This window comes from Streptomyces sp. NPDC048278 (assembly GCF_040652195.1).
Lineage (GTDB): Bacteria > Actinomycetota > Actinomycetes > Streptomycetales > Streptomycetaceae > Streptomyces.
This window is the reverse complement of the sequence record NZ_JBEZLP010000029.1, coordinates 56673-114038: the sequence shown is the minus strand read 5'-3', so window position 1 is coordinate 114038 and position 57366 is coordinate 56673. Positions and strand designations below refer to the sequence as shown.

Sequence of the window (57366 nt, the reverse complement as noted above, 5' to 3'; positions counted from 1 at the left end):
CCTCCATGGGCGCGCCCTCATGGCCCCAGGTACCCGCGCTCTCCACGACCAGCCCGCCGCCGAGGAAGGCGCCGAGCCGGTCCGTCACGAGATGACGGGTCAGCCGCTCGGTGATCGGCGAGCGGCACACGTTGCCGGTGCTGACGTGGAGGATGCGGAAGCTGTCGCGTGGCAGCCCCACGAACGTCGTCGTGATCTCCGCCGCGCTTTCCCCGTTGCCTATGCCACGCCCCGCGTCAGGGGCTGTCAATTCGCCACCTCAAGGTCGGGTACGACCTTCCGCAGCTCCTCCGCCGAGATCGCGCCCGCGCGCAGCAGCAACGGAACTTCGCGGGTGACGTCGACGATCGACGAGGGGACGTTGCCGGGGGTCGGGCCGCCGTCGAGGTACACCGAGACGGAGTCGCCGAGCATCTCCTGCGCGGCGTCACAGGTCTCCGGGGACGGGTGGCCGGTGAGGTTGGCGGAGGAGACGGCCATCGGGCCGACCTCGGTGAGCAGCTCGATGGCGACCGGGTGCAGGGGCATCCGGACGGCCACCGTGCCCCTGGTGTCCCCGAGGTCCCACTGGAGGGACGGCTGGTGCCTGGCGACCAGGGTGAGCGCGCCCGGCCAGAACGCGTCGACCAGCTCCCAGGCCAGCTCGGAGAAGTCGGTGACGAGGCCGTGGAGCGTGTTCGGGGAGCCGATCAGCACGGGGGTGGGCATGTTGCGGCCCCGGCCCTTGGCGTCGAGGAGGTCGGCGACCGCCTCCGAGGTGAACGCGTCGGCGCCGATGCCGTAGACCGTGTCCGTCGGCAGCACCACCAGTTCGCCCCGGCGGACGGCGGACGCGGCCTCGCGCAGACCCGTCACGCGGTCGGTCGCGTCGTTGGTGTCGTATCGCCGTGCCATGTCTAGCGGGCCTCCTCGTACACGTACATCTGGACTTCGGAAAACACTGCCTGCGGGGTGCTCACGGCAGCGCCTTGCGGGCGGTCGCGAAGCGGGGGCGCCTGTTGAGGTCCGGGTGGTCGGCCGCGTCGGCCCAGCCCCGCTCCTCGGTGAAGATCCACGGCACCTGGCCGCCCTGGGTGTCGGCGTGCTCGATGACGACGACACCGCCCGGGCGCAGCAGCCGGTGCGCGGTGCGTTCGATGCCCCGGATCAGGTCCAGGCCGTCCTCGCCGGAGAACAGGGCCAGCTCCGGGTCGTAGTCGCGGGCCTCGGGGGCGACGTACTCCCACTCGGTGAGCGGGATGTACGGAGGGTTCGAGATGACCAGGTCGACATGGCCGTCGAGGTCGTGGAAGGCGTCCAGGGCGTCTCCCTGGCGCAGGTCGACCCTGGAGCCCGCCATGTTCTTGCGGGTCCACTGGAGCGCCTCCTCGGACAGCTCCACGGCGTGCACACGCGAGCGCGGGACCTCCTGGGCGAGGGCGAGCGCGATGGCGCCGGATCCGGTGCACAGGTCGACGATGCGGGGCTCGACCACGTCCATCGCGCGCACCGCGTCTATGGCCCAGCCGACCACCGACTCGGTCTCGGGCCGCGGCACGAACACGCCCGGCCCCACCTGGAGTTCGAGGTACCGGAAGTACGCCCGCCCGGTGATGTGCTGGAGCGGCTCGCGCTGCTCCCGGCGGGCGATGACCTCCCAGTAGCGGGCGTCGAAGTCGGAGTCCTTCACGGAGTGCAGCGCGCCCCGCTTCACGCCGTGCACGAACGCGGCGAGCTCCTCCGCGTCGTTGCGCGGCGAGGGCACGCCGGCGTCGGCCAGCCGCTGGGTGGCCTGGGCCACCTCCGCGAGCAGCAGGTTCACGCTGGTCCTCCGTGTTGTAACTCGTACGTGCGTACGGTCTTACGCGGCCGCGAGCTTGGCGGCCGAGTCCGCGTCGACGCAGGCCTGGATCACCGCGTCGAGGTCGCCGTCCAGGACCTGGTCCAGGTTGTACGACTTGAAGCCCACGCGGTGGTCCGAGATGCGGTTCTCCGGGAAGTTGTACGTGCGGATCTTCTCGGAGCGGTCGACGGTGCGGACCTGGCTGCGACGGGCGTCGGCGGCCTCCTTCTCCGCCTCCTCCTGCGCCGCGGCGAGCAGCCTGGAGCGCAGGATACGCAAGGCCTGCTCCTTGTTCTGCAGCTGGCTCTTCTCGTTCTGGCAGGAGGCGACGACTCCGGTGGGGATGTGCGTGATGCGCACGGCGGAGTCGGTGGTGTTGACGGACTGCCCGCCGGGCCCGGAGGACCGGTAGACGTCGATCCGGAGGTCGTTCGGGTTGATCTCGACGTCGACCTCCTCGGCCTCCGGCGTGACGAGCACACCGGCGGCGGAGGTGTGGATCCGGCCCTGCGACTCGGTGGCCGGCACGCGCTGCACGCGGTGCACGCCGCCCTCGTACTTCATCCGCGCCCAGACGCCCTGGCCGGGCTCGGTGGCGCCCTGGCCGCCCTTGGTCTTCACGGCGACCTGGACGTCCTTGTAGCCGCCGAGCTCGGACTCGGTGGAGTCGATGATCTCGGTCTTCCAGCCGACGCGCTCGGCGTACCGCAGGTACATGCGCAGCAGGTCGCCCGCGAACAGCGCGGACTCGTCACCACCCGCACCGGCCTTGATCTCCAGGATCACGTCCTTGTCGTCGGACGGGTCCCGGGGCACGAGGAGCAGGCGCAGCTTCTCGGTCAGCTCGTCGCGCTGCTTGTCCAGCTCCTTGACCTCGGCGGCGAAGTCGGGGTCGTCGGCGGCCAGTTCACGCGCGGTCTCGATGTCGTCGCCGGTCTGCTTCCAGGAGCGGAACGTGGCGACGATCGGGGTGAGCTCGGCGTAGCGCTTGTTCAGCTTGCGCGCGTTGGCCTGGTCGGCGTGGACCGACGGGTCGGCGAGCTTCTTCTCCAGGTCTGCGTGCTCGACGACGAGTTCCTCGACGGCCTCGAACATTTTTGGCTCCTGATACTGCTGCGGCGTGGGAAGGGAAGGCGGGCGACCAAAAACGCCGGTCCCGGGCACGCTCCCGCAGGGGCGTGGCCGTGGACCGGCGAAATAGGGCTCGCTACTTCTTGGAGCCGGCGGCAGCCTTGCCGAAGCGGGCCTCGAAGCGGGCCACGCGGCCACCGGTGTCGAGGATCTTCTGCTTGCCCGTGTAGAACGGGTGGCACTCGGAGCAGACCTCGGCGCGGATGGTGCCGCTGGTGATGGTGCTACGAGTCGTGAACGACGCGCCACAGGTGCAGCTGACCTGCGTCTCGACGTACTCGGGGTGGATGTCGCGCTTCAAGGGATTCTCCTAGATATCGGGAGGGCACCGGGTCGCCTTCGCGGGCTTGCGGGGCGTGAACCGGGGCCGACGTACCAGTCTGCCAGGGCTGGGCGCGTAGCCCAAAACCGAGGGGTGCGGTGATCTATTCCCCGCGGGCCGGTGGGGGCTTGTCGCGCAGTTCCCCGCGCCCCTTCAGGTGGGGCCGGCACAGCTTGCTCAGGGGCGCGGGGAACTGCGCGAACACCCCCACCGGCCCGCACCCGGACTACGACGTCACGACGCCCTTGGCCTGCCCGGTCGCCGTCCCCTTCGTGGCGGAGGCCGGGATCGGCCGGTCGTTCTTCAGGGCCGTCCACACCAGCTTGGCCTTCGCCTCGGCCACGATCACCCGGTTCGGGTTCGCCGGGTCGTACTCGACCGGCATCGTCACCATGTGCATGTTCTTCGCACCGATGGACTTCAGCCCGTTCGCGAAGTCGATCAGGGAGTTCACCGAGCCGAGGTCGGAGTCGGTGGTGACCGTCTTCGTCGCGGTGTCGGCCAGGTCGTACAGCTTCGTGGGGCTGGTGAAGACGCCCACCTGCTTGATCCGGTCGACGAGGGCCTTGACGAACGCCTGCTGGAGCTGGATGCGGCCCAGGTCGGAGCCGTCGCCGACGCCGTGCCGGGTGCGGACGAGGCCGAGCGCCTGCTTGCCGTCGAGCGTGTGGGTGCCGGCCGTGAGGTCGAGGTGGCTCTCCCGGTCGTCGATGGCCTTCGTCGTGGTGACCCGGACGCCGCCGAGCTCGTCGATGAGCTTCTGGAAGCCGGAGAAGTCGACCTCCAGGTAGTGGTCCATCCGGATGCCGGTCATCGACTCGACGGTCTTGACCGCGCAGGCCGCGCCGCCCGTGGAGTACGCGGAGTTGAACATCACGCCGGTCGCGGCGGCGTGCCTGGTGCCCTGCGCGTCGGTGCAGGCGGGGCGGTCGATCAGGGTGTCCCGGGGGACGGAGACCACGGCGGCCTTCTTGTGGCCCTCGTAGACGTGGACGATCATCGCCGTGTCGGAGCGGGCGCTGCCGTCGTCCGCGCCCCCGCCGAGCTTCCTGTTGGCGCCGGACCGCGTGTCCGAGCCGAGGACCAGGATGTTCTCGGAGCCGTTGTCGACCTTGGTGGGCCGGTCGCTGCCGAGCATCTGGTTGATGTCGACGGTCTTGAGGTTGCCGTTGAGCTTGAAGTACAGGTAGCCGACACCGGCGCCGCCGAGGACGAGGATGCCCGCCGCCGTCCAGGCCGTGACCAGCAGCGCCCTGCGGCCCGCGCCGCGGTGCCTGCGGTGACTGCCGGTCTTCGTACCCGGCCCGGATATGTCGGGACCTGGCGTGCTGTCGGCGGACATGGGCTCCTCGGTTCTCGTACGACTGCTCGGTTACCCCCTGCTTTCAGGGTCAGGCCCGGCGTACCAGGATCATCGGCACGTATCCGGACCATCGTCGCTCCGCCTGGTCAGACGGCGAAACTCGGGAAAGGGTTGCACAACGCAGTGTGCCCACCGCGTGGAGCGATGGGCACACCGGGTGATCGGAAGTCATGGGGCAAGCGGGGCGAAACCCCGCCCACCAGCCATGTCAGCCGAAGATGTCGTACTGCTGGAAACCGGTACCAAGAGACTTCCTTGTGCCGAAGATCTCACTGGTCGCCTTGCCGGTACCCGGGTACAGGTACAGCGTGCCGCCGGTGGTCCGGGCCAGGAAGTCGGCCTTGCCGTCGCCGGTGAGGTCGCCGACCGCGGCGAGGGTGTTGAAGCCGGTCCAGCCGGCGCGGACCTTCACCCGGGCCGAGAAGAGGCCGGTGCCGGACTTGCCGGTGCCCTTGTACAGGTACAGGTCGCCGCCGCTGCTCTTGCGGGCCAGCAGGTCGGCCTTGCCGTCGCCGTTGAAGTCGCCGACGCCGCGCAGCTGGTTGTACTGGCTCCAGCCGCCGCCGATCTTGACGCGGGCCGCGAAGGTGCCGTTGCCCTTGCCCGGGTACAGCCACAGCACGCCGCTGGAGTCCTCGGAGAGGACGTCCGGCAGGTAGTCGCCGGTGAGGTCGCCGGGGATGACGACGGCCTTGCGGGTCTTCCAGTTGGTGAAGATCTTCTTCGTGGCCCAGGAACCGCTGGTCTGGGCGCTGTTCAGGACGAAGTGGTCCCAGTAGATGTCCCCCGTGGAGGCCACCCGGTAGACGAGGTCCTGGAAGCCGTCCCGGTCGAGATCGGCCTGGAGGATGACGTTGACACCGCTCCAGTCGCCCCAGGAGAGGCGGGAGGCGAGCGAGGTGCCCTTGGAGTCCAGCTCGTAGCCGACCTTGCTGGACGACTTGCGGGCGAAGAGGTCGGCCTTGCCGTCGGTGTAGCTCAGGTTCGTGTCGGCGATCTGCGCGTAGACGGCACCGACGTAGGTGCTGACCTTCGTGAAGACGCTGTAGGAGCCCTGCACGACACACTCGACGCCGTCCTGCGTGACGCCCCAGGAGACCACGCCGACGACCCTGCCGCCGACGACCAGCGGGCCGCCGGAGTCACCGTTGCAGGTGGCGGTGGAGCCGGTGTCGGAGCCGGTGGCGGGCTTGCCCGCGCAGACCATGTGGCCCTTGACGAACAGGCTGCCGAAGTAGGCCGAGCAGGTGCTGTCGGACTGCATCGGCAGGGTGGCCGTCTTCAGGGTCTCGGAGATGTCGTCCGAGGTGGAGCTGGTACGGCCCCAGCCGTAGACCTTGGCGCTGGTGCCGGCCTTGTAGGAGGTCGTGTCGGTGCTGGTCGTCAGCTTGATCGGCGTGGCCTTGACCGGCGCGGCCAGGGTCAGCACGGCGACGTCGTTGTTGATGGTCGACGGGCTGTACGACGGGTTGTTCCACTGGCGCAGGACGCCGCTGACGGTGCCGCCGTGCAGGTCGACGTCGGTGCCGTCGCTGTTGCTGGTGGGCAGCGAGGCGGTGCCGGTGACGACGACGCCGTAGGCCTTCCAGTTGTACGCCTTGCCGTTCTCGTCCTTGACGCAGTGCGCGGCGGTGAGGATCTTCGTCGGCGAGACGACCGAACCGCCGCAGAAGAAGTTGATGTCGTCGGCCGTGTCCTGGTACCAGAGCTGGGCCATCCAGGGCGCCGAGGAGATGGTGGTCGTGCCACCACCGATGATCTTCGGCGAGACGGCGGTGCCGCTGGAGCTTGTCTTGGACGTCGTCTTCGTCGTCGCCCAGCTGCTGTCGGAGGCCACGGCGCCGGCGAGGCGCTTGTTCAGCGTGGCCTGCGACGGCACGCTGACCGACGGCTTGACCGTGGGCGTCGGCTGGGTGGCCGCGCTGGCGGAGGTCGAGATCAGTGCGGCGGCGACGGCCGCGGCGACACCGGCCGCCGCGACGGGCAGCGCGAAACGTATCCGACGTCTGTGACGACCGCTCCCGGACGTGGGTGTACCCACCTAAGTCCCCCCCTAGGGATAAGGAGTTCGACATTCGGCCAATTGACCGAAGGGCGCGATCGTACACCGAGGAGAAAAACGCGAAGGGGCCGCTCCCTGCCCGTGCAGGGAGCGGCCCCTTCGAGCGCCCCTTCAGGGGCGCGGGACTGCATCTCATGTGCGGCTGCCGCCGCGTGGGCGCGACCAGCCACGGCGAACCCGCAGCCGACGACCGGCCCGCAGCCCCCTTTTGTCGGCTAGTCCCCGTTCCCGGGCGTCGGCGTCGTCTTCTGAATCTGCATCAGGAACTCGACGTTCGACTTCGTCTGCTTCATCTTGTCGAGCAGCAGCTCGATCGCCTGCTGCTGGTCCAGCGCGTGCAGCACGCGCCGCAGCTTCCAGACGACCGCCAGCTCCTCGTTGCCGAGCAGGATCTCTTCCTTACGGGTGCCGGACGCGTCGACGTCCACCGCCGGGAAGATGCGCTTGTCGGCCAGCTTCCGGTCGAGCTTCAGTTCGGCGTTGCCGGTGCCCTTGAACTCCTCGAAGATGACCTCGTCCATGCGGGACCCGGTGTCCACCAGGGCGGTGGCGAGGATGGTCAGCGAGCCGCCGTCCTCGATGTTGCGGGCCGCACCGAAGAAGCGCTTCGGCGGGTACAGGGCGGTCGAGTCGACACCACCGGACAGGATGCGGCCGGAGGCCGGCGCCGCCAGGTTGTACGCACGGCCCAGACGCGTGATCGAGTCGAGCAGCACGACGACGTCGTGGCCCAGCTCCACCAGGCGCTTGGCGCGCTCGATGGCGAGCTCGGCGACCGTGGTGTGGTCCTCGGCCGGGCGGTCGAAGGTCGAGGAGATGACCTCGCCCTTGACCGACCGCTGCATGTCGGTGACCTCTTCCGGACGCTCGTCGACCAGGACGACCATCAGGTGGCACTCGGGGTTGTTGTGCGTGATCGCGTTGGCGATCGCCTGCATGATCATGGTCTTGCCGGTCTTCGGCGGGGCCACGATCAGACCGCGCTGGCCCTTACCGATCGGCGCGACGAGGTCGATGATGCGGGTGGTGAGGATGCCCGGGTCCGTCTCCAGGCGGAGGCGGTCCTGCGGGTAGAGCGGGGTCAGCTTGTTGAACTCCGGTCGGCCACGGCCGTGTTCGGGCGCCATGCCGTTGACGGAGTCGAGGCGGACCAGCGCGTTGAACTTCTCGCGCCGCTCGCCTTCCTTGGGCTGGCGGACCGCGCCGGTGAGGTGGTCGCCCTTGCGCAGGCCGTTCTTGCGGACCTGGGCGAGGGAGACGTACACGTCGTTCGGACCGGGCAGGTAGCCGGAGGTCCGGATGAACGCGTAGTTGTCGAGGATGTCGAGGATGCCCGCGACGGGGATCAGGACGTCGTCGTCGGCGACCTGCGGCTCGGCGCCGCCGATCTCGTCGCGGCCACGGCGGCCACGGCGGTCCCGGTAACGGCCACGGCGGCCACGGCGGTCACCGAAGTCGTCGTCGTCCTGCGGGCCGGCGTTGCGGTCCTGACGGCCGCCGCCCTGCTGCTGGGGCTGCTGCTGACGGTCCTGACGGTCCTGCTGGCGGTCCTGACGGTCCTGCCGGCCGCCCTGGCCGCCGCCCTGCTGCTCGTCGCCCTTGTTGCGGCGGTCGCGGTCCCGGCCGCGGTCACGGCGGTCACGGCGGCCACGGCCGTCGTCACCCGCGTCGGACCGGGCGTCGCCCTGCTGCTGCGCGGGCGTCTCGGCCTTCGACTCGGTCCGCGCCTCGGCGGCGATGGTCTCGGCGCCGGTGGCGGTGGGGCTGCCGACCTCGGCGGTGGCCCGCCGGCGGCGGCGCTCGGCCGGGGCGTCGTCCCCGTCGCGCTCGGCCTCGCCCGCGCGGCCGGCCGGCTGGCCGGGGATCTCGATCTGCTGCTGGGCCACGGCCTTCTCGGCGGGGGCCTCGGCGGCCGGCTCCGCCTTCTTCTCGGCGGCCTCGTCACCCGTACGGGCCTTGGAGGTGGCCCGGCGCTTCGGCTTGGTCTCGGTGGCGGTCTCGGCCTTGGCGGGGGCTCCGCCGCCGGCCTGCGCCTCCTTGATGACCTCGATCAGCTGGCTCTTGCGCATCCGCGCGGTGCCCCTGATGCCGAGGCCGGATGCGACCTGCTGAAGCTCGGCCAGCACCATGCCCTCGAGGCCGGTACCGCGGCGCCGCCGGGAGCCGGCACCGGAGGCAGGCGCGGAGGCGTCCGTGGCGGGCGCGGCAGCGGTCTCCTCGACACGTGCGCCCATCAGATCGGTGGTGTCGCTCACGAAGGGTCCTTCCCTGGAGCGGACGTCGGCCTGTCTGGCTCGGCGACCGGTTGTGCTGTCCGGCTTTCGGTCCTTGCTTGTGTGGACCGTGCCGGGGCGGTGGTCCGCCAATACGGCGGAAGAAATATCTGGTGACGGCGCTTCCGACGAGCCGTGGCACCCGGTGTCACGTGGCGTGGTAGCACCTGTTCCGGAGCGTGCCCAGCGGCCCTCTCAGTGCCCGGGTACGGCGTACTGCCCAGGTACGTCATACAGAACGCTGAATGGCTTGGGAGACTCCCGGAAGAATGTCTGTCCCGGACGGGGACACGAAGCACCTCGCCATGGTGAGGTCGGGTGCAGACTTGAGGTTAACACTACCGGATCCAACAAACATTCCCCCTCTCCAAATCCGGCAATCGTGCGCGTCACATGTCACTGGAGGGCGCGAGCGGCAAGACGCTCGCTCCCTGAAGGTCGAGGTCGAGGCGGTTGGCGGCCCAGTCCCTACCGGCCAGGGCCTGCACCTTTTCGGCGCTGCCGGCGTCGGCGAGCGCCATCACGGTGGGTCCGGCGCCGGAGATGACGGCCGGGATGCCGTCGGCCCGCAGCCGCTCCACCAGTGCCGCGCTCTCCGGCATCGCGGGGGCGCGGTACTCCTGGTGCAGACGGTCCTCGGTGGCGGGCAGCAGCAGCTCGGGGCGCCGGGTGAGGGCCTCGACGAGCAGGGCCGCGCGGCCCGCGTTGGCGGCTGCGTCGACGTGCGGCACGGTGCGCGGGAGCAGTCCGCGCGCGGTCTCGGTCAGGACCGGCTTCCCGGGCACGAAAACCACCGGAACGATGGAATCACTGGGCTCCATCCTGATCGCCCGGGCGGCGCCGGACTCCATCCAGGAGAGCGTGAAGCCGCCGAGCAGGCAGGCCGCGACGTTGTCGGGGTGGCCCTCGATCTCGGTCGCGAGCTCCAGGAGGGCCGCGTCGTCGAGTCTGGCCTCGCCGCCTATGGTCACCGCACGCGCGGCGACGATGCCGGCGCAGATGGCGGCGGAGGAGGAGCCGAGGCCGCGGCCGTGCGGGATGCGGTTGGCGCACACGATCTCCAGGCCGCGGGGCTGTCCGCCCAGCAGGTCGAAGGCGGTGCGCAGGGAGCGTACGAGGAGGTGGCTCTCGTCACGCGGCAGCGTCTCGCTGCCCTCTCCCGCGATGTCGATGTGCAGCCCGGAGTCCGCCACCCGGACGACGACGTCGTCGTAGAGCCCCAGCGCGAGGCCCAGGGCATCGAAGCCCGGACCGAGGTTGGCGCTGGTGGCAGGGGTGCGCACCCGGACGGCGGCGGCGCGGAACGCTGGACCGGCCATCGCTCGATGACTCTCCTTGAGCTGCGTGATGGTCGAATGACATTCGATAGGTACGTGGGGGACCCTCGGGCCGTGGAGACGGCGCGGCACCGCGCCATATGCGGAGGCATATGCAGCGGGCGGGTTCGGTACAGCCTATCGAAGGAAGGTTCTGTGGCGACATAGGGCGCACAGGAGGCGCACGATGCGTGTCGTAAGCCCCCTGTGCCCCCTCGATAGGGAGTTCCCTGTCCGGGACGCCCTCGGTGGTGCTTTGTTCTTCTCTGCTGTTGCCTAGGCGAGGCCGAGCCGCTCGGCCGCGGCGGCTGCGTCGACCGGCACGGTGACCGGCTGCGGGGCGCCGGCGACGGCCCAGTCGGGGTCCTTCAGGCCGTTTCCGGTGACCGTGCAGACGATGCGCTGGCCGGGGTCGACCTTGCCCTGCTCGGCGGCCTTGAGCAGACCGGCGACGGAGGAGGCGGAGGCGGGCTCCACGAAGACGCCCTCCTGGGCGGCCAACAGCCGGTAGGCGCGCAGGATCTCACGGTCCGTCACCTCGTCGATGAGGCCCTCGGACTCGTCCCGGGCCGCGAGCGCGAACTGCCAGGAGGCGGGGTTGCCGATGCGGATCGCGGTGGCGATGGTCGAGGGGTCCTTGACGATCTCGCCGCGCACGATCGGGGCGCTGCCGGAGGCCTGGAAACCCCACATGCGGGGGGTCTTCGCGGAGATGCCGTCGGCGGCGTACTCCTTGTACCCCTTCCAGTACGCGGTGATGTTGCCCGCGTTGCCGACCGGCAGGACATGGATGTCGGGTGCGTCGCCGAGCATGTCCACGATCTCGAAGGCGGCCGTCTTCTGGCCCTCGATGCGCACCGGGTTGACCGAATTGACCAGCGCCACCGGGTAGTTCTCGCTCAGCTTGCGGGCGAGGGTGAGGCAGTCGTCGAAGTTGCCGTCGACCTGGAGGATCTTCGCGCCGTGCACGAGGGCCTGGCCCATCTTGCCGAGCGCGATCTTGCCCTGCGGGACGAGCACGGCGGAGACCATGCCCGCGCGCACGGCGTACGCGGCGGCGGAGGCGGAGGTGTTGCCCGTGGAGGCGCAGATGACCGCCTGCGCGCCCTCCTCCTTGGCCTTGCTGATGGCCATGGTCATGCCGCGGTCCTTGAAGGACCCGGTCGGGTTCGCGCCCTCCACCTTGAGGTGGACCTCGCAGCCCGTGCGCTCGGAGAGCACCTGCGCGGGCACGAGGGGCGTGCCGCCCTCGCGGAGCGTCACGACCGGCGTGGTGTCGGAGACGGGCAGCCGGTCCCGGTACTCCTCGATGATTCCGCGCCACTGGTGGGTCATTGCTGGTTACTCTCCTTCAACCCGCATGATGCTGGCGACACCCCGCACGGTGTCGAGCTTGCGCAGCGCCTCGACGGTCCCGGACAGGGAGGCGTCGGAGGCCCGGTGGGTGACGACGACGAGGGAGGCCTCGCCGTCCTTGCCGGTCTGTCGAACCGTATCGATGGAAACCCCGTGCTCCGCGAACACGGTGGCGACCTGGGCGAGAACACCCGGTTTGTCGGCGACGTCGAGGCTGATGTGGTAGCGCGTGACGACGTCGCCCATGGGCGACACGGGCAGACCGGCGTAGGCCGACTCGCCGGGCCCCGTTGCCCCGCTGAGCCGGTTGCGGCAGACGGCGACGAGGTCGCCGAGGACCGCGGAGGCGGTCGGGGCGCCGCCGGCGCCGGGACCGTAGAACATCAGCTGTCCGCTCGCGTCGGACTCCACGAAGACGGCGTTGTACGCGCCGCGCACGGAGGCGAGCGGGTGGGTCAGCGGAATCATGGCGGGGTGCACGCGGGCCGTCACCGAGCCGCCGTCCTCGGCGCGCTCGCAGATGGCGAGCAGCTTGATGGTGCAGCCCATGTTCTTGGCGGAGGCGAAGTCGGCGGCGGTGACCTCGGTCATGCCCTCGCGGTAGACGTCGTCGAGCCGCACCCGGGAGTGGAAGGCGATGCCGGCGAGGATGGCGGCCTTGGCGGCGGCGTCGAAGCCCTCGACGTCGGCGGTCGGGTCGGCCTCCGCGTACCCGAGCGCGGTGGCCTCGTCGAGTGCCTCCTGGTACCCCGCGCCCGTGCTGTCCATCTTGTCGAGGATGAAGTTGGTGGTGCCGTTGACGATGCCGAGCACCCGGTTGACCTTGTCGCCGGCCAGGGACTCGCGCAGCGGCCGGATCAGCGGGATGGCACCGGCGACGGCGGCCTCGTAGTAGAGGTCCTTGCCGTGCTGCTCGGCGACCGCGTGCAGGGCGGCGCCGTCCTGGGCGAGCAGGGCCTTGTTGGCCGACACGACGGAGGCGCCGTGCTCGAAGGCGGTGGTGATGAGGGTGCGGGCGGGTTCGATCCCGCCGATGACCTCCACCACGACGTCGATGTCGTCGCGCTTGACGAGCGCGGTGGCGTCGGTGGTGACCAGCTCCGGGTCGATGCCCTCACGGACCTTCGAGGGCCGCCGTACGGCGACACCGGCCAGCTCGACCGGGGCGCCGATCCGCTGGGCGAGGTCGTCGGCGTGCGTCGTCATGATGCGTGCCACCTCTGAGCCGACGACCCCACAGCCCAGCAGCGCCACCTTCAGCGGACGCGTACGCATCATCCGACCTCGTTTCCTCATACCGTCTACGGTTGGACCAGTCTCACTCACCGGACGGGAGTTTCTACCCTTCGTCCGGATCGTGAGACATCTATTTCATTGTGTGGTGATGGCAGACAGGAGATCTTCCTCCTGCCCCGTCCCCCGCGCCATCGCCTGCGTCATCCCCTGCGCCATCCGCCCGTCATCCGACGTCGAGCCGGAGCAGGTCCTCCTCCGTCTCCCGCCGGACGATCACCCGGGCCGCGCCGTCCCGCACCGCGACGACGGGCGGCCGGAGCACGTGGTTGTAGTTGCTGGCCATGGAGCGGCAGTAGGCGCCGGTGGCCGGTACGGCGATGAGGTCACCGGGTGCCAGGTCGCCCGGCAGGAACGCGTCCTTCACCACGATGTCCCCGCTCTCGCAGTGCTTGCCGACGACACGGGCGAGCATCGGCTCGGCCTCGCTGGTCCGGGACACCAGGGCGACGCTGTACTCGGCGTCGTACAGCGCGGTGCGGATGTTGTCGGACATGCCGCCGTCGACGGAGACGTAGGTGCGGAGGTTGTCGAGGGGCTTGATGGTGCCGACCTCGTAGAGCGTGAAGGCGGTGGGGCCGACGATGGCCCGCCCCGGCTCCACGGAGATCCGCGGCGTCCGCAGCCGGGCCGCCTCGCACTCCCGGGTCACGATCTCGGTGAGCGCCTTGGCGATCTCGTGCGGCTCGCGCGGGTCGTCGTCGCTCGTGTACGCGATGCCGAGCCCGCCGCCGAGGTCGATCTCGGGCAGCTCCACACCGTGCTCGTCGCGCACGTCCCTGAGCAGCCCCACCACGCGGTGCGCGGCGACCTCGAACCCCGACATGTCGAAGATCTGCGACCCGATGTGCGAGTGGATCCCGATGAGTTCGAGCCCGTCGAGCTGCAGCGCCCGCCGCACGGCCTCCGCGGCCTGCCCGCCGGCCAGCGGGATCCCGAACTTCTGGTCCTCGTGGGCGGTGGCGATGAACTCGTGGGTGTGCGCCTCGACCCCCACGGTGATACGGATCTGCACGCGCTGCCGCGTGCCGAGCTCCTGCGCGATGTGGGCGACCCGCACGATCTCCTGGAAGGAGTCGAGCACGATCCGCCCGACCCCGGCCTCGACGGCCCGGCGGATCTCCCCCTCCGACTTGTTGTTGCCGTGGAAGGCGATCCGGTCGGCGGGCATCCCGGCAGACAGCGCGGTGGCCAGCTCACCACCCGAACACACGTCGAGGTTGAGCCCCTCCTCGTGCAGCCAGCGCACGACGGCCCGCGACAGGAACGCCTTGCCGGCGTAGAACACGTCGGCGTCCGGTCCGAACGCGGTGCGCCAGGCGCGCGCCCGGGCCCGGAAGTCGTCCTCGTCCAGGACGTAGGCGGGGGTGCCGAACTCCTCGGCGAGGGTCTTCACGTCGACACCGCCGACGGTGACGACACCGTCGGCGTTCCGGCCGACGGTCTGGGCCCACACCTTGGGGTCGAGGGCGTTGAGATCGGTGGGCGGGGCGGCGTAGTGCCCCTCGGGCAGGACATCGGCGTGCCGGGGCCCGGCGGGGTGCGCGGAACGGCTCATTGCTCTTGGGCTCTCTCAGAGGTGATCGGGTGCGTCGATGCCGAGCAGGGACAGGCCGCCGGCCAGCACCGTCCCGGCGGCTTCGGCGAGGGCGAGCCGGGCGCGGTGGGCGGCCGAGGGTTTCTCGTCGCCACGGGGCAGCACGGTCGGCAGGAACGGCAGCGCGGCATCGGCGACGGTGACGAGGTGCCGGGCGAGCCGGTCGGGGGCGCGGTGGACGGCCGCGCCGCTGAGGATGCGGGGGTAGTCGGCGAGGGCGGTGACGAGACCGTCCGGGGCGTCGGGAACGTCGCCGGGCACGGCACCGAACCCGAGCCGCCCCGCGCCCCGGCCTGCGGCCCGCACCCGGGCGTGCGCGTACCGCACCCGGAACAGCGGATTGCTCTCCCGCTGCACGAGATGGTCGGCGGTGATCCTCGGCCGGTCGTGCGCGGCGGGATGCAGCAGCGCCCACTGGGCGGCGTCCGGCCCGAGCGGCGCGGGGTCCTCCGGCGCCGGAACGGGCCGCAGGCTGACGGGCTCCCCGTGCTCGACCTCACCGCGCCCGCCCTGACTGGCGACGATCCTGACCACCGCGTCGGCGACGACCTCGGCCCGCACGTCGTACGGCACCCGCAGCGCGACGACCCGCCCGGCGAGGGTGTCGCCGTGGCCGTAGGCGGCCCCGAGACCGCGGATCTCCCCGACGAGGGTCGCCGTCGGCGAGGAACCGGAGGCGAGGGAGATGTTGAGGAACCCGGGCCCGGTGACGACGACGTCCTCGACGCCGGCGCACTCCGCGAGCCGGGGCACCAGGATCTCGGCGACCTGCAGCGGCGACTGCCCGGCCGGGCGGGCGAGCTGGAGCGCGACGTTGGTGGCGTAGTCCCCGCACCCGCCGGGCCCCGGCGGCGTCACGACGACCCGCTCCGGCACGGTCACGCTGAGCTCGCCCTCGTCCACGGCACGGCGCACCGCGCGCAGCACGGTACGGGAGAGCTCGACGGGGGTCACGGGACAAGCGTAGGGGAGGGAGGGGGTGGGTATGCGAGCCGGTTTGGCCGGGGTTCCGCTATGTGGACGGCGTCCTGTGGTGATCCCCGCACGCCTCCCGGCCGCCCGGGGTCACGGACAGACGGGGTTCCCCCCGGCCCGCTCCCTGGAAAACTGGACCTCGCCGGAAAACTGGACCTCACCCGGGAACTGCACCTCGCCAGAGAACTGGACCCCGCCAGAGAACTGGTCCTCGTCGCCCACGCCCCCGCTCCCCCCGCTCTCCCCACGCTCCCCGTCGCCTGCGCCTCGCCGCCGCTCGATGAGCTCCCGCACCAACTGGACGAGTTCGGCGGGCTCGAAGGGCTTGGCGAGAAACGCGTCGACACCGACATCGAGCCCGGTCTCGACCTCGTACTGCGTGCACGCGCTGACGATGGCGAGCGGAAGATCGCGGGTTCGGGGGTCGGCACGCAACTGAGCGGCGGTCCGCAGCCCGTCGAGCCGCGGCATCACGACGTCCAGAGTGATCACGTCGGGACGCACCCGATGCACGACATCCAGACACTCGGCACCGTCGGCCGCGGTCACGACCTCGATACCCTCCAGTTCGAGATTGACCCTGATCAGCTGCCGGATGACCTTGTTGTCGTCCACAACAAGCACCCGGCCCGACGCCCCTGGCACAACTCGAGAGTAGGTCCGGACCGGCCACCGCGTCCGGGTTTTCCCGACTTCCGCCCGCTGCGGGCGAGCACCCCCACGAAACCCGTTCCTGATCACCCCGAACGAGCTGGTAGTGTTCTACCCGTCGCCGCGAGCAACAGCTCAACGCCAGACGCCCCCGTAGCTCAGGGGATAGAGCAACGGCCTCCGGAGCCGTGTGCGCAGGTTCGAATCCTGCCGGGGGCACTCGCCGAGGATCAGCAAGAATCAAGCGCTGACCAGGGCGGATGCCTACAGAAGAGGGCGGGAGTCAGTCTCACTGACTCCCGCCCTCTCTCGCTGTTCGCGCACCATCTGCGATACACGCAACACAGCTCCGATGCCCCCTCTGACCGGGCCCGCCCGGCTCCTCGCCGCCGGCCGACGCCGCTGCCTCACCTCGCATCGGCCCTGGACTGACGTGACCACCGAAGCCCTGGACCGGCTCCGCTAGCCCCCTGACTGACCAGCACCTTCCCGTTCCTGCATGCAGCACCAGCCCACTGGAACCGTGAAACCCTGCGCACGCCCAAGCCACAACCGGGCCATCAGCCCGTCAAGTCTTTAAAAATCCCCATTCCACACTCACAACAAAGGGCCCGTTAGTGAAGTCGACGGACCCATTGCGTTAGTCGCTGTTAGAGAGCTTCCAGGAATCCCCCAAGATCGGTGCCACTGAGGTCAGACTTCTGCATTCTGGATGCCACCCGCCAGTTGTTTGTCTTCCGCCATGCCCTGTTCGATGAATCCGCCAACTTCTCGTACGGGTCTAGCGCCCTGGCCGAATCGCCGAATTCTTTCTTCACAGCATCGTCGGTGAAGTAGTTTTCTAGGGCTCGCCGTTCAAGGACGAGCCCGGGGATGTTCAGTTCGTTACACACGTCCACGAAGGCTTGACGTGTGGGCTCCAAGGGATCGCCCTCGTCGAGTCGTTCACTGTCGATCAGGTAGTGAACGTCACCACCAATCCGCAGCAACTCTGCAAGCTCTTGCTGGGAATCTCCCCGAATGAACTCCGCACCGTGCAACGGGACCATGAGCACCTCATGCTCCTTGTCGTAGAGACGAAGGAACTGCATGAGTGCGCGTAGCTCCGTTTTGCCCTCCACAAGTAGAACCTTGCTGAAACCCAGCTCCGGCCGACTATCGAAAGACAGTTGGCCAAGCAGTGTCACCAGGTCTTGATTGTCCTCGTACAACCGCAGGATTGCAGTGCCACCCTTTGGCTTTTCCAGAGTGTAGATAGTGTCGGCTGCCGTTCGAGCCAGACCCAAACTATGCGTTGCAAAAATGACACCGTGCTCTGTGTATCGAGCCAACGTCTGGAGGAAGTCGAGTTGGAGCGACGCATGCAGGTTAAGCTCTGGTTCATCAATGAGTAGCAGCTTAGGCCTGCGCACCAGCACGTTCACCATGACCACAATGAAGTGGGCCAAGCCTGCCCCGAGTTCGCTGAGGCGGTAGCTCTTTCCATCAACCATGAGCTGGAGCGTATTTCCAGCCGCGTTAATCTCCAGCTGTTCGTAGCCAAAGATGCGCCGAAGCTCCTCCGTCATCTCATAGACAGCCTCGTTTTGGTCAGGGTTGCCCCCAGTCTTGAAGTTATTGAAGGCACTAATGAACAATTCACCCGTTTGGATGTCGTAGTAGTGATTGTTACTTCCGACATGGATGGCGTTGCGAAACGGACCAATGTACATCGTGTCCGCAAGGATATCCATCGCTGCCATCAAGGGAGCGAGGAAGCCATCAGTGGATGCCGTCACGGCATCCGCATCAGCGAATGAAGCACCAGACAAGCTGAGGCTCGCGGCTGCGCCGTTGCCGTATTGAGCTGACAGGATCACTGGCTTTCCATCTTCATAAAACGGTCCAGCAGGCCCATCGTGAACAATGATCTCAATGCCCATGGGTCGAGTGCTGCCAGCCCGAACCGCTCGTTCACCCGCGAGTAGATTGGGCGCCCAAATCGATTGCTGACCGGAGGATAGAAGCAATCGAAGCTGCGAGCCGTTACGTGATCCCAAGAGGGTGAAGAGCTGCCTGACCTCGTACGGGAACCTGAGCAGCGAACTCTTGCCGGAGTTGTTGGTGCCGACCAGCCCAGTGAAGCCGTTTTGGACTCGAAACACCGCGGGTTGATCGCCGAAGCAACGGTAGTTCTTGATTCTGAACTCAACGTCAAGCATGCCCGCAGTGTAGCGGCAGACTTCGGCGTTTACTACCGGTTTCCCGAACGCATGACGCGCAGAAGTGTGCAATTTGTTTGACTTTTCGAGCGGGTCCTTTACACGTACAGCAGTTATGGCACGAAAAGAAATAACTCAACCAGAACCATCCCCAGTCAGCAGACGTATCGGAACGCTGCGCCGCAAGCCACTCGTTGTTTACCGACCGCGGCTAAAGGCTGTCCCGCGATGATCGACTGACGTGGCATGGTCAGCATCGAGGATGCCCACCTTGGGTGGGCCTATCCGGCAAGCGCGAGGTTGTACAGGCAGGCGAAGCCAAGCATCGCGTGATGAACGCCGTCGCCTTTCGACTGGCAGTCGCGGAGGATCTTTAAGCTCTTCATACGGGCGAACATGTGCTCGACACGGGCACGGATCCTGCAGTGTGAACGATTGTGCTCCTCTTTCCAGGCCAGGAGTTCGGCCTGGCCTGTTTGACGGCGGTGCGGGATCACCAGGCCAGTTCCGCGGTAGCCGCCGTCAGCGATCACCGTGCTGTTGCCGACGGCGGCCTTCGCTCCGGACAGCTCCCATGCCGTGCAATCGTTGCGGTTGCCGCGCAGAGGCTGGCCGACAGTGACGACGAGCCGTGTATCGGCGTCGATGACGACCTGGTGGTTGGTGGAATACCGGTAGTTTTTCGACTGCTCGGCCACCGTGTGGTCGCGTGTGGGGACCAGGGTGACGTCCACGATGAGCACGATGTCCTTGCGGAACCGTCGGCGCGGCAATAGAGCGAGAAGTGGCGCGAGGTGGTTGATGATCCGGGCGACCGCAGACTTCAAGATTCCGAATAGCAAAGCGAGTTGGCGCAGCGTCAAGCTGGTACGCCAGTACGCTTCAACCAACAGGACGCGGTCCGGCAGGTGAAGGCTCCAGGGCCGACCTCGGCGGATCATGTCCGATCCCTCGTGGCGCAGGGCGGTCACCAGTTTGCCGAAGCAGAGCGGGCTCAGCCCGGTGAACGGGCCTATCCAGGAGGGCTGTGACGCCGTGATCAAACCAGCCACAACGCGATCATGTCATCACGTCGGCCGGGGACAGATGCTCACCTTCTTCTCCAGGTCAAAAAGGTGGTTCGCTGCTGCAGCCGCCCGCCCACAGGTCCTCGTTTTGCTCGTCATGCAGCGAACCCGAGTCTTGTCCCCAGGACTTGAGGCCACGGCCAGCGATGAAGCGATACGAACGACTGTCGCTGGTGGCCAGCACATCACGGACCAGCGGTGTGAGAAGGGCACGTTGCCCAATGAGCTCCGGGGCGTCCAGGAGCGGAACAGCCGCAGCAAGGGCTGCTTCCTGAACAGCAAGGGCCGGAGCATGGAGGAAAGCAGAGACGGCCTGGAAGAGGTCGGGGCGCAGCGCCCGGATCTGGACGGACTCCGGATACTCGTCCAGGCAAAGCCCCACACGCGCCATGTGAGTCTCTGCCTCGCTGTCGACCTCGGTGGCCACCGACTTGACCCAGTCCAGCAAGGCGGCGCGCAACGGAAGGACCCGGCCGTCGCGGTCGGCCAACAGGGTGCCCGTGCGCGGGTCACTGAGGATCTTCGCCACATATGCCGCCGCATGCACGGTCGCTGAGTAGATCGTGTTCTGGTGATGCACCGGATCGTCGAGGTGCCGCAGGGCCCTGGCCTGCGTGCCGACGTCATCCGCCAGCAGGCCGGCCAGCAGACCAGGCGTTCCTGCGGCCGTCCCACAGGCATGTTCGAGCGAAGCCCAGTCGGTCCCCGCCAGCAGATCCCGCGGGTCTGGCAGCAGACCCTCAACGTCCGTGATCGTCACGCATCGAGTATGGCTGTTGCTCCCACCACTGCCCCAGCCACCTCATGCGCATAGCGGGACAACCTTTACAGGTCGTCTCACAACCGCGGTGGCCAGAGCGCGAACGTCCCGCCCCCTTCGGGGGAGCAGGAGGGCGCCGCCGACGTCCGTTGACCTGGACTCGCTACCGACGGGCTGCAACACCCCGAACCGCGGGTGTTGGAGCCCGTCGGCGAAGCCGACCTTTCAAAGGGCGCAGGCGCCGGAGGCGACTTCCGACTTCGCACTATCTGCGATACAGGAATCCGCTGGTCAGAGCCGATTCACAAACCGAACTCTGATTGCGCTCCGGAACCGTGTGCGCAGGTTCGAATCTTGCCGGTGGCACTTCGCTTGAGGTGCCGACAGACCCCATGACCAGCCAGATGGCTGAGTGCGGGGTCTTGTTGTTTGTGCAGGCGGATGCGGTCGAAAGCAGCGGTTTGCCAGTGATCACGTTGTAATAGCGTGTTGATCTTGAGGGGCTTCGCGGCAGGTCAGAACGGGTTCCGTAGCCTCACGTCGGCCGGACACGAACCGAGGCTGGGCCTGGCCGCTCGATCCCAAGGTGGCCCCTGTCGATACGGCTGCCCACGACAGGGCCGCGCGAAAGGTAACAACTGATGCGATCTACGGCGGCTGATTCCTCTTCGGAGGAAGATGCGGCCAATACGCCGTTCGGCAAGGCATCACGGGGTGGGGATGACACAGGGTGAGCTTGAGCGGGAGCCAGGAAGCGCCGCGCCCACAGCACGCGAGATCCGCGAAGCTTGGGCAGCGGAGGCGTACTCCATCCTCATAGGCGTCGCGTGCACGTACCACGCTGTGATCACTTACAAGGAGCTGGCTGAGGAGATCCAGGACAGAACGGGTTTCCGCACCAAGGTCCACCTCCGCCACTGGATCGGCGCCACCCTTGGCAGAGTGGTCCGCGAGGCGCACGACCGTGGTGATCCGCCGCTGACAGCACTCGTCGTTCACAGCGACGACGGCATGGTGGGGACCGGCTACCGAGAAGTCTTGGAAGCCGCTGGAGAACCGCCGGTAGAGGACGTGTTGGAGCGAGAGCAGCATGCCGCTGACTCGCGACTCGCTTGCTACCGCCGTTTCGGAGCAACCTTGCCGCCCGACGGTGGCGTTCCCGCCCTTGCCCCCAGATATCAGGCTGCCATCGAGCGCCGACGTGAGCGCACCGAGAAGCCCCCACAAGTCTGCGGCAACTGCTTCGTTCAGCTCCCTGCGACGGGCGTTTGCGACTCGTGCGGTTAGGGCGCGTCGGGCGAATCTTGGCTTGGCAGTGCTCGGGCCCCCTCCGGTTGGAGTGGGGAAGGGTCCACCTAGGCTTCAGCCATGCTGCTGGTCAACGGCGGAGAAGCCGTAGCTGACGCTTCCGTACTGCGCACGGGGGGAGTGCCACTCGTCCCGGATGGCTTCGTCTGGCCGCACTGCCGCGAATGTGACGAGCCTTTGCAGTTCCTCGCCCATCTGCCTCTCGACCTGGGAGCAGTCGCGGTCTTCTTTTGCCAGAGCGATCCGGGTATGTGTGACGACTGGGACGCCACCGCCGGCGCCAACCGCGCCTTCGTGTTCAGAGGTCGGCTAGCAGCGGCCACCGTTCCCGCCGAGGGCGAGACACTGCTCGGTGCGGTGACCGCCCTGCGCCCCCGCCCAGCCGACACCCCAACCGCGGAACCGGTTCTGGGACGGCTGGGCAGCGAACCCGACTGGCTCCAAGGTGACGAGACCCCCGACTGTCCCTCCTGCACAACCCATATGACATTCACGGCCGAACTCGAAGAAGGATCCGACTTCGCGACCTCCGCCAACTTCGGCGGAGGTGGCCGCGGCTACGTCTTTCACTGCGCCCCCTGTAGCGAGGCCGCCTTCCTCTGGCAGCCGTGAAGACCACCTGACAGCTCATGTGCGGAGCCAGAGTCGGATCGCTGCGACAGTGACGGTGCCGTGGAAGGCATGGGCCCGCTTGTCGGCTCAAAGACCCGCCGGGCAGGCCCCTAGCCACCGCGCGTCGGCTGAAGTCAGTCAAGGCAGAGGCCCCGGACTTCACATAGTCCGGGGCCTCTGCCTGTCGATCATGTTCTGGTATCAGTCGGTACTGCCGCCCCTTCCCCCCAGACTCTGCATGATCCCGTCGTTCATCTCCTCCTCCTGGCCGTCAACGCACTTCGGGCGCCTCCCCGGACCCGCTCCTTACGAAGTACAGGCAACACGCACGAGCGCAGCGCCCGCTGCAACACCTCCGGAGCACGCCGCCCCCGTCCCGGCTGCACGAGGACGGGAACGACCGTCGCCAGCGCATCCGTCACACTGTCACGCTGCTTGGCAGACGCCTCCGCCCAACGGGCGTCCACGTACTTCACCGCCCTCAACTGACTGCGTTCTCCGCCGCAGGTCAGGGCGCCGGTGGCCCATCGGCCTCATCTGGCCTCCGGAGCGCGCGAGGCGAGCCGACGCTGATCCACTGCCACGTACCCGGCGTGCCGAGACCGCAGGTCGACGGGCGTGTTGTGGACGTGCTGTTTAGGATGAATTGCCCAGTCGCGATGGCGTAGCGCGGCGGTCGGCGCTGTCTGGGGTGAAGCGGCCTCGGTGCCACCGCGGGGCGGTGTACGCCCGGGGCGCCGGGGTCGTGCTGGGACGAAGCGGTCTGAGGGCGGTGGGCTCCACCTGTAGTGGCGTACCCGTGGTGTCAAGGGACAGGACGGTCTCATGATCAACAGGCGGGCCTTCGGTAAAGCACTCGGCGCAGGTGTCGCGGGTACGGCGGCGGCGACTCAGGCGCGGCTGTTCGACGCATCCACCGCCGCGGCCACGACAGCAGGCCACTCCGTGGGAAGCGCGTCGGCAGTCGGTCGGGCTGAGGGGCGCACGTCATTCGACTCGGTGAAACAGGTCAAGGCGGGCGAGCTGGACATCGGCTATGCCGAGTCCGGGCCGGCACACGGTCCCGTGGTCATCCTGTTGCACGGCTGGCCGTACGACATTCACAGCTACGTCGACGTCGCACCGTTGCTGGCCGACGAGGGCTACCGCGTCATCGTTCCCTACCTGCGCGGCTACGGCAGCACGAGGTTCCTGTCGGCGAAGACCTTCCGAGACGGCGAGCAGGTGGCGACCGGCCTCGACCTCATCGCCCTGATGGACGCCCTGAAGATCCAGAAGGCGCTGCTCGGCGGCTTCGACTGGGGGGCGCGTACGGCCGACGTCGTCGCGGCGTTGTGGCCAGGACGCTGCAAGGCCCTGGTCTCGGTCTCCGGCGACCTCATCGTCAACCAGAAGCAGCAGCAACAGCCGACGCCGCCGGCCGCCGAGCGAGCGTTCTGGTACCAGTACTACTTCACCACCGCCCGCGGAGAGCGGGGCCTCACGAAGTACCGGCACGACCTCGCCAAGCTGATCTGGCACGACGCCTCCCCCACCTGGCACTTCGACGACGCCACGTTCGACCGGACCGCCGCGGCCTTCGACAACCCGGACTACGTGAGGATCGTGATCCACAACTACCGCTGGCGCCTCGGTCTCGCCAAGGGGAACCCGCGCTACGCCGGCCTCCAGGCGAAGCTGGCCGCGGAACCGGCCATCGCGGTACCGACCGTAACGCTCGACGGGGCGCTCGACCCGTTCGTCCCGCCGGGCAACGGCTCGGCGTACCGCAAGAAGTTCACCGGGCCCTACATCCACCGCAGGCTCGAGGGCATCGGACACAATCTGCCCCAGGAGGCACCGCAGCCGTTCGCCCAGGCGGTGATGGACGCGGACCGCCTCTGAGGAAGTGCCGACTGGATCGTGGCGCGGGTGTCGCCCACAGCGCGGTCGGGCACCGGGCCGCGCAGGAAGTGCCAGGCGCCGGACGCGAGTGGGAAGCCAGCGGCGTACTCGGCTTCTCGGTCTGAGCTCGGTACGTGATGTCAGTGGGGCGGTCTAGCGTGATCGCATGCCACTCGATGACGCGCTGACGGCCCGGATGGCCGAGCCGGACTTCTGGCCGGTGTACCTCTTCGAGGACGACGCACCCGACGTCTACGACGAGGACGCCGAGGACCAGGAGTCGCTGGTGGCCCGGTTTCAGCTGGGTGGCGGTTTCGCGCTGGTCCTCGACCTGACGCTCGCGCTGGAGTACGTCGATCTCGCCCTGGCGGCCCCCGGCCTTCCGGAGCCGGTGACGGTCGGATGGGACGACCAGGCCCACTTCCACCCGCATGTGATGCCGTGGCAGGAACTGGACCTGCTGTGCCGGGCGGTCGCCCTGCACGACCCGGAGCTGCGACACCCCGGGCCGATGCTGGCGCTGCTGTGTCGCTTCGCGTTCCTTGCCGACGGGGACGACCTGGACGGGGTCACGCCGCTGGTGGACGCGGCGTTCGGGCTGATGCGGTCCGGGGGCGGGGAAGGCGGGGTGCGGGCGGAGACCCGCGACTGGTTCGATCTGCGGGATCTGCGGGGCACCGGGGTTGCCTGGACCAGCCGGGCCGACGGCCACCGGGCCGTCGACCAGTACCACCGCGACGGTCTGCCGCTGTACTCGCTCCGTGCGCCGGACTCGGAGGACTTCCCGTTCGCCGGATGGTCAGCGCTGCTCGCCCGGGCCCGAGAGCGCATCGATACAGCGGCCGGGGACCGCGCGCTCAGGGCTCCGGCCGTACGGCAGGCCCTCGACCGCTGCACCGCGCCCGACGGCTACGAGCACCTGGCAGCGCTGGCCGACGCGCTGACCGCCGTCGGGTACACCCATCCCGTACTGATGCGTGCGGTCACGCAACCCGGTCACCGGGCGGAGGCCTGCTGGGCCGTCGAGACCCTGAGCGGCCTGCCGCAGGGCGAGCTCATGCCCCGCTGGTTCGGCCCGAGTCCGCTGGCCGACAGCGGATCCTGGCGGCTGTCGCTCACCCTTCCCGGGGCGGAACGTCCGTGGCGCTTCGGCCAGCAGGTCGCCGAGGAGCTCAGGACCGCCCTCCAGGAAGCCGGCCTCGGCCGAGCGGAAGTCGGTGGCAGCATGTCGCGGCCGGAGGGCGGCGGCTACGTCCACGTGGAAGACCACCTCGACGTCCTGATCCGCGACGACCTCGCCCTCGGCGTGACGATCATCGCCCGGGTCCTGCACAGCCATCGTGCCGCAGAAACCGCCACCCTCCGGCATGCCGGAAAGAAGGACGCGGTCATACCCCTCCGGTTGCCGACCTGACGGCCGGCCTCCCGGCCGAGGCGCACATGTGCTGGGACCTGGTGCGCCGGTGCGCGGTGCGCTGGTGGGCGGTGCGCTGGTGGGCTGGTGGGCTGGTGCGCTGGTGCGCCCCAGCAGACGCGGCACCGGTGACCTGCTTGCGTCAGAAACCTGGGAAATGACTCACCCCAAATATGGCATTTGTGGCAAGATGTGATATGTGGTTTGGGCGCTGAAGACAGGCGAGAGGAGTGCATCATGATCGCCAAGTTGCTCGGCAAGCTGTCCTTCACCCGCCACTACGGTGCGTACGGGGCCCACGAATGGGATGCGTACGTCGGCGACGACCAGGACTGACCGCAAGGCCGGCGGGCGCCCCAGGGGCGCCCGCCGGTGCGCAGTCGTCTGTCGACGACAGGGACGGTCTCATGGGGCAAGAGAAGGAGCCGCCGCGGTTGCCCGACGGCGGCTTCGCGGCCTGGAGCCGCGACCGGCTGGGGTTGGCGCGCCGTGGCGCTGAGGAGTGCGGGGACGTCTGGGAGCTGGAACCCGGCGTCTACGTGGCCGCCGCGGCCGGACCCTGTGAAGCGGTTCTGCGCCGCGCCCACGACTTCCCCAAGGCATCGTCGCCGCTCTTTCCGCCCCTGAACCTGAAGCGGTCGAGCGGAGCACCGGCACCGACACCCGAGGAGCGTGCGTACGCTCACGCCGCGCGCATGCGCGGACTGCGTGCGCAGGCGGTTGCCGCACGGATCGGCGAGATCGCGCCACGCAGCGCCCGTTTTGCCGACCAGTGGCCAACGGGCCAGGACATCGAGATCCTGCCCCCGGTCCGGCACACCCTGGCGGAGATCGGCGTGAGTTATCTCTTCTCCGAAGACGCGCCCGCCCTGCTGCCCCATGCCGCACAGCTCTTCCTCGCCCGGGAGGTGCTCGTACGTCCCTCGCGGTGGGTGTGGCCGCGCTGGGTGCCCACACCGGCACGGCGGTTCCGCACCCGTCAGCAGGTCGCCTTCACCGAGGCTCTGCGGCCCGTCGTCCACCGGCGTCGTTCATCGGGCCGGCTCGGTGACGACATGCTGGGACAGATGCTCCGGCCCTCCCCGCACTACGGCCTGCTGCCGGAGGAGGCCGTCCTCGACACGCTCCCCGGAATCACCGTCGCCACCTTCGAGACCCCTTCCCGGGCAGCCGCCTGGATCCTGCTCCAGCTGGCCCGGCACCCCCGGGCAGCGGACCGTGTCGCGGCCGAGGCCGCCGTGCTGCCCGCGGATCCCGCCGCGACGACCGGTTCCCACCTCGCCGGCCTGCGATACACCCAGGCGCTGGTGAGTGAGGTGCTCCGGCTGTACCCCCCGAGCTGGCTCCTGACCCGGCAGGCTCCGCGGCAGACCCAGCTCGCCGACTACACCATCGGGGCCGGATCGACCGTTCTCGTCTGCCCCTACACCGCTCACCGCGATGCGCGGGAGTTCTCGGAGCCGGACCGGTTCCGGCCCGAGCGTTGGCTCGGTGATGTGGGCTCGCCGGAGAAGCCCGGGCTCTTCCTCGCTTTCGGTACCGGGCCGCACGGCTGCGAGGGAACGTCTCTGGCCATGGCGATGCTGACGCTCCTGACCGCGCAGACCGCCCGCCGCTACCACCTGAGCGAGCCGCCCGGGCCGGAGCCCGGCTACCGGGTCACCACCCTCGAAGGTCTCGCACCTGTCGGCCTGCGCCTACGCGCCACCTCGCGCGACTGAGGGCGGTCCGGGGACGGCTGACCGGTTCATGCGTCGCTCATCATCGTGGGTCGCTGGTCGAACTCCTCGGCGAGCACCCCCATCATGACGAGGTCGTGGTGTCGGCCGGCGAAGTAGACGTGTTCCCGCAAGCGCCCCTCCTCGGTGAAGCCGAGCCGACGGAAAAGGGCCAGTGACGCCTCGTTCTGGGCGAAGATCGCCGCCAGGCATTTGTGATAGCGCCGCTCGGCGAACATGAAGCGCAGCAGCAGCGCCACGGCTTCTGTCGCGTAGCCCCGGCCCCGGTGGTCGGCGCCGATCATGACGTCACACTCGAACCAGCCTGAGCGAGGGCCGGTGCGATGCGAGCCGACCGCGCCGACCAGCTCTCCCGTGGCCGTCGCCTCGACGGCCAGCCGGAAGCGGTCGTCATCGGGCTCGGCGACGGCCTGCTCCTTCGCCCAGGCCCGGTAGGTCTCGGCGGACCTCGGCAGATCCGGCCGGCTTCCTCGCCGCCCGTCATCGTCGGCGAAGCGCATGAACGCCGTCCAGTCTTCGGGCTCGACGGCGCGCAGGCGGACCCGATCACCGGTCCAGGACGATGCCATGCCCCATTTGATCACGCTGCCGCGCGCGCGGGGCCGAGTGGCACACCGAGGCGAATGCCGCGACGAACCGTTGAGCGGCTGAACCTCCGGAGCGGGCGTCGCGTATGAATCCGCAGGGACGGCTCTGGCTCTGTGCCACGGGACACAGGACAGGACGGATGGGCGGAAGGAGAGCACCGTGCCTACACCGGACGCGCCGGACGCACCGGATGTACCGGATGTACCGGACGACCCCACCACGCTGGAGCCCATCCGCGTGCTGCGCATGCGCAACACCGACGCGCTGGCCCGGTTGCTCGACGACATACGCCAGGACAAGGACTACCGCGGTCACGAGACCGCGCCCGCTCCCGACCCTCACGCCCCGGCCGACGGCAGGACGGAGCGGTTCCCCCCAGTCGACGGCGGCACCCTCCCGCCGCATCCGGTGGACCAGTCGCGCCTGGGTCCCGGGCAGCGCCGGGCGGCCGTGGGGATCGCGGTCGTCGCGGCGGCCGTCGTCGGCTTGGGCTGCTCTCTCCTGATCCCCGGCGCCGGCGAGGCCGGCCCGTCCACCCCGGCAGCGAGTGCGTCGGCGACTCCGACGTCGACCGCCTCGGGCGCGATCGGGGCCTCCGACGTCCTGGCCAACCCCGGCTTCGAGTCGGGCGGCCTCTCCCCGTGGAACTGCGCCGGGAACCCGGGCTCGATCGTCTCCTCCCCTGTCCACGCGGGCTCCAAAGCCCTCCAGGGGACGGTGAGTTCGCGTGACACCGGGCAGTGCGACCAGCGCGTCGCGGTACGGCCGGACACCACCTACTCGCTCAGCGGCTGGGTCCGCGGCTCCAACGTCTACCTGGGCGTGAACGGCGGCGCCTCCACCTGGGCCACCTCCCCCTCCGGATACAGCCGCCTGACCGTCTCCTTCACCACGGGCACCTCCCAGACCACCGCGACAATCTACGTACACGGCTGGTACGCGCAGGGCGGCTACTACGCCGACGACATCACCCTGAACGGGCCCGCCGGCGGTGACCACGCCTAGTGCCCTGTACGAAGGGCCCGCAGATCCACAGGCGTTCCGGCTACGGGGTAGGAGCGAAAGGGTTTCCCTGTGACGCCGGTGGGCCGTCCCACCACACCGTCGGTGGTGGGACGGGAACCCAGTCCGGGCCGCGGTGGTCCAGCCACCATCTGCCGATGGTGTGGAACTTCTCCTCGAAGTTGCGGTCCCAGCTGAGGAATCCGGTCATCGGGGCCCGGAGGCGGGTGTGACGGCCGCCCGCTTCGTAGATCACGACGTTCCTGCTGCCGAGGATCGACTCGATCCGGATGGCCTGGACGTTCGACCACGGGACGGTCCGGCGGCGGAAACCGTGCGCGACGGCCGCCGACGGGGTGAGGGTGACCCCGAAGCGCCACGAGGTGATCAGCACCAGGGGAAACACGACACCCCAGATGATCAGTCCCGGGATGAGTAGGGGGTCCAACGAGCCCCGGTCCAGCCAGAACAGGACCTGGGACGTCGTGACGGCACCGAATCCGGGCAGCACGGGCAGCAGCCGCTGCAGGCTCGTCAACCGGTACCGGATGTGTTCCGGCGGCGTAGCCGCGGTCGCGGCCTGCGATTGCTCCACCCGTCCCCGTCCCTCGCGCCACGTGGCCTGCGCCGCCCCGTCAGCGCCAGGACAGCATGGCGGATCAGAGGAACGCTGTCCACGAGGGGGCTGTCCACGAGGAGTTGCCCACGAGGGGGCTGTGGGCGCCGGGAGGTCGGGGGCATGATGACGCTATGAATGCATGGCTGAGCACCCGGAGCACATGGCTGCTCGTACTGCTCCTGTGGGCGATCACGCTGACCGGCGCCCTGCTCGGGACCGCGTTCGCCCGAGCCTTCCTTGAGCACCCCCCGCTCGCACCCTTCGCCTCTCACCTCCCGATGGTGGCGGGCGGCACCTTCTTCGCCGCCGTCTGCGGCGCCGGGGGGCTGCGGCGTCGCCAACGCCTGCGGGACCAGCGAGGTTGAGCCGGCCGCCCCGCCCGCCGATCGCCACCGATCGCCACCGATCGCCGCCGATCGCCACCGGTCACTTGCCGGGTGAGTCCGGGCGGGGCGCGACGATGTCCAGGACGGCCATCATGCCCATGTCCTCGTGGTTGAGGATGTGGCAGTGCACCACGGTCCGCCCGGTGAAGTCGGTGTAGTGGATGCGGAGGACCGCCTTGCCGCGTACCGGCACGTCGATGGTGTCGTACCAGGCGTGGGACGGGTCGTGGGGTTTCCCGTCGACGCTCATCAACTGGAACTCGTTGGTGTGGATGTGGAAGGAGTGGGTCTCGTCCGTGTCGTTGCGGACGGTCCACTCCTCGACGGTGTCGAGGGTGCCCGTGAAGTCGGTGCGGTGCGGGTCGTACATCCGGCCGTTGATGTAGAACTCCGTGCCCGCCTTGTTCTCCGTGAGGACGACGGTCCTGCGGGCGGCGATCCTGGCGTGGCTCAGGTCCTCGTGCGGGGCGATGTCGGTCGGCAGGGTGGCCCGGTGCACGGGTGTGCCGCCGGTGACGACGGTGGCGAGGTCGGCCCGGGGGAACTTGTTTCCGGCCGGGCCGGTGTCGTACGGCAGGGTCTCCAGGCGCGTGACGCCGGGCGGGCCGCCCTGGACCAGGACGTCGAAGCGCGCTCCGGCCGCGATCACGATCGTGTCCTGGTCGTACGCCGTGCGGACGGGGACGCCGTCCTGGGCGATCACGCGGAAGCGGGAGCCGTGGAGGTGGAGCTTGTAGTAGATGTTGGCCCCGATGTTGGCGAGCCGCCAGAGCTGGGTCTCCCCCGGCCGGATCCTGATCACCGGGTTCTGCTGGCCGTTGACCGTACGGTTCGTGGGCGACCCGATCTTGAGCGGGTGCGTCTTGATCGAGTCGCCCTCGACCTGGAAGTCCTTGAACGCGATGGTGTGCTCGGTGATGGCGCGCAGCGCCGGGGGCAGGTGCTGCTGGAGGCCGTCGACCACGATGACGCCCGACTCGCCGCCCGCGACCTGCGGGGCGGACGTCATGTCCGCGTGCGAGTGGTACCAGAACGTGCCGGTCGGGTGGGTGAACGGCAGCTGGTAGCGGTAGTGGTACGACTGCTTGTACTTGAGGGCGACGAAGACGTCGTCGGAGGGGCTGCGCGGCGAGACGTGCAGGCCGTGCGTGTGCAGGTTGGTGTCGGCGTCGATGCGGTTGGTCAGCGTGAGGTCGATGCGGTCGCCGGGCCGTACCCGCAGAGTGGGGGGCATGTACGCCCCGTTGTAGGTGGTGGCGTACAGCCGGCGGTTGCCGACCTGCACCTTCCGGCGTTCCACCACGATGGCCGCCTTCAGGAGACCGTTGCGGCTGACCAGTTCCGGCGGGTCCTGGAGCCGCGGTCCGGCCGGGGGGTCGTGGCCGGCCTCGGGCGCGGGCTGTCGGGTGCCGGCGGGGTCTCCGGCCGGTGTCCGGTCCCCGCAGCCGGCCAGCCAGCCGGTGGCGAGGAGCAGGCCGGCGACCGGCAGGGTCAGCGCGGAACGGATACGGGACCGGGTCACGTCTCTCCCAGGGATGCCGAGCTCAGCCGGTATGTAGGAGGAATGTAGGAGGGGTGACTCGGCCGCTCGGGGTGCCACGCGCACGGAGCGGCGACAAGGTCGCTCCGGGCCGCGGGGCTTCCACACGGATGGCGGCAGCGGCCCCGCCCCCGCGGCCTTGACGCCCGCGCCTCGGACACCCGTGACCCGGACACCCGTGACCCGGATGTCAGATGCTCAGCGCGATCGCGGCGCCGATGCCGCCCAGGCCGAGCGCGACGGCGGCCGGGAGCCAGCCGCCCGAGCGCCAGGGGAAGAACCGGTCGAGGGAGAGCCGGCCCGGGCCGATGGCGGTGAGGGCGAGGGCGACGATGCAGATGGCGACGCTGTACTCGACTCCGCCGTTCTGGATCCACAGGCCGTGGGCACCGCTCACGGTCACCATGGCGTTGATCATCACGCCGATGACGGCGGCGGCTGCCAGCGGGGTGAGCAGGCCGACCGCGAGACCGAGGCCCCCGCAGATCTCGGAGAGGCTGCCGATCACGGCGAAGACCTTGCCCGGGTGGTAGCCGAGGACGTCGAAGCTTCTGCCGGTGGCCGCCAGACCCGGCCCTCCGAAGAGGCTGAAGAGCTTCTGTGCACCGTGGCCCGCCAGCAGCAGTCCGAAGGTCAGCCTGATCAGCAGCAGTCCGCACTCCGCGGCGGACACCCCGGGCAGCGCACCGGCGGCCCGCGTGTCGCCCGGCGGGCCCGAGGTGGTCCTTGCCGCCGTATCGGCGGGCCGGTCCGCGCTCGCCGCGGGGGTGCGCACCTGGGTGAGGGACAGGGCGTGGGTTCGGCCGAGGGGGTGGAAATGCAGTGCACGCATGACGATGCCTTCGCGAACGGGGACAACCTGGCTGCCCGCCGTGCAGCGGGCCTCCCCCCGTCGTCCAGCATTGCGCGACGCATGCGGCATATCTATATAAATTCCGCAATATGCACTATTGCGGATAGCGATAACCGGGCGGTCGGGCGTGGCACCGATCGGCGGCCGACGCGGGCGAGTGCGGGCCGGTAGGGGCTGGTCGCGCAGTTCCCCGCGCCCCTGACGGGGCGCTACAGCCGGCGCCGCTATGGACATGGCGACGGGATCCGAACGGCGCCGTGGTGGCGCACCGTGACTGCCCGTCAGGGGCGGCGGCGCGCCTGGCGGACATGACGCGGCTCGTGGCATGCGGTACCGCACCTCATGCGGAGCGTCTCCGAGAGGAAGCCGTCTTCTTGGCAGCCGCCTTCTTCGCCGGCGCCTTCCTGGCCACGGACTTGTCGGCCACGGCCTTGTCGACCACGGCCTTGCCGGGCGTGGACCTGTCGACCGTGGGCCTGTCGACCGTGGACTTCGTGGCCGCCGCTCCGCCCTCCGCCGCCTTCTTTGTCGTCGTCGTCTTCGTCGTCGTCTTCGTCGTCGTTTTCTTCGCCGGGGGCTGCCTCGCCGAGGACTCCTTCGCCGCCGTCTGCTTCCCCGTCGTGCTCTTCGCCCCGGACGCGGACTTCTTGCTCGGCAGCGGGGTGACCTCCGCCTCCTCGGCCTCGGCCTCGGACCCGGCCGCCTCCCCTCTCGACTCCTTCGCCGCCAGCACGCTCTTCTCCAGGGCCGCCATCAGGTCGAGGACCTTGCCGCCCTGTGCCGGTTCGGGGGTCTCCGGCGGGGACTCGCCGGAGGCCTTGGCGGCGATGACCTCCTCCAGCGCCTCCCGGTACTCGTCGTGCAGGTCCTCCAGGTCGACCTCGCCGAGGGTGTCCATCAGGGCGTCCGCGAGGTCGAGTTCCTTGTCCCGGACGGTGACGTCGACGTCGGGGGCGACGCCCTCGGGGGCGCGGACCTCGTCCGGCCAGAGCAGGCCGTGCATGGCGATGGCGTCGCCGACCACCCGGAGCATGCCGAGGCGCTCACGGCCGCGCAGCGCGTACTTCGCGATGGCCACCTTGTGGCTGCGCTTCAGGGCCTCGCGCAGGAGGGTGTACGGCTTCGCGGCCGGGGCGCCGGAGGCGGCGAGGTAGTAGGCCGCGTCCATCTGGAGCGGGTCGATCCGGTCGGCCGGGACGAACGCGACGATCTCGATCGTGCGGGCGGTGGGGATGGGCAGGTGGGACAGGTCCTCGTCGGTGATCGGGACGATCGTGCCGTCGGCGTCCTCGTACCCCTTGCCGATCTCGGACTGGGTGACCTCACGGTCCTCCAGTTCGCAGAACTTGCGGTACCGGATGCGGCCGTTGTCCTCGGTGTGGACCTGGCGGAAGGAGATCGAGTGGCTCTCCGTGGCGTTCACCAGCTTGATCGGGATGCTGACGAGCCCGAAGGAGATCGCGCCGTTCCAGATGGATCGCACGTGCGGTTTCCCTCCGTCCGAATACCAGGATTTGTATGAGATTGTCATCGTATGACGCCGATCACAGAGGTGGACGGGCGAAGGGTCGCGCTCAGCAATCTGGAGAAGGTGCTGTATCCGGCGACCGGGTTCACCAAGGGCGAGCTGCTGCACTACTACGCGACGACGTCCGCGGTCCTGCTGCCCCATCTGCGGGACCGTCCGGTGTCCTTCCTGCGCTATCCGGACGGTCCCGACGGCCAGGTGTTCTTCACCAAGAACGTGCCGCCGGGTACGCCCGAGTGGGTCACGACCGCCAAGGTGCGCCGGTCGGAGGGGGCGGCGCGGATGGTGCTGGTGCAGGACCTCGCGAGTCTGATGTGGGCGGCGAACCTGGTCGCCGAGTTCCACACGCACCAGTGGCTGGTGGGGACGCCGGACGAGGCCGACCGGATCGTCTTCGACCTGGACCCGGGCGCGCCGGCGACGGTGGTCCAGTGCTGTGCGGTGGCGCTGTGGCTGCGGGAGCGGCTGGCGGCGGACGGGATCGAGGCGTACGTCAAGACGGCCGGGTCGAAGGGGCTGCATCTGCTGGCGGCGGTGCGGGGCGCGTCCAGCGAGCGGGTGAGCGAGTACGCGAAGGGGCTGGCGGTGGAGGCGGAGCGGGCGCTGCCGCGGCTGGTGGTGCACCGGATGACGCGGAGTCTGCGGCCCGGGAAGGTGTTCGTGGACTGGAGCCAGAACGCGGGGCGCAAGACGACGGCCACGCCGTACACGTTGCGGGCGCGGCCGGAGCCGACGGTGTCGGCGCCGGTGACCTGGGAGGAGGTCGCGGAGTGCCGGGCGGCGGGCCGGCTGGTGTTCCGGGCGGGGGACATCGCGCCGCGCCTCCAGGACCACGGGGACCTGCTGGCCCCGCTGCTGGACGCGGGGCGCGCGGCGACGCTGCCCTGAGCGGCTCGGCGCCGGGAAGCAGCGCCCCGGGCAGCCCTGCCCCGGGCAGCCCCGCCCCGGGCAGCCCCGCCCCGAGCGGCCCCGCCCCGGAAAGCTCTACACCCTCCCCCACGTGTTCCGGTCCCGCGCCATCGCGTGCAGGGCCTCCACGTCCGCCGGCTTGAGGACGCCGCCCAGGCGGGACAGGGTGTCCAGGTCCCGGTCGCGGAGGACGTGGACCTCGCGCGGCGGGGCGGTCAGCGTGACGTCCGCCGGTTCGGTGAGGGCCAGCACCGGGCGGACCTCGGCGGTGAGGGCGTACGAGGCCCGGTCGGCGTCCGCCCGCAGGCGGCGCAGCAGCGGCTGGGGGTCACGGCGGCCCAGGGTGACCATCGGATCGGCGACCTGGACCTTCTGCTTGCGGGCGTAGAGGGAGTACACGCAGAACAGGCCGCCCGGCCCGATCAGCAGGTGGTGCAGGCGGTCCCCGCCGGGCAGCGGGAGGGAGTGCAGGGCGTGCCAGCCGGCACCGTCCAGGCGGTCCAAAGCGTCACCGACGGTCTGCTCCGCGGTCAGGGCGCGGCGGCGCGGGTCGGGGCGCAGCCGGTGGGCCGGACCGGGGTCCCGGTCGAGGGCGACCAGCAGCGCCTCGCCGGGGCGGTTGGGCGCCAGGTCGTCGTCGGGGTGCAGGCTCAGCCGGGCCAGTTCGGCGGGGGTGGGTACGGGGGGCGGGCCGATCGTGACCGGGCCGGTCAGGAACGGCCGCAGGGTCTCCAGCACGTCGTCCCGCCGCTCCTCGCTGAGCAGGTTGACCCGGCCGGCCTCCCGGTCGTACCAGGCGATGTTCCTTCCGTCCGTGAGGCATACGTACAGTCGCTCCTGGCCGTGCCGCCAGGCCGGCACGACGCGCAGTCCGCTCATTGCGTCATCACCCCTCGACCATGGGAACAGGCGGGGTGCTCCAGGGGCAAGAACCCCGCTACCTTTGACAGGGGTTTGGCGCGCGCAGCGGGGAGGCGCCGGGTGCGGATCTCTGGGGAGCAGTACGACGTGCCGGCTCCGGACAGTCCCTGGAGCGAGGTGCTGCCCGGTCTGTGGATGGGCGGCCACGAGTTCCGGGCGCGTTCGGGGCGGCTGGAGGCCGCCGTGGTGCGGGACGAGTTCGATCTGGTGCAGAGTCTGCTGCGGCTGCCCGGGCACGGTCCGGCGGCCGGGGTCGAGCACCACGTGTGGCCGATACCGGACGGACCGCTGGACGGCACCCAGCTCGCGGGGGTGATGCGGCTCGCGCGGGCGGCCGGCGAGGCGCTGGACGCGGGGCGGTCGGTGCTGGTGCGCTGCTACAGCGGGTACAACCGGTCGGGGCTCGTGGTCGCGCAGACGCTGGTGTACCAGGGGCGTACGGCCGAGGAGGCGATCCGCCTGGTGCGGGCCAGGCGCTCGCCCTGGGCGCTGCACAACGAGCTGTTCGTGGCCTACCTGCGGGCCGGCCTGTCCACCGCCCGTCTCCTGGAGGACCTCGCCGAGTAGCCTCTCCCGTGCACCGGCGGCCCCCGGGCACAAAAAGGACTTCCCTACAAATCTGCGAATAAGGTGTACGGGGCCTTCCCGGCCATGGACCACCGAACCCGCCGAGCCAGGAGCAGCGTGCCAGCCCGTCGTCCCGTCCGCACCGCCGTGACCACGGCCGCCGTCGCCCTGCTGGCGCTGACCGCGGCCGGCTGCGGCGACTCCGGCGGGCTGCGCGGGGCCGGGGCGGCACCGACCGCGGTCAGCCCCGCGAAGCTCTGGCCCGACCTGCGGCCGGCGTCCAGCCCGGCCTGGCCCTACGACGAGGGCAGCACGGAGCCCGTGAAGGGGGTCACGGTGCCCGGCGACGACATCCGCCGGGTGGATCCGGTGGCGGTCGTACGGGCGGAGATCGCCTCGGACCCGGCGGACTACGGGTCCAAGGGGGCCTACCACGAGACCGCGGAGCGGATGGAGGAGTGCACGGCGGGCGGCGGCGGGGCGCGCTGTCCGCTGCTGAAGCCGTACTACCGGGACCTCACCGGGGACGGGCGGGACGAGCTGACGCTCGGGTTCCGGCTGTATCCGACGAACCAGACCGCGCTGCGCGTGTACACCGTCGAGAAGGGCCGGCTGATGCAGGTCCTCGACGACGACGACGCGATCATCGGCGTGGAGCTGGCCGGACGGACCGTGATCGTGCGGTCGCCGGCCGGGATCAGCGGGTACGAGTACCGGACGACCTGGGCGTGGGACCCGGAGCGGAAGGCGATGGTGTTCTCCCGGGACGAGTTCCTGCGCACCGGCAAGGGCCACCACACCCGCACCCCGGTGCCGTCGGCCTCGGCCTCGGCTTCGGCGTCCGCTTCGGCTTCGGCTTCGGCTTCGGCTTCGGCTTCGGCTTCGGCTTCGGCATCGGCTTCGGCTTCGGCGGGCGCGCGATGAGGCTGCCGCGCTGGGCCGGGACGCTGGCCGCGAAGTCGGCCGCGTTCATCACGGTGATGTGCTGCGCGCTGGCCGCGCTGCTCGGCGTGCTGGTGCACGTGTCGGTCACGGACCAGACCGTCGCCCAGGCCCGCGACCAGGCGCTGACCCGGCTCGCGGAGGCGACGAGCGCGTACGAGGCGGGGGACGCGCTGCCGCGGGGCGCGCGCCTCGACCCGCGGGGGCTGCCCGGGCAGCTGCGGGCGCTGGCGCTGGCCGGGGAGCGCGGGACGATGGTCGCCCGTGACGACGGTCGCCCCACGATGTGGGCGGCGGGCCCGGCCGACCGGCACCGGGCGCTCGCGGTGGCCGTCGACTACTCCCAGCAGGCCAGCACCATCGCCGGCCTGGACAGCTCCATCCTCTGGTCGTCGGCGCTGGCCATCGGGGCGACGCTGCTGGTCGGCGCGTTCGCGGTGACCCGGGTGAGCCGGCGGCTGCACGGCACGGCACAGGTGGCCCGGCGGATCAGCGCCGGCGACCTGGACGCCCGCGTGCACGACCCCCGTACCAAGGACCCGACCCGCCCGCAGGACGAGGTGGCCGCGGTCGCCGCCGCGCTGGACGGGATGGCCGCGTCGCTGCAGAGCAAGCTGCTGAGCGAGCAGCGGTTCACAGCCGACGTGGCGCACGAGCTGCGGACGCCGCTGACGGGGCTGCACGCGGCGGCGGAACTGCTGCCTCCGGGGCGGCCGACGGAACTGGTGCGGGACCGGGTGGCCGCGCTGCGCACGCTCACCGAGGATCTGCTGGAGATCTCCCGCCTCGACGCGGGCCGGGAGCGGCTGGAGACCGACGCGGAGGCGCTGGGCACGCTGGCCGAGCGGGTGGTGCGGGCGTCCGGCACGGAGACCGAGGTGAAGGTGGTCCGGGACGTCTGGGTCGAGACGGACCGGCGGCGGCTGGAACGGGTGCTGGGGAACCTCGTCGCCAACGCGCACCGGCACGGGCGGGGGCCCGTGGTGCTGACGGTGGAGGGGAAGGAGGTCACCGTGCGGGATCACGGGGACGGCTATCCCGGGTACCTGGTGGCCCACGGCCCGCAGCGGTTCCGCACGGAGGGCGGGGCCAAGGGGCACGGGCTTGGACTGACGATCGCGGTGGGGCAGGCGGAGGTGCTGGGCGCGCGGCTGTGTTTCGCGAACGCGATCGACGGTGGCGCGGTGGCTACGCTGACGCTCCCGTAGGGGTGGTTCGGAGGGTACGCGGCTGCGGGTGCGTGGGGGTTGCTCGCGCAGTTCCCCGCGCCCCCAAAGGGGGCGCTCGCTGCAGCGCCCCTTCTTTTAGGGGCGCGGGGAACTGCGCGACAAGCCCCCACCGGCCGGCACCCGGGCAACTCACCGCCACCCCCCTTCGGCCCACTGCAAGGCGCGGCCCCCCGGCGCCCCTCCTAGCGTGGCAACTGACCAGCTCCCCACCGACCGCCCGCCGGAGGCCCCATGCTCAGCCGCAGCCTCGCGATTGCCGCCACGGCCGCCGCCCTCGTCGCCCTCTGCGCCGCCTCGCCCGCCCTCGCCGACGACGGCCGGGCCGGCGCCGGCGCGGGGACCAGCCGGCTCGGCGATCCCGACGACGACGGCCGCCTCGACGGCGTCGGCAACACCTGCGGCGATACCGGCGACGGCAGCGGCGACGCCGGCGGCACCGACGACTTCCTCGGCCCCGGCGGCCCGGACGGCCGCGCCGTCGACACCCCCGGCCGTACGCCACGCGGGTACTGACTCACAGAACACTCGACTCACACTATTTAGGTAAGTTCCGGACATGACCAAGGCCGGAACCACCCTGGCGGCGACCGCGACCCCCCTCTCCGCCGTACGCCTCCCCCGGCGCCGTGGCATCGAACTCGCCCTGATCGTGCTGGCCGTCCTGCTCTGCGTGTACGGCTACTGCGCGGTCGGCCTGGCGAAGACCGGTACCGTCCCACCCGGTGCCGCCGGTTACGGCGCCGGCCTCGGGGTGCTCGCGCTCGTCGCCCATCTCGCCGTACGCTTCCGCGCCCCGTACGCCGACCCGCTGCCGCTCCCGATCGGCGTGCTGCTCAACGGACTCGGCCTGGTCCTGATCTACCGGCTGGACCTGCAGACCCCCGGCGACCGGGCGGCCCCCGCCCAACTCGTCTGGTCCACCCTGGGCGTCGGCTTCTTCATCATGGTCGTGCTGATGCTCCGCGACCACCGCGTGCTGCAACGCTACGCGTACGTCTGCGTCGCCGCCGCGCTGGTCCTGCTGCTCCTGCCGATCCTCTTCCCGGCCGTCAACGGGGCCCGGATCTGGATCAGGATCGCCGGATTCTCCATCCAGCCCAGCGAGTTCGCGAAGGTGCTGCTCGCGGTGTTCTTCGCCGCGTACCTGGCGGCCAACCGCAGCGCGCTCGCGTACGCGGGCCGCCGTCTGTGGTTCATGCAGTTCCCGACCGGCCGGGTGCTCGGTCCGATCGTCACCATCTGGCTGGTGAGCGTCGGCGTCCTGATCCTCGAACGCGACCTCGGCACCTCGCTGCTCTTCTTCGGCCTGTTCGTCGTCATGCTGTACGTCGCCACCGGGCGCACCGGCTGGATCGCCGTCGGCCTGGTGCTCGCCGTGTTCGGCGCGGTCGCCGTGGGGCACCTGGAACCGCATGTGCACGGCCGTATCGAGGACTGGCTGCATCCGTTCGCCTCGATCGACGCGGGCCGGGGGCCGAACCAACTCGCCCAGTCCCTCTTCGCGTTCGCCGCCGGCGGGGTCCTCGGTACCGGTCTGGGCCTCGGCCACTCCATCCTCATCGGCTTCGCCGCCAAGTCGGACTTCATCCTGGCCACCGCGGGCGAGGAACTCGGCCTCGCCGGGCTCTCCGCGATCTTCCTCCTCTACGGCCTGCTGGTCGAGCGCGGCTACCGGGCCGGGCTCGCCCTGCGCGACCCCTTCGGCCGGCTGCTCGCGGTCGGGCTCGCCTCGATCGTCGCGCTCCAGGTGTTCGTGATCGCGGGCGGGGTGACCGGGCTGATCCCGCTGACCGGCATGGCGATGCCGTTCCTCGCCCAGGGCGGCTCCTCGGTCGTCACCAACTGGGCGATCGTGGCGCTGCTGATCCGGGTGAGCGACTCGGCCCGCCGCCACTACGACGGTCAGGTCGCCCCATGAGCACCGAGTACGGCCGTCGCCGGGCCGGCACGGCCAGGTACGTCCGGCGGGCCCGCGCCCTGTGCGCCCTGCTGCTGTTCGCCCTCCTCGTCAACGCCGCCCGCGTCCAGGTGGTCCTGGCCCGGCAGTACGACGACAACCCCGCCAACCGCCGCAACTCGATCGCCCGTTACGGCCTCCCCCGCGGCGACATCGTGGTCGGCGGCATGCCGGTCACCGGCTCCCGGGACAGCGGGGAGCAGTTGCGCTACGAACGCACCTATCCGCAGGGCCCGTTGTACGCCCCGGTCACCGGCTTCGCCTCCCAGCTGTACGGCACGACGTTCCTGGAGCACGCCGAGGACGGGGTGCTCTCCGGGACCGACCCGCTGCTGTCGCCGCTCCCGCTGTGGAACGACACCGGCCGGGCGCTGAACCCGGGCGGGAACGTCGTCACGACCCTGAACCGGTTCGCCCAGGAGGCCGCCTTCCGGGGGCTCGGCTCGCGCAAGGGCGCGGTCGCCGCCATCGAACCGGCGACCGGCCGGATCCTCGCCCTGGTCTCCACCCCGTCGTACGACCCGTCCGAACTGTCCGGCAACGGCGACGCGGTGACCTCGGCCTGGGCGCGGCTGAACGACGACCCGGAGAAGCCGATGCTGAACCGGGCGGTGCGGCAGACGTACCCGCCGGGTTCGACCTTCAAGGTGGTCACCGCGGCAGCCGCGCTCGACGCGGGCGTGGTCACCGACCTGGACGCGCCGACCGACTCCCCCGACCCCTACCGGCTGCCGGGCAGCAGGACCCGGCTGACCAACGAGGGCGACGGCTGCGGGGACGCCTCGCTGCGGGCGGCCTTCGCGTGGTCCTGCAACACGGTCTTCGCGAAGCTGGGCGTGGACGTGGGGGCGGCGCGGATGACGGCGACAGCCCAGGCGTTCGGCTTCAACGACACCCGGGTGCGGATCCCGTTCACCGCCGCGCCGAGCACCTTCGACACGAGCGTGGACAAGGCGCAGCTGGCCCTGTCGTCGATCGGGCAGTACAACACCCGGGCCACGCCGCTCCAGATGGCGATGGTCGCGGCGGCGGTGGCGGACGGGGGGCTGGCCCGGCCGCCGTACCTGGTGGAGCGGACCGTGCGGCGGACCGGCGAGACGGTCGGCATGGGCGGGGCGGGGCCGGTACGGCAGGTGATGAGTGCGGCGACGGCCGTGCGCATGAAGGAGCTCATGGTCGACGTGGTCGAGGAGGGCACCGGCACGAACGCGGCGATCCGCGGCGCCACGGTGGGCGGCAAGACCGGCACGGCGCAGCACGGCATCGGCAACTCCGGGGTGCCGTACGCCTGGTTCGTGTCCTGGGCGCAGGCGGACAACGACCTGGAGCCGAAGGTCGCGGTGGCGGTGGTGGTGGAGGACGCGGCGGCCGACCGTTCGGACATCAGCGGGGGCGGGGACGCGGCGCCGATCGCCCGGTCGGTGATGCGGGCGGTGCTCGGGTTCTGAGACACGGAGTCAGCAAGTCGTGCGCGGGGGATTGACCGGCTTGCTGACAGGCGGTCTCATAAGAGTCGACGACGTACCCCCGGGTAACGAGGTGAGGGAGCCATGACGACCCTGACGGAAGCCGACGCGGTCGACGGACTGCGGGACGCGCTCGGCCTGCTCAAGGACCGCGAGCAGGTGGCCGAACGGCTGCTGGCCTCCTCCGCGAAGCACTCCTTCGACCCGGACAGGGAGCTGGACTGGGACGCGCCCTTCGAGGAGGGCAAGTGGTTCTGGCCGCCGGAGCTGGTGTCGCTGTACGGCACGCCGATGTGGCAGCGGATGAGCGAGGAGCAGCGGATCCTGCTCTCCCAGCACGAGGCCGCCGCGCTGGCCTCGCTGGGCATCTGGTTCGAGCTGATCCTGATGCAGCTGCTGGTCCGGCACATCTACGACAAGGCGGCGACGACCGCGCACGTGCGGTACGCGCTGACCGAGATCGAGGACGAGTGCCGGCACTCGAAGATGTTCGCGCGGCTGATAGAGCGCGGTGACGCGCCCTGGTACCCGGTGAGCCGGGCCCACCAGAACCTGGGCCGCCTCTTCAAGACGATCTCCACGACGCCCGGGTCCTTCACGGCCACCCTGCTCGGCGAGGAGGTGCTCGACTGGATGCAGCGGCTGACCTTCCCGGACGAGCGGGTCCAGCCGCTCGTCCGCGGGGTCACCCGGATCCACGTGGTCGAGGAGGCGCGGCACGTGCGGTACGCCCGCGAGGAGCTGCGCCGGCAGATGGTGACGGCGCCGCGGTGGTCGCAGGAGTTCACGCGGGTCACCTCCGGTGAGTTCGCGCGGGTGTTCTCGGTGGCCTTCGTGAATCCGGAGGTCTACACGAACGTGGGTCTTGACCGGCGGGAGGCGGTCGCCCAGGTGCGGGCGAGCGGCCACCGGCGGGAGGTCATGCAGACGGGCGCGAAGCGGTTGACCGACTTCCTGGACGACATCGGGGTGCTCCGGGGGGCCGGGCGGCGGTTGTGGAAGAGCTCGGGGCTGCTGGCTTGAGTTCACAGTGCCGGTCGGCCCCGCACCTCTCCTAGGTCGGTGTCGGGGCTGTCGGCTGCGCGGTGCCGAAGGCTTCGTCCGGGCCCTCCGCCGCCGTCTTCGGGATGGCCGGGGGTGTGTAGCGGGCCAGGGAGGCGGCTGTCGGGTCCGGGCGGACTGCGCCCAGGATCGGGTTGGCGGCGATCGGGGAGACCTTGATCTTCGCGCCGGGGCGGGGGGCCTGGACGACCTTGCCGTCGCCCAGGTAGAGGGCCACGTGGGTGGCCTCGGGGAAGTAGACGACCAGGTCGCCGGGGCGCAGGTGGTTCAGGGGGACGTGCGGCAGGGTGGCCCACTGCTCCTGGCTGGTGCGCGGGATGGGGGTGCCGGCGTGGTCCCAGGCCTGGGAGGTCAGGCCCGAGCAGTCGTACGACACCGGGCCGGCCGCGCCCCACTGGTACGGCTTGCCCAGCTGCCGTACGGCGTAGCGCACCGCGCGGTCGCCGGCCGGGGAGGGGGGTGGTGTGACGGTGCCCAGGGCGCCGGACGTGGTGAGCTTGCGCTGGGCGTCCGCCGTGTTCGACTTCTCCAGGTCGGCGAGCGCGGCGAGCTGGTCGGGGGTGAGGGAGACCAGCATGCGTTCCACGTCGGAGAGCCGGGTGCGGACCTCGTCGCGCTGTTTCTTCTGCTGCTCGGCCAGGGCGAGTTGGCTGTCGAGCGCCGTGCGGGCCCGGCGGGCGAGGCCCGCCTGGTTCCGCTCGTCGTCCGCCAGGCGGCCCACCGTCCTCGCCCGCTCGCGCGCCAGCTCGCCGATGACATGGCCCTCGTCGAGGGCGTGCTGCGGGTCACGGGCGAGCAGCAGCCGCAGGTACGGCGAGAGCCCGCCGGCGTTCTGGTACTGCTGCCGGGCCAGCCGGCCCGCCTCGGTCCTGCTGGTGTGCAGGGAGCGCCGGGCCAGGGCCAGCTCGTCGTCCAGGCGGGTCACCTCGGCGCGCTGCCGCTGCAATCGTTCCGCCGTCGCGTTGTAGGTTTCGGTGGCCTGTTCGGTCTGCCGGTAGGCCTGCTGAAGGTCGGTCAGCAGCTGGGCGACCGGTTGCGCGGGGTCGGGCGCGGCGAGCGCGGGCAGGGGCGTGAGGACGGCCTGGGCCGCCGCCACCGCGGCCGTACAGGCCAGCCGCAGGAACCTTCCTGACACGTCATCACCTCCGATGCGGGACGGCCTCTCCGTTCCGTATCACGATGATCACGTGATTATCAGACGTGTATGCGTGGTCCGCGCGGCACATGTGCGCCGTTCGGCGGAGCCCGGTCACCCGTCGGTGTCGTCCGGCCCCCGGCCCGGGTCCCGCTTCGACCACGGCCACTTCGGCCCGCCGGCGGCTCCCCTGCCCGTCGGGTCGTACTCGTACTTCCAGCCCTGGGACAGGCCCAGGCGCCTGCTCTGCCCACGGGACACGCGACGGTAGACCAAGACGGTGGGCGGGCCGCCGGCCGGGTCCGGGACCGGGATGCGGTACGTCTTCGGGGGGTGGCCGGTCATGCCGAGCAGCACGGGCAGCACCCGCCCGTCCATGGGGCCGCCCTCGAAGGGGGTGTCCTGACTCTTCACGGCACCAGTCTCAGCCATCCACCGCGAGGGCGTCGACGAGGGCCGCGGTCTGCGGGTCGCGGCGCGCGGTCACGCTGAGCACGGCGACGAACTGGTCCACCAGCCAGTCCCGCAACTCCTCCACCGGCGGCTGCTTGTCCTCGTCGAGCCAGATCAGGGAGGCCGCCTCGACGGCGGTGATCCACATCCGGACGGTCATCCGCAGCCGGGGACCGGGGTCGGTGACCTCCAGGTGGCTGAGAATGTGCTGCGCGGCGGCCCGTCGCACGCCGTCCACGATCGCCGTCGTCCGCGAGGTCTCCACCACGCTGCCGCCCTGGAGCAGGGCGCTGAAGCCGGCGTCGTGCTGGTCGACGAAGGCGAGGTAGCGGTCGAGGGCACGGCCCAGCCGGGGCAGGAGGGGGCCCTCACGGGGCTCGTCGAAGCAGTGTTCGAGTTCCTCGGCGGCGGACCTGAGCGCGGCCTCGTAGAGCTGCTGCTTGCCGCCGGGGAAGTAGCGGTACACCAGGGGACGCGAGACCCCGGCCGCCTCCGCCACGTCGTCGAGCGACACCTCCTCGGGCGCGCGGTGCGCGAAGAGGGAGAGGGCCGCGTCGAGGAGCTGGCTGCGCCGCTCCTCGACGGACAGCCGACGGTAGGCGGGGGTGGCGGCCTGCGGGGTCATGCGATCAGCGTATGCCGTCCGGCAAGGGCGCGGCGCCGTCGTGGCTGGTCGCGCAGTTCCCCGCGCCCCTGAAGGGGCGCACCGCAGCGCCCCTTTCTTTACCGGCCTGAATCAGGCGGCGCCTGTCACCGACGCCAGGTACGCCTCGGTCTTCTCGGGCTCGTAGAAGAAGTTCTCGAAGTCGGCGGGGTCGTTGAAGCCGTTGGCGAAGCGGTCGGCGACCGGGGGGAGCTGGCCGGCCGCGCCGATGAGGTTGAGGATGTGCTCCGGCGGCGGTGCCAGCATGGCGTTCGTCCACTTGGTGACGTGCTGGGCCGTGTTCCAGTAGCGGTCGAACGTCTCCTGCATCCAGGTCTCGTCGAACTCCTTCTCACCCTGTTCGAGGATCGAGGCGAGGTAGGAGGCCGCGCACTTGGACGCGGAGTTGGAGCCCTGGCCCGTGATCGGGTCGTTGGCGACGACGACGTCCGCGACCCCGAGGACCAGGCCGCCGCCGGGGAGGCGGCCGACCGGGTTGCGGACGGTGGGGGCGTAGCGGCCGGCGAGGGTGCCGCCGGCGTCGGTCAGTTCGACCTTGGCGGCCCGCGCGTGCTCCCAGGGCGTGTACCGCTCCATGAGTTCCAGGGTCAGGGAGAGGTGCTCCGAGGGGTCCTTGACGCCGTTGAAGACGTCCAGCGGGCCGCCGGGTATGCCCTCCCAGAAGAGGATGTCGGCGGGGCCGGAGGTCGTCAGCGTCGGCATGACGAAGAGCTCGCCGACGCCGGGGACCAGGTTGCAGCGGACCGCGTAGTAGTCCGGGTGCTCGGGGCGGGGGCCGAGACCGTGCACGTAGGAGACGGCCAGCGCCCGCTGCGGCTCGGTGTAGGGGGAGCGGTCGGCGTCGCGGCCGAACATCTGGACGAGCTCGCCCTTGCCGGCCGAGACCAGCACCAGGTCGTAGGTGCGGGCGAAGTAGTCGAGGTCGCCGACCGCCGCGCCGTGGATGACCAGCTGGCCGCCACGCTGCGCGAACGTCTCCATCCAGCCGGCCATCTTCACCCGCTGGTCGACCGACTGCGCGTACCCGTCGAGCCTGCCCACCCAGTCGATGGCACGGACCGCCGGGCCCTCGCCCCAGGAGCCGGGGGCGGCGACCGAGACGCCGAGTCCTTCGATCTTCGGGGCCTGGGACTCCCAGAAGTTCAGCTGGAGATCGCGCTCGTGCTGCAGTGCGGTGTCGAACATGCACTGCGTCGACATGACCCGGCCGGAGCGGATCTCGTCCGCGGTCCGGTTCGACATCAGGGTGACCTCGTAGCCGTGGGACTGGAGGCCGAGGGCGAGCTGGAGACCGGCCTGGCCGGCCCCCACGACGAGTATCTTCCGCATGCGGTGGTGGCTCCTAAGGGTTCAGAAGAACTACTCGGGGGTTTCGTCCAGCGCGTGGGCGACCAGGGACAGCAGCGTCTCGATGGCCGAGATCCGACGGCGGGCGTCCATGATCATTACAGGGACGCGCGGAGGGATCGTCAATGCCTCCCGCACGTCCTCGGGCTCGAAACGCTCACTGCCGTCGAAGTGGTTGACCGCGACGACGTAGGGCAGCCCGCAGCTCTCGAAGTAGTCCAGGGCCGGGAAGCAGTCCTTCAGGCGCCGGGTGTCCGCGAGGACGACGGCGCCGATCGCACCGCGCACCAGGTCGTCCCACATGAACCAGAACCGCTGCTGGCCCGGCGTGCCGAACAGGTAGAGCACCAGGTCGTCGTCGAGCGTGATGCGGCCGAAGTCCATGGCCACGGTGGTGGTCAGCTTGCCGGGCGTGGCGGTGAGGTCGTCGGTCTCCTCGCTCGCCTCGGTCATCAGCGCCTCGGTCTGCAGGGGCGTGATCTCCGAGACGGCGGTGACCAGCGTGGTCTTGCCGACACCGAAACCGCCGGCCACGACGATCTTCGTCGCGATCGGGGCCCGGGTGCGGTCCGTCTGCCAGGACCGCAGATGCTCCCGCTCCTCGTCGGCAGCGAGGAGCGGGTTGACGCCGGTGGCGTCAGAGACGGCGAAGTCCACTCAGCACCCTTTCCAGCAGAGCGCGGTCCGGACGGCCGACGCCGTGTCCGGTACCGGTTCCGTACACACGGATCTTTCCCTGGTCCGCGAGGTCGCTGAGCAGGACCCGGACCACACCGAGCGGCATCTTCAGCAGCGCGGCGATCTCGGCCACCGTGCGCATGCGGCGGCACAGTTCGACGATGGCCTGCATCTCCGGCATCACCCGGGTGCTGAGGGAACCATTCGTCAGTTCCTTGCGCTCCTCGGGGGCTTCGAGTGCCGCGACGAACGTCTCCACGAGGAGGACGTGGCCGAAGCGGGTACGGCCACCGGTGAGCGAGTAGGGGCGGACGCGGGCGGGCTTGCGGTCGCCGCCGCGTACCGGGAGGTTCTGCCTGCGGTTCTTCGGCGCGCTGCTCATCGGCCGCTCCTCGTCGCGTCGGCCTCTAGGGACTTGCGTAGCTCGGTGCGGAGTTCGGGGGTGAGGACGTGGCCGGCGCGGCCGACGAACAGTGCCATGTGATAGGCCACCACGCTCATGTCGCAGTCCGCGCTGCCGTGCACGCCCAGCAGCGAGCCGTCGCTGATCGACATCACGAAGAGGCTGCCCTCGTCCATCGCGACCATCGTGTGCTTGACCGGGCCGAAGTCCATCAGCCGGGCGGCGCCGACGGTGAGGCTGCCGATGCCGGAGACGATGGTGGCGAGGTCGGCGGCGGAGCCGCGGGGGCCGGTCCGTTTCTCGTTCCTGGTCTCGCGGGCCTCCTCGTTCCGGACGGGGTCCGAGGAGAGCAGGAGCAGTCCGTCGGAGGAGACCACGGCGACCGACTGGATCCCGGGCACCTCCTCGATGAGGTTGCTCAGCAGCCAGTGCAGATTGCGGGCCTCACTGCTCAGTCCGAAGGTACTGGGCGCGGTCAACTGCTTGCCTCCTCGACTGTGCCCCCCGTGGCTTCTTCGGATACGGCTGTTCCAGGTGCGGCTCGTACGGTGCTCGGCACCTGGTTCTGGCCGGTCTGCTCGGCGATCTCCGCCGCCACGTCACGGCGTCCGGCGTCGGCCCCCTGGCGGAAGCCGCCGAGCCGGCGGCGGAGGGCGTCCGCGTCGACGCCGGTGCCGCGCTGGCGGGGCGGTGGGGCGGGGGCGGTGATCCTGGGGGTGCGCTTGGGGAGGCCCTTGCTGGTGACCTCGTCCTCGTCGTCGTCTTCGGTACCCGCGTCGGCGTCGGCTTCCGCGGGTGGGGTCAGCGGCCGGGAGTGCTCTTCGGGTGCGGACGGCCCCGGTGGGGTGTACCCGCCGTCGTCGGTCGCGGGCTGCGGACGCACGTGGTTCTCGGCGTCCGCGGACCGCGCCCCGGGCCAGTCGTCGTCCTCGACCCGCCGACGTCGCGGCCGGATCTCGGCGTCGGCGGGGTGGGCCCGCTCCTCGGCGGCACCGGTCTGCGTCCGCGGCCCGCTCTGCTCGGCCGGCTCGGGGTCCACGAGCGGGACCAGCAGGGCCATCGTCGTCTCGGCGAACGTCTCCGCCGGAGCCTTCGGGCGGGCCGTCGGCTCGGGGTCCGCCGGCTTCGGCGGGGCCGCCTGCCCGTGTACCGCTTCCTCGTCGGCCCGCCGTACCGCTGCGGCTTCCCCGTCGGCCCCCTCCACGGCCGCGCCGTGCCCGTCGGCCTCCCGTACCGCCTTCTCCGCCAGCGTCACCAGCGGGTCGCCGGACGTCGAGCGGCCGTACAGGACGTTGGAGTTGACCTCCGCGTCCGCGCCGGGGAGGGAGAAGGCGTGGGCGCCGGCCGCGGTCGTCGCGGGTGCGGGGACCGAGGTCCGCGGGGCCTGGGCCAGCAGCGGCTGGGGCAGGACCACGACGGCCGCCACGCCGCCCTGCTTCTGCTCGCGGAGCTGGACGCGGACGCCGTGCCGGTGGGCGAGGCGGGCCACCACGTAGAGGCCGAGACCGAGACCGTCCTCGCCCTCCTGGTCGTAGGGCGACTCGGGGTCGAACTCGGCAAGGCGGCCGTTGAGGCGGACCATGCGGTCGGCGGTCATGCCGATGCCCTCGTCCTGGACGGAGAGCATGACCTCGCCGCTCTCCAGCAGCCAGCCGGAGATCTCGACGGGGATGTCGGGCGGGGAGGACGCGGTGGCGTTCTCCATGAGTTCGGCGAGCAGGTGGGACAGGTCGTCGGCCGCGAACCCGGCCACGTGCGCGTGCGGGGGCAGGGCCGCGATACGGACCCGCTCGTAGCGCTCGATCTCGCTGACGGCCGCCCGGACGACGTCCACCAGCGGGATCGGGCCCGCGTGCTGCTGGACGTGTTCGGTACCGGCGAGGACCAGGAGGTTCTCGCTGTGGCGGCGCATGACCGTGGCGAAGTGGTCGAGCTTGAAGAGGGTCGACAGGCGGTCGGGGTCCTGCTCGCGCTCCTCCAGGGTCTCGATCACGGCGAGCTGACGCTCCACCAGGCCGAGCGTGCGCAGCGCGAGGTTGACGAACGTGCCGCCGATGCTGGTGCGCAGCCGGTCCAGCTGGCCGGCCGCGTCGGTGACCTCGGCGCGCAGCTCCTCGCGGGCGTCGGCCATCTTCTGGCGCTGGCCGACCAGGTGCTTGCGGTCGGTCTCCAGGGTGGCGATGCGCTCGTAGAGCTCGGCGGCGTGTGCGTGCAGGGCGTTGACGGAGCGGACGACCTGGGCGAACTCGTCGTTGCGGCCGGTGAAGGCGATCGCTTCCTCGGCGCGCGGGTCCTCGGCCCCGGCGAGGCGGGCCGAGCCCCGGCGGAGGACGGAGAGCGGGCGGGTGAGGGTGCGGGCCATGGCCGTGGCGATGCCGACCGCGACCAGCATCAGGGCGCCGACCACCGCGACCCGGATCTCCAGCGCGGTGACGTCGTCGTCGCGGAGGGCCGCGAGGTCCTTGGTGCGGCGGTCGTAGAGGGCGGACTCCACGCCCCGCATCAGCTCGACCCGGCCGGTCAGCGCGGCGTCCAGCTTCTTGGTGCCGGTGGCGAGGTCGTCGTCGGAGAAGGTCGGCTGGTCGGTGAGGGCGGCCAGGTACTTGTCGGCGTCGTTGACGTCGCCGCCGGTGACCGTGGAGTCGTACGAGTCGACGGCCGCCTTGGGCGCGGTGTCGCGGAAGTCGGCGAGGGCCGCGTCGGCGCGCAGCCGGGCCTGCTGGGCGGCGGCGGTGAGCGCGTCGCGCTGCTTCCGGTCCGCGGCGGAGGTGGTGGTGCTGGTGACGGGCAGACCGGTGAGCGGGTTGATCGTGGTCTGGGTGGTGCTGGGGATGTTCAGGGCGGCCAGCAGGAGGCCCCTGGCCGCCGCGGACTGCTGGACGGCGGAGTCCAGTTCGGCGAGCGCGTAGGCACCGGAACCGGCCCTGGGGGGCATCTGCTCGGCCAGCTGCTCGGCAAGCCGGTGCAGTTCGGTGATGGTCGCCGAGTACGCCTGGTGCGCTTCGAGGGCCGTGCTCTTGCCGGTGAGGGCGGAGCGGCGGACGGCGGCGATGCCGTCGAGGTCGGTGCGCAGCCAGCCGGGGGCGTCGGTGTCCGCGCGCAGGTCCTCGACCTGGCGGTCGACGCGGGCGCTGCGGTCCTCGGCGGGCGCCTTGGACTTGGGGCGGCCGGCGGCGATGTAGGAGGTGACCTCGTCGCGCTCGTCGGCGAGCGAGTTGGCGAGGGCCAGCGCGTCCTCGGTACGGCCGGACAGGGTCACCAGGTCCTGGGAGTCGCTCAGCTGCCCGGAGGCGGTGAGCAGGGCGGGCGCTCCGGCGCCCGCGATCGCCGCGGCGACCACGGCCACGGCCACGATCAGCCGGGTACGGACGTGCTTGGTGCGGCCGGTGCCGACGGGGGCCGCGGCGCCCGTTTCGGAGGCCGTCTTCTTGCCTGTGCGCCGAGGCCGCGTCTTCTGCACCGGTGCTCGCATTCCTGAACTCGTGTACCCAAGGGGTTGGGTGGCACCCCGTCATGATCCCCGGCATATCGGTGCCAAGTGGTGCGTGCACCCGTCTTGTACGGTCCCCGACCCTCCCAGCGCCGGTGGGTGGTGGTCTCTCATCACCCGACCCGCCACCCGAAGGAGTGAACATCGGAGGGGAGTTGGCGGGCAAGTTCCGGCGGTCCGTGCGGGTGCCTTTTCCGGCTGGCCGGTTGGACGCGGACGGCAGGCTTTGACAGGATTCGCCACCGCACCTTCCCGGAGTGCACCATTCCAGCCCAAAACAGGCGGCTGACCTGCAAGGCCGTATCAATTCCCGGTCCGTTGCCAGCCTTTGGTGAAGCCTGTGGAGGGGTCGTGCAGACTGGCCGAATGCGTACTGAAGTCGTTTCGGAGCCCGGCGCCCCCGACCGCCCCAACGAGGACTTCGCCGGTGTCGGACTTCCCGCCTCGGGGCAGGGGGGTTGTGTGATCGTCCTGGACGGGGTCACCCCGCCCCCGGACGGGACCGGGTGTCTGCATTCCGTCCACTGGTTCACCGCGCGGCTGGGCGGTGCGCTGACCGAACTGACCGTTTCGCGAGGAGATCTGACACTGCGGGAGATCCTCGAACAGGCGATCGCTCGCACAGCCGTCGCCCATGGTGACACCTGTGACCTTTCTCACCCGCGTACCCCGCAGGCGACGGTCGTGCTGAGCCGCTGGTCCGCGGAGACCGTGGAGTTCCTGGTCCTGTCCGACTCGGCGCTGCTCCTGAGGGCGCCCGACGGCACGGTCACCCCGGTCCTGGACGACCGGCTCGACCGGGTGCCGCGCGCCTCACTGGCCTCGGACGCGATCGCCGACGCCACGGTCCGCAACAAGGAGGGCGGCTTCTTCACCGCCGCCGCCGACCCCTCGGTGGCGGCCCGCGCGGTCACCGGGTCCGTGCCGCGCGCCGAGGTGCACGCGCTGGCCGCCCTCACGGACGGCGCGACCCGCTGGACGGAGAAGTTCCGCGAGGGCGACTGGGCGGCCCTCCTGGACGTGGTGCGCAAGGAGGGCGCGCGGGCACTGGTGGGCCGGGTACGGGAGCTGGAGGCGGCCGACCGGGAGGAGCGGGTCTTCCTGCGGCGCGGCAAGACGCACGACGACGCGACGGTGGTGTACGCCGAGCTGTGACGCCCCCGGCAGCGGCTCGGGGGCGGTCCGGGGGCCGTCCGGTGACAGCCCGGCGGGGCCCGGCGACAGCCCGGCGGGGCCCGGCGGCGGCTACTTCTCCATGACGCCGTTCAACTGGTTCAGCAGCCGGGCCAGTTCCGCGACCTCGGTGCGGTCCCAGTGGGCGAGCTGGCGGACGTAGCGGCCCCGGCGGGCCTCGCGGACCGTGCCGACGCGGCGCCGGCCCTCGTCGGTGAGGGCGACCAGCCAGGCCCGCCCGTCGGCCGGGTCGGGCTCGCGGGCGATCAGGCCGAGCTCCTCCAGGGCGCGCAGCTGGCGGGACATGGTGGCCTTGCCGACGCCGACGTAGGCGGCCAGTTCGGTGGCGCGCTGGCCGCCGCACTCGTCGAGCCGTACGAGCAGTCCGTAGGCGGCGGACTCCAGGTCGGGGTGGACCTCCCGGGCCATCTCGCCCTGGCTGGCCCGGGCGCGGCGCAGCAGTACCGTCAACTCGCGTTCCAGGGCCAGGAACTCCTGGTCCGCGCCGCTCGGCGTCAACCCGGTGGCGGCGGGCCGCTCGTCGCCCTTTTCGTCCTCGTGCACGTCAGCACCCCTGATCGGTTTCGCAGTCCTGAAAGTTTCCGTCAAACCCCGTCATCGCCGCAGCTCGCCAAGTATTCCGCAGGCGTAGACCAACGGCAGCCTCCGGACCCCCTTCCCCGGGATCCGGCCCGTGCGTAGCGTCCGGACCGAGCCCATCACTGGCATGCCCACGCCATGAAGGGGCGTCGTGCCGTGTGACACTGCGTCGTGTCGCGCCGCTCGGACCGACCGCCTCTGGCATATCTGGGACCTCACCTCACCCCACGGAGGCACGTCATGCCCGTGCACAGACCCGCCCCCACCCTCCTGACCGGCCTGCTGGTGCTGTTCCTCGCGGCACTCGCCCCGGCCCCCGCCCACGCCGACACGTCCCGTCCTGCCGTCCCGGCCCGCGGCTCGGCCTACATGGGCATGGGCGTCCTGGCCCACGACGGCCGCAGCGGCACACCCAAGACCGACCTCGCCACCCAGGCCGAGGGCGTCGACGTCGCCAGCTACCAGGGCGACGTCTCCTGGTCGACCCTGCTGGGCAGCGGGGTCAGATGGGCGTACTCCAAGGCGTCGGAAGGCACGTACTACACGAACCCCTCCTTCGCCCAGCAGTACAACGGCTCCTACGACGTCGGCATGATCCGCGGCGCCTACCACTTCGCGACCCCGGACACCGCGGGCGGCGCCGCCCAGGCCGACTACTTCGTCGACCACGGCGGCGGCTGGTCCAAGGACGGCCGGACCCTTCCCGGCGTCCTCGACATCGAGTGGAACCCGTACGGCGCGTCCTGCTACGGCAAGTCCAAGAGCGGGATGGTCACCTGGATCACCGACTTCCTGAACCGGTACAAGGCCCGCACCGGCCGCGCCGCCGTCATCTACACGGCGACCAGCTGGTGGACCGACTGCACCGGCAACTACAGCGGTTTCGGCTCCGCCAACCCGCTGTGGATCGCCCGGTACGCCTCGGAGGTGGGCACGCTCCCGGCCGGCTGGTCGGCGCACACCATGTGGCAGTACACCTCGACGGGGCCGACGGTCGGGGACCACGACAAGTTCAACGGGGCCGTCGACCGGGTGGTGGCACTGGCCAACGGGTAGGCGGCTCTACGGCGCCCCGTAGGGGCGCGGGGAACTGCGCGACCAGCCACGACGGCGCTGTGGACGCATGACGGCGCTCAGGGCGAAGGCCCGGGACCCCTCTCGGGGACCCGGGCCCTGCGCATCCGGCAGCGTCCGTCACGCCGCTACCGGAACCTCCGGCGCCGCACCGCTCGCGGCGGGCGCGAGCGCCAGCTCCAGGACCTGGCGGACGTCGGTCACGGCGTGGACGTCGAGCTTGTCCAGCACCTCGGCCGGGACGTCGTCCAGGTCGGCCTCGTTGCGCTTGGGGATGATGACGGTCTTCACCCCGGCGCGCTGGGCGGCGAGCAGCTTCTGCTTGACGCCGCCGATGGGCAGCACCCGGCCGGTCAGCGAGACCTCGCCGGTCATCGCCACGTCCGTGCGGACCAGCCGCCCGGAGAGCAGCGACGCGAGGGCCGTCGTCATCGTGACGCCGGCGCTCGGGCCGTCCTTCGGCACCGCGCCCGCCGGGAAGTGGATGTGCACGCCCCGGTCCTTCAGGTCGCCGACCGGCAGTTCCAGTTCGGCGCCGTGCGAGCGGAGGAAGGACAGGGCGATCTGCGCGCTCTCCTTCATCACGTCGCCCAGCTGACCGGTGAGGGTCAGACCCGCCGCGCCCGTCTCCGGGTCGGCGAGGGACGCCTCGACGAAGAGGACGTCACCACCGGCACCGGTGACCGCGAGGCCCGTCGCCACGCCCGGGACCGCCGTGCGGCGCTCGGCCGGGTCCTGCGCGGACTCGGGCACGTGGTGCGGCCGGCCGATCAGGGCGCGCAGGTCCTCGTCCCTGATCGTGAACGGCAGCTCGCGCTGCCCGAGTTCGTGCTGGGCCGCGACCTTGCGGAGCAGCCGGGCGATCGACCGCTCCAGGGTGCGCACGCCCGCCTCCCGGGTGTACTCGCCGGCGAGCTTGCGCAGCGCGCTCTCGTCGAGGACCACCTCGTCCTTGTCGATGCCGGCCCGCTCCAGCTGGCGCGGGAGCAGGTGGTCACGGGCGATGACGACCTTTTCGTCCTCGGTGTAGCCGTCCAGGCGGACCAGCTCCATGCGGTCGAGCAGGGCCTCCGGGATGGCTTCGAGCACGTTGGCCGTCGCGAGGAACACCACGTCGCTCAGGTCGAGCTCGACCTCCAGGTAGTGGTCGCGGAAGGTGTGGTTCTGCGCCGGGTCCAGGACTTCGAGCAGCGCCGCGGCCGGGTCGCCGCGGAAGTCGGAGCCCACCTTGTCGATCTCGTCGAGCAGGACGACCGGGTTCATCGAACCGGCCTCCTTGATCGCCCGCACGATCCGGCCGGGCAGCGCACCGACGTACGTACGGCGGTGGCCGCGGATCTCCGCCTCGTCGCGGACGCCGCCGAGGGCGACCCGGACGAACTTCCGCCCCATCGCGTGGGCTACGGACTCCCCCAGGCTGGTCTTGCCGACACCGGGCGGCCCGACGAGCGCCAGCACGGCACCGCCACGGCGCCCGCCGATCACACCCAGCCCCCGGTCGCTACGGCGCTTGCGCACCGCCAGGTACTCGGTGATCCGCTCCTTCACGTCCTCCAGGCCGGCGTGCTCGGCGTCCAGGACCGCCTTGGCGCCCTGGATGTCGTACTGGTCCTCGGTCCGCTCGTTCCACGGCAGTTCGAGGACGGTGTCCAGCCAGGTGCGGATCCAGGATCCCTCGGGCGACTGGTCGCTGGACCGCTCCAGCTTGTCGACCTCCTTGAGGGCGGCCTCGCGGACCTTCTCCGGCAGGTCGGCGGCCTCCACGCGGGCGCGGTAGTCGTCGGACTCCTCGCCGTCCTTGGCGGAGTCGCCGTTCAGCTCGCGCAGCTCCTTGCGGACCGCCTCCAGCTGACGGCGGAGCAGGAACTCGCGCTGCTGCTTGTCGACGCCCTCCTGGACGTCCTTGGCGATGGTCTCCGCCACGTCCTGCTCGGCGAGGTGGTCGCGGAGCTGCTGGGTGGCCAGCTTGAGCCGGGCGACCGCGTCGACCGTCTCCAGCAGCTCGATCTTCTGCTCGGTGGTCAGGAAGGGCGAGTAACCGGAGTTGTCGGCGAGCTGGGAGACGTCGTCGATGGCCTGCACCCGGTCCACGACCTGCCAGGCGGCGCGCTTGCGCAGCCAGGCGGTGGCGAGGGCCTTGTACTCCTTGACCAGTTCGGTGACATGACCGGGCACCGGGTCCGGGACGTTCTCGTCGATACGGGTGCCCTCCACCCACAGGGCGGCACCCGGGCCGGTCGTACCGGCGCCGATGCGCACCCGGTAGCGACCGCGGATCAGCGCACCCGGGTCGCCGTCGGCCAGCCGGCCGACCTGCTCCACGGTGCCGAGCACACCGGTGCCCGGGTAGGTCCCGTCGACCCGTGGCACCAGCAGCACCCTGGGCTTGCCGGGCTCGTTGCGGGCGGCGGCCTGCGCGGCCTCGACGGCGGCGCGTACATCAGGGTCCTTGAGGTCCAGCGGGACCACCATCCCGGGCAGCACGACCTCGCCGTCGAGCGGCAGCACAGGGAGGGTGAGTGATGCGGACGTCGAAGCCATGATCTCCCCTTCGGCAGTCAACTTGAGTTACACCGACTCAATGTTTGCGAGCCCAGATATGTTCCCATGCATGTGTTCGCTCTGAGCGATCGCCTGCCGACCTGGCCGAACACGGTCTCACGCCGGTAGAAACAGTCGCTCGGCGCGGCCTCATTCCCTCTACGGTCGGCCGGACCGCCCTGCGAGCGACCACCGCGAACGCGCCCCAAAGGGGCGCGGGGAACTGCGCGACCAGCCACAACAACGCCGCACCCGGCAACCGACCGCAACCGTTACGCCGAGTGGCACCCGCAGCTCCGCCACGGCCGGACAACGCCGTGGGGCCCGGACCGGGACCCGAGCGCCGTTGCGGCGGGAAAAGTGAGCGGCCGTCGCCACACGACCGCAACACGACTCACAGGAAACGACCTGAAACTGCCAGCGTAGGCACAGCAATTGGCGGCGCGCGACGGGGCCCGGGGGGCGACACATGGGTGAGAAGCAGTCGGCGGTCAAGCGGCCGGCACGGCGCGCCGTGCTGGCCGGGGCAGCCGTCGTCGCGGCAGCCGCCGCCGTCCCGTCGGCCCTGCGCGCCGTCGGCGGCGACGGCGAGGACGGCGCTCCCACCCCGGCCCGCACCGCCCCCGCGGCCCCCGTGGCAAGCCGCCCGGCGTCGTCGGCCTCCCCCCTCCCCCGCAGCGACCCGCGCCCGAACATCCTCCTCGTCCTCACCGACGACCAGCCCAAGGAGACGGACTGGGCGGTCCGCCGTACCGCCGACTGGCTGGGCGGGCAGGGCGTCACCTTCGCGCGGGCGCATGCCAACACCCCGCTGTGCGCGCCGTCCCGGGCCTCGATCATGTCGGGGCGGTACGCGCACCACCACGGCGTCCTCGACACCCGCCACCCGTACCACCTCGACCAGCACACCACCGTGCAGCGCCGACTGCACGAGGCCGGCTACCGCACGGGGCTCTTCGGCAAGTACCTCAACTACTGGCACACCGGCGACAACCCGCCGCACTTCGACGAGTGGCTCCTCCAGGAACCGGTGGCGTACTACGACGGCCACTACAACGACAACGGCACGGTCCGGAACATCCCCGGCTACAAC

51 protein-coding genes, 1 tRNA gene and 1 pseudogene (2 of these 53 running past the window's edge) are annotated in these 57366 nt (G+C 70.6%); 20 read left to right on the top strand and 33 right to left on the bottom strand.

Annotated features, from left to right (window positions below):
• The 7 genes from AB0D74_RS37265 to AB0D74_RS37235 form a co-directional block, all read right to left on the bottom strand.
• Positions 1-250, bottom strand: the start of a protein-coding gene (locus AB0D74_RS37265) for a protein-tyrosine-phosphatase (protein ID WP_093499065.1). 434 nt of this gene lie to the left of the window's left edge; the window shows 250 of its 684 coding nt (coding positions 1-250); it begins with the start codon at positions 248-250; the stop codon falls past the left edge of the window.
• Positions 247-894 carry an L-threonylcarbamoyladenylate synthase gene (locus tag AB0D74_RS37260; protein WP_189268510.1) on the bottom strand — a complete coding sequence of 216 codons (648 nt, stop codon included), beginning with the start codon at positions 892-894 and terminating at the stop codon, positions 247-249. Before AB0D74_RS37260 ends, AB0D74_RS37265 begins: the two co-directional genes overlap by 4 nt.
• Positions 895-955: 61 nt before the next feature.
• Complete coding sequence (gene prmC / locus AB0D74_RS37255; protein ID WP_093499067.1) at positions 956-1801, bottom strand: peptide chain release factor N(5)-glutamine methyltransferase; 846 nt, start codon at positions 1799-1801, stop codon at positions 956-958.
• 39 nt (positions 1802-1840) lie between these two features.
• Positions 1841-2917, bottom strand: a complete 1077-nt coding sequence (gene prfA, locus AB0D74_RS37250) for a peptide chain release factor 1 (protein ID WP_362596795.1) — start codon at positions 2915-2917, stop codon at positions 1841-1843.
• A 112-nt stretch (positions 2918-3029) separates the two neighbouring features.
• Complete coding sequence (gene rpmE / locus AB0D74_RS37245) at positions 3030-3254, bottom strand: 50S ribosomal protein L31 (RefSeq protein ID WP_062155333.1); 225 nt, start codon at positions 3252-3254, stop codon at positions 3030-3032.
• A gap of 247 nt (positions 3255-3501) precedes the next feature.
• Positions 3502-4617 (bottom strand): LCP family protein, encoded by a 1116-nt coding sequence (locus AB0D74_RS37240; protein ID WP_362596791.1) that lies wholly within the window; start codon positions 4615-4617, stop codon positions 3502-3504.
• Positions 4618-4846: 229 nt separating this feature from the next.
• A complete protein-coding gene (locus AB0D74_RS37235) occupies positions 4847-6355 on the bottom strand; it encodes a trypsin-like serine protease (protein WP_362596788.1) in 1509 nt (502 codons plus the stop codon).
• Here AB0D74_RS37235 and AB0D74_RS37230 point away from each other — a divergent pair.
• Positions 6318-6650: a hypothetical protein gene (locus tag AB0D74_RS37230; protein ID WP_362596785.1), complete on the top strand. Its 333-nt coding sequence runs from the start codon at positions 6318-6320 to the stop codon at positions 6648-6650. The two genes, AB0D74_RS37235 and AB0D74_RS37230, sit on opposite strands and share 38 nt — an antisense overlap.
• 265 nt (positions 6651-6915) lie before the next feature.
• Here the strand turns inward: AB0D74_RS37230 and rho are convergent, their stop codons facing one another.
• The 7 genes from rho to AB0D74_RS37195 all read right to left on the bottom strand — a co-directional run bounded on the left by rho (position 6916) and on the right by AB0D74_RS37195 (position 16155).
• Positions 6916-8955 carry a transcription termination factor Rho gene (rho, locus tag AB0D74_RS37225; RefSeq protein ID WP_362596782.1) on the bottom strand — a complete coding sequence of 680 codons (2040 nt, stop codon included), beginning with the start codon at positions 8953-8955 and terminating at the stop codon, positions 6916-6918.
• 407 nt (positions 8956-9362) lie between these two features.
• Complete coding sequence (gene thrB, locus AB0D74_RS37220) at positions 9363-10292, bottom strand: homoserine kinase (protein WP_362596779.1); 930 nt, start codon at positions 10290-10292, stop codon at positions 9363-9365.
• Between the two features lie 273 nt (positions 10293-10565).
• Complete coding sequence (thrC, locus tag AB0D74_RS37215) at positions 10566-11624, bottom strand: threonine synthase (protein WP_362596776.1); 1059 nt, start codon at positions 11622-11624, stop codon at positions 10566-10568.
• 6 nt (positions 11625-11630) lie between these two features.
• Entirely contained in the window at positions 11631-12923 is a 1293-nt protein-coding gene (locus tag AB0D74_RS37210; protein ID WP_362596773.1) for a homoserine dehydrogenase, read from the bottom strand.
• Positions 12924-13104: 181 nt separating this feature from the next.
• A complete protein-coding gene (gene lysA / locus AB0D74_RS37205) occupies positions 13105-14496 on the bottom strand; it encodes a diaminopimelate decarboxylase (protein WP_362596770.1) in 1392 nt (463 codons plus the stop codon).
• 15 nt (positions 14497-14511) lie between these two features.
• Positions 14512-15489, bottom strand: a complete 978-nt coding sequence (gene nrtL / locus AB0D74_RS37200) for an ArgS-related anticodon-binding protein NrtL (protein ID WP_362596767.1) — start codon at positions 15487-15489, stop codon at positions 14512-14514.
• A gap of 111 nt (positions 15490-15600) precedes the next feature.
• Positions 15601-16155: a response regulator gene (locus tag AB0D74_RS37195; protein ID WP_362596764.1), complete on the bottom strand. Its 555-nt coding sequence runs from the start codon at positions 16153-16155 to the stop codon at positions 15601-15603.
• 153 nt (positions 16156-16308) lie between these two features.
• On the opposite strand from AB0D74_RS37195, the gene AB0D74_RS37190 reads away from it, so the two are divergent.
• Positions 16309-16380, top strand: a tRNA-Arg gene (locus tag AB0D74_RS37190).
• Positions 16381-16811: 431 nt separating this feature from the next.
• Here AB0D74_RS37190 and AB0D74_RS37185 read toward each other — a convergent pair.
• The 3 genes from AB0D74_RS37185 to AB0D74_RS37175 all read right to left on the bottom strand — a co-directional run bounded on the left by AB0D74_RS37185 (position 16812) and on the right by AB0D74_RS37175 (position 20189).
• Positions 16812-18362, bottom strand: a complete 1551-nt coding sequence (locus tag AB0D74_RS37185; RefSeq protein WP_362596761.1) for an AAA family ATPase — start codon at positions 18360-18362, stop codon at positions 16812-16814.
• Between the two features lie 281 nt (positions 18363-18643).
• Positions 18644-19414, bottom strand: a complete 771-nt coding sequence (locus AB0D74_RS37180) for a transposase (protein WP_362596758.1) — start codon at positions 19412-19414, stop codon at positions 18644-18646.
• A gap of 55 nt (positions 19415-19469) precedes the next feature.
• The gene (locus AB0D74_RS37175; RefSeq protein ID WP_362596755.1) at positions 19470-20189 is read right to left on the bottom strand and encodes a hypothetical protein; all 720 of its coding nucleotides are present in this window, start codon (positions 20187-20189) and stop codon (positions 19470-19472) included.
• 720 nt (positions 20190-20909) lie between these two features.
• On the opposite strand from AB0D74_RS37175, the gene AB0D74_RS37170 reads away from it, so the two are divergent.
• The 5 genes from AB0D74_RS37170 to AB0D74_RS37150 all read left to right on the top strand — a co-directional run bounded on the left by AB0D74_RS37170 (position 20910) and on the right by AB0D74_RS37150 (position 27128).
• Entirely contained in the window at positions 20910-21476 is a 567-nt protein-coding gene (locus AB0D74_RS37170; RefSeq protein ID WP_362596752.1) for a hypothetical protein, read from the top strand.
• 81 nt (positions 21477-21557) lie between these two features.
• Positions 21558-22109, top strand: a complete 552-nt coding sequence (locus AB0D74_RS37165; protein ID WP_362596749.1) for a hypothetical protein — start codon at positions 21558-21560, stop codon at positions 22107-22109.
• 825 nt (positions 22110-22934) lie between these two features.
• Entirely contained in the window at positions 22935-23993 is a 1059-nt protein-coding gene (locus AB0D74_RS37160) for an alpha/beta hydrolase (protein ID WP_362596746.1), read from the top strand.
• A 166-nt stretch (positions 23994-24159) separates the two neighbouring features.
• Positions 24160-25407: a hypothetical protein gene (locus AB0D74_RS37155; RefSeq protein ID WP_362596743.1), complete on the top strand. Its 1248-nt coding sequence runs from the start codon at positions 24160-24162 to the stop codon at positions 25405-25407.
• 407 nt (positions 25408-25814) lie between these two features.
• Positions 25815-27128 (top strand): cytochrome P450, encoded by a 1314-nt coding sequence (locus AB0D74_RS37150; protein ID WP_362596740.1) that lies wholly within the window; start codon positions 25815-25817, stop codon positions 27126-27128.
• Positions 27129-27154: 26 nt separating this feature from the next.
• Here AB0D74_RS37150 and AB0D74_RS37145 read toward each other — a convergent pair whose 3' ends face one another.
• Complete coding sequence (locus tag AB0D74_RS37145; RefSeq protein WP_362596737.1) at positions 27155-27730, bottom strand: GNAT family protein; 576 nt, start codon at positions 27728-27730, stop codon at positions 27155-27157.
• Between the two features lie 490 nt (positions 27731-28220).
• On the opposite strand from AB0D74_RS37145, the pseudogene AB0D74_RS37140 reads away from it, so the two are divergent.
• A pseudogene (locus AB0D74_RS37140) lies at positions 28221-28727 on the top strand (carbohydrate binding domain-containing protein); the annotation flags it as partial.
• Between the two features lie 52 nt (positions 28728-28779).
• Here the strand turns inward: AB0D74_RS37140 and AB0D74_RS37135 are convergent.
• Positions 28780-29331, bottom strand: a complete 552-nt coding sequence (locus AB0D74_RS37135) for a hypothetical protein (protein ID WP_362596735.1) — start codon at positions 29329-29331, stop codon at positions 28780-28782.
• A 155-nt stretch (positions 29332-29486) separates the two neighbouring features.
• Here AB0D74_RS37135 and AB0D74_RS37130 point away from each other — a divergent pair, with 155 nt between their 5' ends.
• Positions 29487-29720, top strand: a complete 234-nt coding sequence (locus AB0D74_RS37130; protein WP_362596732.1) for a hypothetical protein — start codon at positions 29487-29489, stop codon at positions 29718-29720.
• A gap of 61 nt (positions 29721-29781) precedes the next feature.
• On the opposite strand, the gene AB0D74_RS37125 is transcribed toward AB0D74_RS37130, so the two are convergent.
• From AB0D74_RS37125 to AB0D74_RS37115, 3 genes are all read right to left on the bottom strand, one after another.
• A complete protein-coding gene (locus tag AB0D74_RS37125; RefSeq protein WP_362596729.1) occupies positions 29782-31263 on the bottom strand; it encodes a multicopper oxidase family protein in 1482 nt (493 codons plus the stop codon).
• 208 nt (positions 31264-31471) lie between these two features.
• Positions 31472-31954 (bottom strand): DoxX family protein, encoded by a 483-nt coding sequence (locus AB0D74_RS37120; protein WP_362596873.1) that lies wholly within the window; start codon positions 31952-31954, stop codon positions 31472-31474.
• 520 nt (positions 31955-32474) lie between these two features.
• Positions 32475-33617, bottom strand: coding sequence for a Ku protein (locus tag AB0D74_RS37115; RefSeq protein WP_362596726.1), 1143 nt, complete (start codon positions 33615-33617; stop codon positions 32475-32477).
• A gap of 51 nt (positions 33618-33668) precedes the next feature.
• Here AB0D74_RS37115 and ligD point away from each other — a divergent pair, with 51 nt between their 5' ends.
• Positions 33669-34550, top strand: coding sequence for a non-homologous end-joining DNA ligase (gene ligD / locus AB0D74_RS37110; protein WP_362596723.1), 882 nt, complete (start codon positions 33669-33671; stop codon positions 34548-34550).
• 96 nt (positions 34551-34646) lie between these two features.
• Here ligD and AB0D74_RS37105 read toward each other — a convergent pair whose 3' ends face one another.
• Entirely contained in the window at positions 34647-35450 is an 804-nt protein-coding gene (locus tag AB0D74_RS37105; RefSeq protein ID WP_362596720.1) for a nuclease-related domain-containing protein, read from the bottom strand.
• 102 nt (positions 35451-35552) lie between these two features.
• Between AB0D74_RS37105 and AB0D74_RS37100 the strand changes: the two genes are divergently transcribed.
• From AB0D74_RS37100 to AB0D74_RS37070, 7 genes are all read left to right on the top strand, one after another.
• Entirely contained in the window at positions 35553-36059 is a 507-nt protein-coding gene (locus AB0D74_RS37100) for a protein phosphatase (protein WP_362596718.1), read from the top strand.
• Between the two features lie 117 nt (positions 36060-36176).
• Positions 36177-36983, top strand: coding sequence for a hypothetical protein (locus AB0D74_RS37095; protein ID WP_362596716.1), 807 nt, complete (start codon positions 36177-36179; stop codon positions 36981-36983).
• Positions 36980-38209: a HAMP domain-containing sensor histidine kinase gene (locus tag AB0D74_RS37090; RefSeq protein WP_362596714.1), complete on the top strand. Its 1230-nt coding sequence runs from the start codon at positions 36980-36982 to the stop codon at positions 38207-38209. The genes AB0D74_RS37095 and AB0D74_RS37090 overlap by 4 nt, the downstream gene beginning before the upstream one ends.
• A 252-nt stretch (positions 38210-38461) precedes the next feature.
• Positions 38462-38743, top strand: coding sequence for a hypothetical protein (locus tag AB0D74_RS37085; protein WP_362596712.1), 282 nt, complete (start codon positions 38462-38464; stop codon positions 38741-38743).
• Between the two features lie 43 nt (positions 38744-38786).
• Positions 38787-40148 (top strand): FtsW/RodA/SpoVE family cell cycle protein, encoded by a 1362-nt coding sequence (locus AB0D74_RS37080; protein WP_362596710.1) that lies wholly within the window; start codon positions 38787-38789, stop codon positions 40146-40148.
• Positions 40145-41635: a penicillin-binding transpeptidase domain-containing protein gene (locus tag AB0D74_RS37075; RefSeq protein WP_362596708.1), complete on the top strand. Its 1491-nt coding sequence runs from the start codon at positions 40145-40147 to the stop codon at positions 41633-41635. Before AB0D74_RS37080 ends, AB0D74_RS37075 begins: the two co-directional genes overlap by 4 nt.
• A 102-nt stretch (positions 41636-41737) precedes the next feature.
• Positions 41738-42676: a diiron oxygenase gene (locus AB0D74_RS37070; protein WP_362596706.1), complete on the top strand. Its 939-nt coding sequence runs from the start codon at positions 41738-41740 to the stop codon at positions 42674-42676.
• Between the two features lie 31 nt (positions 42677-42707).
• Here AB0D74_RS37070 and AB0D74_RS37065 read toward each other — a convergent pair whose 3' ends face one another.
• The 8 genes from AB0D74_RS37065 to AB0D74_RS37030 form a co-directional block, all read right to left on the bottom strand.
• Positions 42708-43850: an NlpC/P60 family protein gene (locus AB0D74_RS37065; RefSeq protein ID WP_362596704.1), complete on the bottom strand. Its 1143-nt coding sequence runs from the start codon at positions 43848-43850 to the stop codon at positions 42708-42710.
• Between the two features lie 114 nt (positions 43851-43964).
• Positions 43965-44282, bottom strand: coding sequence for a hypothetical protein (locus AB0D74_RS37060; protein WP_362596702.1), 318 nt, complete (start codon positions 44280-44282; stop codon positions 43965-43967).
• Positions 44275-44928 carry a helix-turn-helix domain-containing protein gene (locus AB0D74_RS37055; RefSeq protein WP_362596700.1) on the bottom strand — a complete coding sequence of 218 codons (654 nt, stop codon included), beginning with the start codon at positions 44926-44928 and terminating at the stop codon, positions 44275-44277. Before AB0D74_RS37055 ends, AB0D74_RS37060 begins: the two co-directional genes overlap by 8 nt.
• A 111-nt stretch (positions 44929-45039) precedes the next feature.
• Positions 45040-46296, bottom strand: a complete 1257-nt coding sequence (locus AB0D74_RS37050; protein ID WP_362596698.1) for a styrene monooxygenase/indole monooxygenase family protein — start codon at positions 46294-46296, stop codon at positions 45040-45042.
• 30 nt (positions 46297-46326) lie between these two features.
• The gene (locus tag AB0D74_RS37045; protein ID WP_362596696.1) at positions 46327-46971 is read right to left on the bottom strand and encodes an ATP/GTP-binding protein; all 645 of its coding nucleotides are present in this window, start codon (positions 46969-46971) and stop codon (positions 46327-46329) included.
• Positions 46952-47374 carry a DUF742 domain-containing protein gene (locus tag AB0D74_RS37040; RefSeq protein WP_351502609.1) on the bottom strand — a complete coding sequence of 141 codons (423 nt, stop codon included), beginning with the start codon at positions 47372-47374 and terminating at the stop codon, positions 46952-46954. Before AB0D74_RS37040 ends, AB0D74_RS37045 begins: the two co-directional genes overlap by 20 nt.
• Positions 47371-47874: a roadblock/LC7 domain-containing protein gene (locus AB0D74_RS37035; RefSeq protein WP_362596693.1), complete on the bottom strand. Its 504-nt coding sequence runs from the start codon at positions 47872-47874 to the stop codon at positions 47371-47373. The genes AB0D74_RS37040 and AB0D74_RS37035 overlap by 4 nt, the downstream gene beginning before the upstream one ends.
• Positions 47871-50867 (bottom strand): nitrate- and nitrite sensing domain-containing protein, encoded by a 2997-nt coding sequence (locus AB0D74_RS37030; RefSeq protein WP_362596691.1) that lies wholly within the window; start codon positions 50865-50867, stop codon positions 47871-47873. Before AB0D74_RS37030 ends, AB0D74_RS37035 begins: the two co-directional genes overlap by 4 nt.
• Before the next feature lie 384 nt (positions 50868-51251).
• Between AB0D74_RS37030 and AB0D74_RS37025 the strand changes: the two genes are divergently transcribed.
• On the top strand, positions 51252-52040 hold the full coding sequence (locus AB0D74_RS37025; protein WP_362596689.1) for a hypothetical protein: 789 nt from the start codon (positions 51252-51254) through the stop codon (positions 52038-52040).
• A gap of 90 nt (positions 52041-52130) precedes the next feature.
• Here the strand turns inward: AB0D74_RS37025 and AB0D74_RS37020 are convergent, their stop codons facing one another.
• Positions 52131-52622: a MarR family transcriptional regulator gene (locus AB0D74_RS37020; RefSeq protein WP_362596687.1), complete on the bottom strand. Its 492-nt coding sequence runs from the start codon at positions 52620-52622 to the stop codon at positions 52131-52133.
• A 276-nt stretch (positions 52623-52898) separates the two neighbouring features.
• Here AB0D74_RS37020 and AB0D74_RS37015 point away from each other — a divergent pair, with 276 nt between their 5' ends.
• Positions 52899-53714: a lysozyme gene (locus AB0D74_RS37015; protein ID WP_362596685.1), complete on the top strand. Its 816-nt coding sequence runs from the start codon at positions 52899-52901 to the stop codon at positions 53712-53714.
• Positions 53715-53852: 138 nt separating this feature from the next.
• Here the strand turns inward: AB0D74_RS37015 and lon are convergent, their stop codons facing one another.
• Positions 53853-56273: an endopeptidase La gene (lon, locus tag AB0D74_RS37010; RefSeq protein ID WP_362596683.1), complete on the bottom strand. Its 2421-nt coding sequence runs from the start codon at positions 56271-56273 to the stop codon at positions 53853-53855.
• A 469-nt stretch (positions 56274-56742) separates the two neighbouring features.
• Between lon and AB0D74_RS37005 the strand changes: the two genes are divergently transcribed.
• Positions 56743-57366, top strand: partial view of a sulfatase gene (locus tag AB0D74_RS37005; RefSeq protein ID WP_362596681.1) — the 5' end (the start) only. The gene runs 876 nt beyond the window's last position; the window shows 624 of its 1500 coding nt (coding positions 1-624); it begins with the start codon at positions 56743-56745; the stop codon falls past the right edge of the window.

Bases quoted from the DNA above. Each gene is read 5' to 3' on its own strand.
- ligD (WP_362596723.1), top strand. From the start codon at position 33,669: ATGACGCCGATCACAGAGGTGGACGGGCGAAGGGTCGCGCTCAGCAAT.
- AB0D74_RS37150 (WP_362596740.1), top strand. From the start codon at position 25,815: ATGGGGCAAGAGAAGGAGCCGCCGCGGTTGCCCGACGGCGGCTTCGCG.
- AB0D74_RS37105 (WP_362596720.1), bottom strand. From the start codon at position 35,450: ATGAGCGGACTGCGCGTCGTGCCGGCCTGGCGGCACGGCCAGGAGCGA.
- AB0D74_RS37030 (WP_362596691.1), bottom strand. From the start codon at position 50,867: ATGCGAGCACCGGTGCAGAAGACGCGGCCTCGGCGCACAGGCAAGAAG.
- AB0D74_RS37085 (WP_362596712.1), top strand. From the start codon at position 38,462: ATGCTCAGCCGCAGCCTCGCGATTGCCGCCACGGCCGCCGCCCTCGTC.
- AB0D74_RS37210 (WP_362596773.1), bottom strand. From the start codon at position 12,923: ATGATGCGTACGCGTCCGCTGAAGGTGGCGCTGCTGGGCTGTGGGGTC.
- thrB (WP_362596779.1), bottom strand. From the start codon at position 10,292: ATGGCCGGTCCAGCGTTCCGCGCCGCCGCCGTCCGGGTGCGCACCCCT.
- thrC (WP_362596776.1), bottom strand. From the start codon at position 11,624: ATGACCCACCAGTGGCGCGGAATCATCGAGGAGTACCGGGACCGGCTG.
- AB0D74_RS37260 (WP_189268510.1), bottom strand. From the start codon at position 894: ATGGCACGGCGATACGACACCAACGACGCGACCGACCGCGTGACGGGT.
- prfA (WP_362596795.1), bottom strand. From the start codon at position 2,917: ATGTTCGAGGCCGTCGAGGAACTCGTCGTCGAGCACGCAGACCTGGAG.
- AB0D74_RS37160 (WP_362596746.1), top strand. From the start codon at position 22,935: ATGATCAACAGGCGGGCCTTCGGTAAAGCACTCGGCGCAGGTGTCGCG.
- AB0D74_RS37060 (WP_362596702.1), bottom strand. From the start codon at position 44,282: ATGGCTGAGACTGGTGCCGTGAAGAGTCAGGACACCCCCTTCGAGGGC.
- lysA (WP_362596770.1), bottom strand. From the start codon at position 14,496: ATGAGCCGTTCCGCGCACCCCGCCGGGCCCCGGCACGCCGATGTCCTG.
- AB0D74_RS37130 (WP_362596732.1), top strand. From the start codon at position 29,487: ATGAATGCATGGCTGAGCACCCGGAGCACATGGCTGCTCGTACTGCTC.
- AB0D74_RS37015 (WP_362596685.1), top strand. From the start codon at position 52,899: ATGCCCGTGCACAGACCCGCCCCCACCCTCCTGACCGGCCTGCTGGTG.
- AB0D74_RS37235 (WP_362596788.1), bottom strand. From the start codon at position 6,355: ATGGCCCAGCTCTGGTACCAGGACACGGCCGACGACATCAACTTCTTC.
- AB0D74_RS37090 (WP_362596714.1), top strand. From the start codon at position 36,980: ATGAGGCTGCCGCGCTGGGCCGGGACGCTGGCCGCGAAGTCGGCCGCG.
- AB0D74_RS37155 (WP_362596743.1), top strand. From the start codon at position 24,160: ATGCCACTCGATGACGCGCTGACGGCCCGGATGGCCGAGCCGGACTTC.
- AB0D74_RS37050 (WP_362596698.1), bottom strand. From the start codon at position 46,296: ATGCGGAAGATACTCGTCGTGGGGGCCGGCCAGGCCGGTCTCCAGCTC.
- AB0D74_RS37055 (WP_362596700.1), bottom strand. From the start codon at position 44,928: ATGACCCCGCAGGCCGCCACCCCCGCCTACCGTCGGCTGTCCGTCGAG.
- AB0D74_RS37185 (WP_362596761.1), bottom strand. From the start codon at position 18,362: ATGCTTGACGTTGAGTTCAGAATCAAGAACTACCGTTGCTTCGGCGAT.
- AB0D74_RS37170 (WP_362596752.1), top strand. From the start codon at position 20,910: ATGACACAGGGTGAGCTTGAGCGGGAGCCAGGAAGCGCCGCGCCCACA.
- AB0D74_RS37240 (WP_362596791.1), bottom strand. From the start codon at position 4,617: ATGTCCGCCGACAGCACGCCAGGTCCCGACATATCCGGGCCGGGTACG.
- AB0D74_RS37230 (WP_362596785.1), top strand. From the start codon at position 6,318: ATGTCGTCGGCCGTGTCCTGGTACCAGAGCTGGGCCATCCAGGGCGCC.
- AB0D74_RS37070 (WP_362596706.1), top strand. From the start codon at position 41,738: ATGACGACCCTGACGGAAGCCGACGCGGTCGACGGACTGCGGGACGCG.
- lon (WP_362596683.1), bottom strand. From the start codon at position 56,273: ATGGCTTCGACGTCCGCATCACTCACCCTCCCTGTGCTGCCGCTCGAC.
- AB0D74_RS37165 (WP_362596749.1), top strand. From the start codon at position 21,558: ATGCTGCTGGTCAACGGCGGAGAAGCCGTAGCTGACGCTTCCGTACTG.
- AB0D74_RS37075 (WP_362596708.1), top strand. From the start codon at position 40,145: ATGAGCACCGAGTACGGCCGTCGCCGGGCCGGCACGGCCAGGTACGTC.
- AB0D74_RS37040 (WP_351502609.1), bottom strand. From the start codon at position 47,374: ATGAGCAGCGCGCCGAAGAACCGCAGGCAGAACCTCCCGGTACGCGGC.
- AB0D74_RS37025 (WP_362596689.1), top strand. From the start codon at position 51,252: ATGCGTACTGAAGTCGTTTCGGAGCCCGGCGCCCCCGACCGCCCCAAC.
- AB0D74_RS37080 (WP_362596710.1), top strand. From the start codon at position 38,787: ATGACCAAGGCCGGAACCACCCTGGCGGCGACCGCGACCCCCCTCTCC.